52 protein-coding genes and 3 tRNA genes (2 of these 55 cut by a window edge) are annotated in these 57,671 nt (G+C 42.5%); 30 read left to right on the forward strand and 25 right to left on the reverse strand.

The genetic code is table 11. From position 1 onward, the window contains the following. The 17 genes from glyA to pyk form a co-directional block, all read left to right on the forward strand. Nucleotides 1–515, forward strand: partial view of a serine hydroxymethyltransferase gene (glyA, locus tag KKZ03_RS00285; protein WP_243219108.1) — the final stretch only. 739 nt of this gene lie to the left of the window's left edge; only the last 515 of its 1,254 coding nucleotides appear in the window; the start codon falls outside the window, past its left edge; the stop codon is at nucleotides 513–515. A 68-nt stretch (nucleotides 516–583) separates the two neighbouring features. Beyond that, nucleotides 584–1,000, forward strand: a complete 417-nt coding sequence (locus KKZ03_RS00290; RefSeq protein WP_243219109.1) for a HEPN domain-containing protein — start codon at nucleotides 584–586, stop codon at nucleotides 998–1,000. Next, nucleotides 979–1,386, forward strand: coding sequence for a hypothetical protein (locus KKZ03_RS00295; RefSeq protein WP_243219110.1), 408 nt, complete (start codon nucleotides 979–981; stop codon nucleotides 1,384–1,386). The genes KKZ03_RS00290 and KKZ03_RS00295 overlap by 22 nt, the downstream gene beginning before the upstream one ends. Before the next feature lie 606 nt (nucleotides 1,387–1,992). Then, nucleotides 1,993–3,666: a formate--tetrahydrofolate ligase gene (locus KKZ03_RS00300; protein WP_243219112.1), complete on the forward strand. Its 1,674-nt coding sequence runs from the start codon at nucleotides 1,993–1,995 to the stop codon at nucleotides 3,664–3,666. 114 nt (nucleotides 3,667–3,780) lie between these two features. Then, the gene (locus KKZ03_RS00305; RefSeq protein ID WP_243221712.1) at nucleotides 3,781–5,385 is read left to right on the forward strand and encodes an ABC transporter ATP-binding protein; all 1,605 of its coding nucleotides are present in this window, start codon (nucleotides 3,781–3,783) and stop codon (nucleotides 5,383–5,385) included. Between the two features lie 174 nt (nucleotides 5,386–5,559). Further along, nucleotides 5,560–6,192 (forward strand): phosphoribosylanthranilate isomerase, encoded by a 633-nt coding sequence (locus KKZ03_RS00310; protein WP_243219120.1) that lies wholly within the window; start codon nucleotides 5,560–5,562, stop codon nucleotides 6,190–6,192. Then, nucleotides 6,189–7,391 (forward strand): tryptophan synthase subunit beta, encoded by a 1,203-nt coding sequence (trpB, locus tag KKZ03_RS00315; protein ID WP_243219122.1) that lies wholly within the window; start codon nucleotides 6,189–6,191, stop codon nucleotides 7,389–7,391. The genes KKZ03_RS00310 and trpB overlap by 4 nt, the downstream gene beginning before the upstream one ends. Then, the gene (gene trpA, locus KKZ03_RS00320) at nucleotides 7,388–8,191 is read left to right on the forward strand and encodes a tryptophan synthase subunit alpha (RefSeq protein ID WP_243219126.1); all 804 of its coding nucleotides are present in this window, start codon (nucleotides 7,388–7,390) and stop codon (nucleotides 8,189–8,191) included. Before trpB ends, trpA begins: the two co-directional genes overlap by 4 nt. Before the next feature lie 45 nt (nucleotides 8,192–8,236). After that, nucleotides 8,237–9,166, forward strand: coding sequence for an acetyl-CoA carboxylase, carboxyltransferase subunit beta (accD, locus tag KKZ03_RS00325; protein WP_243219131.1), 930 nt, complete (start codon nucleotides 8,237–8,239; stop codon nucleotides 9,164–9,166). Nucleotides 9,167–9,189: 23 nt separating this feature from the next. Beyond that, a complete protein-coding gene (gene folC / locus KKZ03_RS00330; RefSeq protein ID WP_243219137.1) occupies nucleotides 9,190–10,461 on the forward strand; it encodes a bifunctional tetrahydrofolate synthase/dihydrofolate synthase in 1,272 nt (423 codons plus the stop codon). A gap of 9 nt (nucleotides 10,462–10,470) precedes the next feature. Then, complete coding sequence (locus tag KKZ03_RS00335) at nucleotides 10,471–11,238, forward strand: SPOR domain-containing protein (RefSeq protein ID WP_243219143.1); 768 nt, start codon at nucleotides 10,471–10,473, stop codon at nucleotides 11,236–11,238. A 32-nt stretch (nucleotides 11,239–11,270) separates the two neighbouring features. Then, nucleotides 11,271–11,762, forward strand: a complete 492-nt coding sequence (locus KKZ03_RS00340) for a CvpA family protein (protein ID WP_243219149.1) — start codon at nucleotides 11,271–11,273, stop codon at nucleotides 11,760–11,762. Between the two features lie 26 nt (nucleotides 11,763–11,788). Next, nucleotides 11,789–13,288 (forward strand): amidophosphoribosyltransferase, encoded by a 1,500-nt coding sequence (purF, locus tag KKZ03_RS00345; protein WP_243219150.1) that lies wholly within the window; start codon nucleotides 11,789–11,791, stop codon nucleotides 13,286–13,288. 104 nt (nucleotides 13,289–13,392) lie between these two features. Continuing rightward, nucleotides 13,393–14,577, forward strand: coding sequence for an O-succinylhomoserine sulfhydrylase (locus KKZ03_RS00350; RefSeq protein ID WP_243219155.1), 1,185 nt, complete (start codon nucleotides 13,393–13,395; stop codon nucleotides 14,575–14,577). Between the two features lie 33 nt (nucleotides 14,578–14,610). Next, a complete protein-coding gene (locus KKZ03_RS00355; protein ID WP_243219160.1) occupies nucleotides 14,611–15,489 on the forward strand; it encodes a carbohydrate kinase family protein in 879 nt (292 codons plus the stop codon). A 362-nt stretch (nucleotides 15,490–15,851) separates the two neighbouring features. Continuing rightward, entirely contained in the window at nucleotides 15,852–16,865 is a 1,014-nt protein-coding gene (gene gap, locus KKZ03_RS00360) for a type I glyceraldehyde-3-phosphate dehydrogenase (RefSeq protein WP_243219162.1), read from the forward strand. Nucleotides 16,866–16,877: 12 nt separating this feature from the next. Next, nucleotides 16,878–18,326, forward strand: a complete 1,449-nt coding sequence (pyk, locus tag KKZ03_RS00365) for a pyruvate kinase (RefSeq protein WP_243219163.1) — start codon at nucleotides 16,878–16,880, stop codon at nucleotides 18,324–18,326. Nucleotides 18,327–18,450: 124 nt separating this feature from the next. On the opposite strand, the gene uvrD is transcribed toward pyk, so the two are convergent. Beyond that, a complete protein-coding gene (gene uvrD, locus KKZ03_RS00370; protein WP_243219165.1) occupies nucleotides 18,451–20,616 on the reverse strand; it encodes a DNA helicase II in 2,166 nt (721 codons plus the stop codon). 104 nt (nucleotides 20,617–20,720) lie between these two features. Here uvrD and KKZ03_RS00375 point away from each other — a divergent pair, with 104 nt between their 5' ends. Continuing rightward, on the forward strand, nucleotides 20,721–20,957 hold the full coding sequence (locus tag KKZ03_RS00375; RefSeq protein ID WP_243219166.1) for a DUF2892 domain-containing protein: 237 nt from the start codon (nucleotides 20,721–20,723) through the stop codon (nucleotides 20,955–20,957). Between the two features lie 63 nt (nucleotides 20,958–21,020). On the opposite strand, the gene KKZ03_RS00380 is transcribed toward KKZ03_RS00375, so the two are convergent. After that, complete coding sequence (locus tag KKZ03_RS00380) at nucleotides 21,021–21,458, reverse strand: FxsA family protein (protein WP_243219167.1); 438 nt, start codon at nucleotides 21,456–21,458, stop codon at nucleotides 21,021–21,023. Nucleotides 21,459–21,612: 154 nt separating this feature from the next. Between KKZ03_RS00380 and cutA the strand changes: the two genes are divergently transcribed. From cutA to KKZ03_RS00395, 3 genes are read left to right on the forward strand one after another with little or no spacing between them, the layout of a single operon-like run. After that, nucleotides 21,613–21,933: a divalent-cation tolerance protein CutA gene (gene cutA / locus KKZ03_RS00385; RefSeq protein WP_243219169.1), complete on the forward strand. Its 321-nt coding sequence runs from the start codon at nucleotides 21,613–21,615 to the stop codon at nucleotides 21,931–21,933. Then, a complete protein-coding gene (locus KKZ03_RS00390) occupies nucleotides 21,921–24,146 on the forward strand; it encodes a protein-disulfide reductase DsbD (RefSeq protein WP_243219173.1) in 2,226 nt (741 codons plus the stop codon). Before cutA ends, KKZ03_RS00390 begins: the two co-directional genes overlap by 13 nt. After that, nucleotides 24,143–24,658: a TlpA disulfide reductase family protein gene (locus tag KKZ03_RS00395; protein ID WP_243219174.1), complete on the forward strand. Its 516-nt coding sequence runs from the start codon at nucleotides 24,143–24,145 to the stop codon at nucleotides 24,656–24,658. The genes KKZ03_RS00390 and KKZ03_RS00395 overlap by 4 nt, the downstream gene beginning before the upstream one ends. Before the next feature lie 138 nt (nucleotides 24,659–24,796). Here the strand turns inward: KKZ03_RS00395 and KKZ03_RS00400 are convergent, their stop codons facing one another. Beyond that, on the reverse strand, nucleotides 24,797–25,153 hold the full coding sequence (locus KKZ03_RS00400; protein WP_243219175.1) for an FUN14 domain-containing protein: 357 nt from the start codon (nucleotides 25,151–25,153) through the stop codon (nucleotides 24,797–24,799). A gap of 290 nt (nucleotides 25,154–25,443) precedes the next feature. Between KKZ03_RS00400 and KKZ03_RS00405 the strand changes: the two genes are divergently transcribed. Beyond that, nucleotides 25,444–25,662, forward strand: a complete 219-nt coding sequence (locus KKZ03_RS00405; RefSeq protein WP_243219176.1) for a PA3496 family putative envelope integrity protein — start codon at nucleotides 25,444–25,446, stop codon at nucleotides 25,660–25,662. Nucleotides 25,663–25,756: 94 nt separating this feature from the next. Here KKZ03_RS00405 and KKZ03_RS00410 read toward each other — a convergent pair whose 3' ends face one another. Further along, nucleotides 25,757–26,236, reverse strand: coding sequence for a CinA family protein (locus KKZ03_RS00410; protein WP_243219177.1), 480 nt, complete (start codon nucleotides 26,234–26,236; stop codon nucleotides 25,757–25,759). 446 nt (nucleotides 26,237–26,682) lie between these two features. On the opposite strand from KKZ03_RS00410, the gene KKZ03_RS00415 reads away from it, so the two are divergent. Together KKZ03_RS00415 and mutS are read left to right on the forward strand one after the other, a co-directional pair. Next, the gene (locus KKZ03_RS00415) at nucleotides 26,683–27,069 is read left to right on the forward strand and encodes a hypothetical protein (RefSeq protein WP_243219178.1); all 387 of its coding nucleotides are present in this window, start codon (nucleotides 26,683–26,685) and stop codon (nucleotides 27,067–27,069) included. A gap of 226 nt (nucleotides 27,070–27,295) precedes the next feature. Beyond that, nucleotides 27,296–29,881 (forward strand): DNA mismatch repair protein MutS, encoded by a 2,586-nt coding sequence (gene mutS / locus KKZ03_RS00420; RefSeq protein WP_243219183.1) that lies wholly within the window; start codon nucleotides 27,296–27,298, stop codon nucleotides 29,879–29,881. A gap of 187 nt (nucleotides 29,882–30,068) precedes the next feature. Here mutS and KKZ03_RS00425 read toward each other — a convergent pair whose 3' ends face one another. From KKZ03_RS00425 to rpsB, 11 genes are all read right to left on the reverse strand, one after another. Then, nucleotides 30,069–30,875 carry a hypothetical protein gene (locus KKZ03_RS00425; protein WP_243219187.1) on the reverse strand — a complete coding sequence of 269 codons (807 nt, stop codon included), beginning with the start codon at nucleotides 30,873–30,875 and terminating at the stop codon, nucleotides 30,069–30,071. A gap of 1,402 nt (nucleotides 30,876–32,277) precedes the next feature. Further along, entirely contained in the window at nucleotides 32,278–33,153 is an 876-nt protein-coding gene (locus KKZ03_RS00430; RefSeq protein ID WP_243219188.1) for a hypothetical protein, read from the reverse strand. 198 nt (nucleotides 33,154–33,351) lie between these two features. Then, nucleotides 33,352–34,074: a DsbC family protein gene (locus tag KKZ03_RS00435; protein WP_243219196.1), complete on the reverse strand. Its 723-nt coding sequence runs from the start codon at nucleotides 34,072–34,074 to the stop codon at nucleotides 33,352–33,354. 144 nt (nucleotides 34,075–34,218) lie between these two features. Then, nucleotides 34,219–35,580 (reverse strand): RIP metalloprotease RseP, encoded by a 1,362-nt coding sequence (rseP, locus tag KKZ03_RS00440; RefSeq protein ID WP_243219198.1) that lies wholly within the window; start codon nucleotides 35,578–35,580, stop codon nucleotides 34,219–34,221. Then, entirely contained in the window at nucleotides 35,580–36,764 is a 1,185-nt protein-coding gene (gene ispC / locus KKZ03_RS00445) for a 1-deoxy-D-xylulose-5-phosphate reductoisomerase (RefSeq protein ID WP_243219199.1), read from the reverse strand. The genes rseP and ispC overlap by 1 nt, the downstream gene beginning before the upstream one ends. Next, nucleotides 36,761–37,654 carry a phosphatidate cytidylyltransferase gene (locus KKZ03_RS00450; protein WP_243219200.1) on the reverse strand — a complete coding sequence of 298 codons (894 nt, stop codon included), beginning with the start codon at nucleotides 37,652–37,654 and terminating at the stop codon, nucleotides 36,761–36,763. Before KKZ03_RS00450 ends, ispC begins: the two co-directional genes overlap by 4 nt. Before the next feature lie 22 nt (nucleotides 37,655–37,676). Then, the gene (locus tag KKZ03_RS00455; protein ID WP_243219201.1) at nucleotides 37,677–38,450 is read right to left on the reverse strand and encodes an isoprenyl transferase; all 774 of its coding nucleotides are present in this window, start codon (nucleotides 38,448–38,450) and stop codon (nucleotides 37,677–37,679) included. 13 nt (nucleotides 38,451–38,463) lie between these two features. Beyond that, nucleotides 38,464–39,021, reverse strand: coding sequence for a ribosome recycling factor (gene frr, locus KKZ03_RS00460; protein ID WP_243219204.1), 558 nt, complete (start codon nucleotides 39,019–39,021; stop codon nucleotides 38,464–38,466). Continuing rightward, nucleotides 39,018–39,746 (reverse strand): UMP kinase, encoded by a 729-nt coding sequence (gene pyrH / locus KKZ03_RS00465; RefSeq protein ID WP_243219208.1) that lies wholly within the window; start codon nucleotides 39,744–39,746, stop codon nucleotides 39,018–39,020. The genes frr and pyrH overlap by 4 nt, the downstream gene beginning before the upstream one ends. A gap of 99 nt (nucleotides 39,747–39,845) precedes the next feature. Next, nucleotides 39,846–40,736 (reverse strand): translation elongation factor Ts, encoded by an 891-nt coding sequence (gene tsf, locus KKZ03_RS00470; RefSeq protein WP_243219212.1) that lies wholly within the window; start codon nucleotides 40,734–40,736, stop codon nucleotides 39,846–39,848. 113 nt (nucleotides 40,737–40,849) lie between these two features. Next, on the reverse strand, nucleotides 40,850–41,590 hold the full coding sequence (rpsB, locus tag KKZ03_RS00475; RefSeq protein ID WP_243219220.1) for a 30S ribosomal protein S2: 741 nt from the start codon (nucleotides 41,588–41,590) through the stop codon (nucleotides 40,850–40,852). Nucleotides 41,591–41,874: 284 nt separating this feature from the next. Here rpsB and map point away from each other — a divergent pair, with 284 nt between their 5' ends. Then, nucleotides 41,875–42,639: a type I methionyl aminopeptidase gene (gene map, locus KKZ03_RS00480; protein ID WP_243219223.1), complete on the forward strand. Its 765-nt coding sequence runs from the start codon at nucleotides 41,875–41,877 to the stop codon at nucleotides 42,637–42,639. A gap of 5 nt (nucleotides 42,640–42,644) precedes the next feature. After that, nucleotides 42,645–45,281 (forward strand): [protein-PII] uridylyltransferase, encoded by a 2,637-nt coding sequence (gene glnD, locus KKZ03_RS00485; RefSeq protein WP_371744915.1) that lies wholly within the window; start codon nucleotides 42,645–42,647, stop codon nucleotides 45,279–45,281. 133 nt (nucleotides 45,282–45,414) lie between these two features. Here glnD and KKZ03_RS00490 read toward each other — a convergent pair whose 3' ends face one another. The 3 genes from KKZ03_RS00490 to KKZ03_RS00500 all read right to left on the reverse strand — a co-directional run bounded on the left by KKZ03_RS00490 (nucleotide 45,415) and on the right by KKZ03_RS00500 (nucleotide 47,682). Beyond that, nucleotides 45,415–45,894: a peptidylprolyl isomerase gene (locus KKZ03_RS00490; RefSeq protein ID WP_305852361.1), complete on the reverse strand. Its 480-nt coding sequence runs from the start codon at nucleotides 45,892–45,894 to the stop codon at nucleotides 45,415–45,417. Nucleotides 45,895–45,991: 97 nt separating this feature from the next. Then, nucleotides 45,992–46,756, reverse strand: a complete 765-nt coding sequence (locus KKZ03_RS00495) for an ABC transporter permease (protein WP_243219227.1) — start codon at nucleotides 46,754–46,756, stop codon at nucleotides 45,992–45,994. After that, on the reverse strand, nucleotides 46,756–47,682 hold the full coding sequence (locus KKZ03_RS00500; protein WP_243219230.1) for an ABC transporter ATP-binding protein: 927 nt from the start codon (nucleotides 47,680–47,682) through the stop codon (nucleotides 46,756–46,758). Before KKZ03_RS00500 ends, KKZ03_RS00495 begins: the two co-directional genes overlap by 1 nt. A gap of 142 nt (nucleotides 47,683–47,824) precedes the next feature. On the opposite strand from KKZ03_RS00500, the gene ppx reads away from it, so the two are divergent. Together ppx and KKZ03_RS00510 are read left to right on the forward strand one after the other, a co-directional pair. Further along, a complete protein-coding gene (gene ppx, locus KKZ03_RS00505) occupies nucleotides 47,825–49,324 on the forward strand; it encodes an exopolyphosphatase (protein WP_243219234.1) in 1,500 nt (499 codons plus the stop codon). Nucleotides 49,325–49,334: 10 nt separating this feature from the next. Beyond that, entirely contained in the window at nucleotides 49,335–50,603 is a 1,269-nt protein-coding gene (locus KKZ03_RS00510) for a hypothetical protein (protein WP_243219236.1), read from the forward strand. Nucleotides 50,604–50,746: 143 nt separating this feature from the next. Here KKZ03_RS00510 and parC read toward each other — a convergent pair whose 3' ends face one another. From parC to cysS, 7 genes are all read right to left on the reverse strand, one after another. Further along, on the reverse strand, nucleotides 50,747–52,978 hold the full coding sequence (gene parC / locus KKZ03_RS00515; RefSeq protein ID WP_243219238.1) for a DNA topoisomerase IV subunit A: 2,232 nt from the start codon (nucleotides 52,976–52,978) through the stop codon (nucleotides 50,747–50,749). Further along, the gene (locus KKZ03_RS00520) at nucleotides 52,979–53,476 is read right to left on the reverse strand and encodes an acyl-CoA thioesterase (protein ID WP_243219239.1); all 498 of its coding nucleotides are present in this window, start codon (nucleotides 53,474–53,476) and stop codon (nucleotides 52,979–52,981) included. It abuts the gene before it with no gap. A 454-nt stretch (nucleotides 53,477–53,930) separates the two neighbouring features. Then, a tRNA-His gene (locus KKZ03_RS00525) sits at nucleotides 53,931–54,006 on the reverse strand. A 24-nt stretch (nucleotides 54,007–54,030) separates the two neighbouring features. Further along, nucleotides 54,031–54,107: transfer RNA gene (locus tag KKZ03_RS00530), tRNA-Arg, on the reverse strand. 5 nt (nucleotides 54,108–54,112) lie between these two features. Further along, a tRNA-Pro gene (locus tag KKZ03_RS00535) sits at nucleotides 54,113–54,189 on the reverse strand. A 113-nt stretch (nucleotides 54,190–54,302) separates the two neighbouring features. Then, entirely contained in the window at nucleotides 54,303–54,935 is a 633-nt protein-coding gene (fchA, locus tag KKZ03_RS00540) for a methenyltetrahydrofolate cyclohydrolase (RefSeq protein ID WP_243219241.1), read from the reverse strand. 107 nt (nucleotides 54,936–55,042) lie between these two features. Beyond that, nucleotides 55,043–56,428 carry a cysteine--tRNA ligase gene (gene cysS / locus KKZ03_RS00545; protein WP_243219243.1) on the reverse strand — a complete coding sequence of 462 codons (1,386 nt, stop codon included), beginning with the start codon at nucleotides 56,426–56,428 and terminating at the stop codon, nucleotides 55,043–55,045. Between the two features lie 247 nt (nucleotides 56,429–56,675). On the opposite strand from cysS, the gene KKZ03_RS00550 reads away from it, so the two are divergent. Then, nucleotides 56,676–57,188: a peptidylprolyl isomerase gene (locus KKZ03_RS00550; protein ID WP_371744785.1), complete on the forward strand. Its 513-nt coding sequence runs from the start codon at nucleotides 56,676–56,678 to the stop codon at nucleotides 57,186–57,188. Between the two features lie 68 nt (nucleotides 57,189–57,256). Then, on the forward strand, nucleotides 57,257–57,671 hold the 5' portion of the coding sequence (locus KKZ03_RS00555) for a UDP-2,3-diacylglucosamine diphosphatase (protein WP_243219246.1). The gene runs 311 nt beyond the window's last position; the window shows 415 of its 726 coding nt (coding positions 1–415); the start codon lies at nucleotides 57,257–57,259; its stop codon lies off the right edge, out of view.

Here is a 57,671-nt window from a genome sequence, read left to right on the forward strand (position 1 = left end):
AAATCGAGAAAAAAATCGATTCCAATATTTTCCCGGGCATACAAGGTGGACCGGCCATGCACATTATTGCTGCGAAAGCGGTTGCCTTTAAAGAAGCCATGCAACCCGAATTTCGCATTTATCAGCAACAAGTGATTAAAAACGCTCAGGCAATGGCCGGCGTTTTTATCAAGCGTGGGTTTGATGTCGTTTCAGGCGGCACCGATAATCATTTGATGCTGGTTTCTCTTATTCCCAAAGGCATCACCGGAAAAGCCGCAGATGCAGCACTCGGCAAAGCGCATATCACCGTCAATAAAAATGCCGTACCTAACGACCCACAATCGCCTTTTGTCACCAGTGGTATTCGTGTCGGTACACCAGCCCCAACCACACGCGGCTTTAAAGAATCCGAAATGATCGAAATTGCCAACATGATGTGTGACGTCATGGAAAACATCGATGACGAAAACGTCAGTGCCGCAGTACGGGAAAAAGTCAGTAATCTTTGCGCAAGGTTTCCGGTTTATAGTTGAGTGAGTTAGAAGGATGCTGGGAATCCTTTACGCGCTTTGAGTGTAATCAAAATTGAAAGTATAAAGAAATGAATAAATCGGATTTAGAAAAGCTAGTTGAGATCAGACTATTAGAGGCTGAAACTCTACTAAAGTCTGGAAACTTTCAGGGAGCATATTATTTGGTAGGCTATTCACTTGAATGCGCTCTGAAAGCTTGCATTGCAAAGCAGGTAAACCAATATGATTTCCCGAATAAACAATTAGCTAATCAAAGTCATACCCACAATTTAACAGAGCTGCTTGGAGTTGCAGGGCTTAAACAGAAATTATCTGAAAAGGAAAAAGAAGATACTGATTTTGGTATAAACTGGGCCGTAGCAAAAGACTGGTCGGAATCATCAAGATATGAATGCAATATCGAAGAAACAAGAGCACGTGATCTTATCAATGCAGTAACAGAAATAAATTCAGGAATATTGGCATGGCTAAAGACGTATTGGTAACAGAAACCCTTTCGGAGCAAATGATCAAAGCTGGCGCCAAATTGATAGAACGGCTCGATGCTGCTAATGCAGAAATAAAAAGCGCATTTTGGCTATTTTTATCTGAAGAAAAAACATGGAAGCTAGTTCTCGCATCACCGCTTGTTGGTTCTGAAGGCCCGAGAGATTTTTATAAAAAGGTAGTTTCGACTAATCAACTTTCGACAGACGAAGAAGAAACTATCTCTCTTAATGATGTAGGCGTTGCTAATACAGATAATCAAATAGTTGAATTAATGAAAATTGCTATTAGCACTGATGACGGGATATCTGGAATCAGATTTTCCAGAAATACGATAAACGGAATGTTCATTGAAGATTCATATATATATCGATCCCGATCTTAACAAATAAATTCAGCCGGTGCCGCTATTGCATAGGTTAATTTAAGCGTCAGTTCGGAGATACACTGCTCAAAGTTAATCCTATTTCGTTGATTTTTTTGATTATACGACAGATACCGGAATTACCTAAAAAACGGGTCTTATCTGAAGGCTTGTTATTTTTTAGTGCGGTTGGGTTAGCTAAACCATAACCCAACACATCGAAGAAATAAATTTAATGACAAAACTACCATGAAAGTTCAACGCACTATTCAAACCGTAGACACACATCACCTGGTCATCGAAGTACCTGCATGATTTGTTCATCAATAGTTAGAAATTCTGGTGATTACTCGGGATGAAATCGGGGAGAAACCCTCTCGAAAACGTCGCATACCGCCCCCCAATTTGCTAGAAGAATTAGGTAATGTCATGCCCTCTATTTCAGCAAACGATTGGGGGACAAAACAAATGATTATTCTAAATATACATAATGCCCATTGACCTAGATTTAATATCGAAACTCTTCTGCATACAGTAAATCACATGAACGATTGATTAGGCACCAATTGCTATAACGCAATAAATTTGCTTACTTAAATAATTACAATTTATTAACTCAGGATAATCATGTCCGATATAGAAATAGCGCAACAAGCCAAAATGCAACCCATCATCGGTTTGGCAAAAGAACAGTATGGCATAGAAGCCGAACACCTTGACCCCTTCGGTCATTACAAAGCTAAAATATCGCTGGAATATATCAATAGCCTGACCGACAAAAAAGACGGTAAACTGATTCTGGTGACAGCCATTAGTCCGACTCCTGCGGGAGAAGGCAAAACTACGACCACAGTTGGCTTGGGCGATGCCATGAACCGGCTGGATAAAAAAACCATCATCTGTCTGCGCGAACCTTCTTTAGGTCCCTGCTTTGGTGTAAAAGGCGGCGCTGCCGGCGGCGGTTACTCTCAAGTTGTACCCATGGAAGACATCAACCTGCATTTTACCGGAGACTTTCATGCCGTCGGCGTAGCACACAATCTGCTGTCTGCATTGATAGATAATCACATCAATCACGGTAACGTTCTGGATATAGACCCCCGACGCATCCAGTGGAAGCGGGTTGTTGACATGAATGACCGCGCCTTGCGTCACATCGTTGTTGGTATGGGTGGCCCTGCAAACGGTTACTTGCGTGAAGACGGTTACGATATCGTCGTCGCTTCTGAAGTTATGGCAATTCTTTGCCTGGCAACTGATCGTGCCGACCTTAAGGAACGCTTGGGTCGCATCGTCATCGGTTACAAATCAGACAGAGTAACACCCGTTTATGCACGCGATTTAAATGCCCAAGGTGCCATGGCCGCTTTATTAAAAGATGCTATCAAACCCAATCTGGTACAAACACTTGAAAACAATATCGCTATTATTCATGGCGGGCCGTTTGCCAATATTGCGCACGGTTGCAACACGGTAACAGCAACCAAAACCGCGTTAAAACTGGCGGATTATGTCGTCACTGAAGCCGGTTTTGGAGCTGATTTGGGCGCTGAAAAATTTATTGATATTAAATGTCGTATGTCAGGATTAAAGCCCTCGGCAGTGGTTTTGGTTGCGACTATCAGGGCACTTAAATTTCATGGCAACGTGGCTAAAGAAGACTTAAACACCGAAAATCTGGCGGCAATCGAACAAGGTTTTGTTAATCTTGAACGTCATTACCATAACATTACCCAACATTACGGCTTGCCTTGTGTGGTCTGCATTAACCACTTCACTTTTGATACCGATGCTGAAATTGCTTTACTGCAACAAAAATGTGCCGACTTGGGCGCTACCTGCATTGTTTCAAAACATTGGGCAACCGGTAGTGCAGGTGCAGAAACATTGGCACAAGCGGTTATTGATATTGTTGACAACCGAGAACCTGGATTTACTTACGTCTATGATGAAAATCTCGACTTATGGGAAAAAATTGAAACCATTGCTACCAAGCTATACGGTGCAACTGGCGTTACGGCCAATGCCAAAGTAAAAACCCAACTTGCCGAATGGAATAATGATTACGGAAAGTTTCCGATCTGCATGGCAAAAACGCAAATGTCATTTTCAACCAATCCCAATGCCAAAGGTGCTCCCACGGAACATACCCTAGAAATCAGGGAAGTTAAACTAGCTAACGGTGCCGGCTTTATTGTGGCCATTGCTGGCGACATAATGACCATGCCCGGCTTACCCAAAGTACCTGCCGCAGAAAGAATTGATATCGATGATGATGGCAGGATAACCGGCTTGTTTTAGGATTTAATTCCAACGTAGGGGCAATCCTATTATGTGGTTGGCCTTGCGCCAATTGGGTAATGACACAGGGATTACCCCTGCATTATGTCCATTTTCTTATGTCAAATTCAGGCTATGACTACTCCACTACTCTCTGTTGAAAACCTTAGTGTTACTTTCAATCATCATCAGACAGTTGTTGATGACATCAGCTTTGTTATCTACCCAGGCGAAACTTTTGCCTTGGTCGGCGAATCAGGCTCCGGCAAATCCATCACGGCCTTGTCCGTGCTGAGATTAATGCCCAACAATGCCAAGATCAAAGCCCATGCTATCAACTTGCAAGGCGATAACTTGATAAAACGGGCAGAATTTGAGCTCTGTAAAATTCGTGGCAGACGTATCGGTTTGATTTTTCAAGACCCCATGTCCTCACTAAATCCGGTGATGACTATTGGCAGTCAAATCGAAGAAGTGTTAAACATCCATTTCTCTTTGCCCAAAAAAGCCGTTAAACAACTGGTACTACAATTATTGCAGCAGGTTGAAATACCCGAACCCGAACAGCGACTTAAAGACTATCCGCATCAACTTTCGGGCGGCCAAAGACAACGGGTGATGATTGCCATCGCCTTGGCGGGGCAACCGGATTTATTAATTGCCGATGAACCCACGACCTCTCTGGATGTGACCATTCAGGCGCAAATATTGGCGTTGCTAAAAACCATACAGCAACAAACCGGCATGGCCTTGTGGTTAATTAGCCATGATTTGGCTTTGATATCAACCATGGCAGACCGCGTTGCCGTGATGCAGCAAGGTAAAATTGTCGAAACCGGATTAACCAAAATCCTTTTCAATCAACCCCAACATCCCTATACCCGCAAACTACTCAAAGCTTTGCCCTCCATGCAAAGCTGTTTAACTAATACACCTAAGGAAAAACCGCCCTTATTACAGGTTAACAACTTTTATTGTTACTACCCGATCAGGAAAGGTCTTTTTAAACGCATAGTTGATCATGTACGTGCAGTCGATGGCGTGAGCTTTAATATCCAGCAAGGTAAAACACTGGCTTTGGTCGGTGAATCAGGTTGCGGTAAAACCACGCTGGGCAAAAGCTTGTTAAATCTGATCCTTGACGGCAGTGGCGAGGTTATTCTCAATGGCATTAATCTTAATAAACTGACCGGCGAAACATTAAGACAGCAACGCGCCAATATCCAGATCGTTTTTCAGGATCCATTTTCTTCAATGAACCCGAGAATGCTGGTTGGCGATATTATCGCCGAAGGCCTCCGGGCATTACATCCTGAAATTAGCGCTGCCGAACGCAAAGCCAGCGTCGCACAATTATTGCAACAAGTTGATTTACCGACTGATTCCGCTTTACGTTATCCGCATGAATTTTCTGGTGGTCAGCGACAACGAATATGCATAGCCCGTGCTCTGGCAGTGAATCCCAAGCTGATCATCTGCGATGAACCGACCAGCGCACTGGATGTGTCCGTGCAAGCGCAAATCATTCAATTACTCAAGACCTTGCAAGAAGAAAAAGGCTTAAGTTATTTATTTATCACCCATGATCTTGCCGTGGTTGCAGAAATAGCCGATGAAATTGCCGTTATGTATCAAGGAAAAATTGTTGAATACGGCACTGTACAGCAAGTACTCACACAGCCTGAACATGCCTATACCAAAAAGCTGTTGGCCGCTGTGCCGATTTTGACTATCGAGTAACAATCTGACATTGCCAGCATAACAACGTGTTGTAAATACAGCCATGAACCAGAAAGACTAAAATAGCGTGAAGTGATAAATAATTATGGCCATAAATTTTTCTGGCAAATCCAATCAGTATTTTGTGTTATCCTAGGCGGCTAAATTTCACGTAAAAAATGCACTTATTCCTTTATGCGAACTCGCGTTAAAATTTGCGGCTTTACCCGTGTTGAAGATGCTGTTTATGCCGCTTACTTGGGTGTCGATGCGATTGGTTTGGTATTTTATCCTCCCAGTCCACGTCATGTTGAAATCGAACAGGCGATTAAAATTGTTAATGCCCTGCCCGCTTTTACCTCGGTGGTGGCTCTATTCGTCGACGAACAGGAAGCACGAATACGTGAAGTGTTGGCGCAAGTACCGATTGACTGCCTTCAATTTCATGGCGATGAGCCCGCCAAAGCTTGCAGAATTTATGGCAAGCGGTACATTAAGGCATTAAGAATGAAGGATGGCATCGATATTTCTGCTTTGGCAGAACACTACCATGATGCAGCAGGCTTGTTACTGGATGCTTTTCATGCCGATGCCAAAGGCGGAACCGGCAATCAATTTGATTGGGCCTTGATTCCAGCGCAATGTAGTTTGCCAATCATACTGGCTGGTGGTTTGAATGAAACCAATGCCAAACAGGCAGTGCAAACAGTAAAACCTTATGCGCTTGATATCAGTAGCGGCGTAGAAGTAAAAAAAGGTGTTAAAGACTCGCTTAAAATGGCGGCATTTATAAATCAAGCTAATGAAGGTAACCAAGTAACAGCATGACCCAAAAATATAATATGCCCGATGAGCGGGGACATTTTGGTCCTTACGGTGGAATTTTTGTTGCTGAAACATTAATTCCGCCCATTCAAGAATTGAATGCCGCCTACCAGCAGTATCTAAACGACCCCGAATTTATAGCGGAACTGGATGCTGATTTAAAATATTATGTTGGGCGACCTTCGCCTTTATATCATGCTGAGCGCTGGAGTCGTGAACTGGGCGGCGCACAAATCTATTTAAAACGTGAAGATCTTAATCATACCGGATCTCATAAAATCAACAATACGGTAGGCCAGGCTTTATTGGCGAAACGTATGGGTAAGACGCGTATTATCGCTGAAACCGGTGCCGGTCAACATGGCGTTGCAACCGCTACAGTTGCCGCAAGACTGGGTCTTGAATGCGTGGTTTATATGGGTGCCGTTGACGTAGCCCGGCAGTCTTTAAACGTCTATCGCATGAAGTTATTGGGTGCAACAGTGATCGCTGTTGAGTCGGGCTCTAAAACCCTGAAAGATGCTTTAAACGAAGCACTCAGGGATTGGGTAACCAATGTTGACAATACTTTTTATATTATTGGCACGGTTGCAGGACCCCATCCCTACCCTGCCATGGTACGAGATTTTCAGGCAATTATTGGCCGGGAAGCCAAGGATCAGTGCCTTGAGGCAACCGGACGTTTACCCGATGCGCTGGTCGCTTGCGTAGGCGGCGGCTCAAATGCCATTGGCTTGTTTCATCCCTTTATTGATGATGCTTCGGTAAAAATGTACGGTGTTGAAGCCGCCGGTGACGGCGTTGCTACAGGCAGACATTCAGCGCCTTTATGCGCAGGTCGCCCTGGTGTATTACATGGTAATCGCACCTATTTAATGGCTGATGATGACGGTGAAATTATCGAAACCCATTCCATCTCGGCAGGCTTGGATTATCCTGGCGTCGGCCCGGAACATGCGTGGTTAAAAGATACCGGACGGGTAACTTACGCCAACATAACCGACACCGAAGCTCTGGAAGGTTTTTATGCGTTAACACACATGGAAGGCATTATTCCAGCACTAGAGTCCAGCCATGCGATGGCTTACACGATGAAACTTGCACCTACCATGAATAAAGACGAAACCATTATTATTAATCTGTCCGGTCGTGGCGATAAAGATATGCAGACCATGGCTAAACGTGAGGGAATAGAATTGTGAGTCGATTAGCTGCCCGATTTGAAGAACTGGCCAAAACAGGTCGCAAGGCCTTAATTCCGTTTATTACCGCCGGCGATCCAAAACCTGAATTTACCGTACCAATGATGCACGCCATGGTAAAAGCCGGCGTTGATGTTATTGAGCTGGGCGTACCGTTTTCTGACCCGATGGCCGATGGCCCGGTTATTCAACGTGCCAGCGAACGCGCTTTAGCCCATAAAATGAGCTTAAGACGGACCTTGGAAATTGCGACTGAATTTAGAAAAACCGATCAAAAAACCCCTGTGGTATTAATGGGTTATTTAAACCCGATTGAAGCAATGGGTTATGAAAACTTTGCCAATGCCGCACAACTTGCTGATATTGATGGCGTTTTAACCGTTGATTTACCCCCGGAAGAAGGCGTTGAGTGCGGTGCATTGCTAAAGGCACGCGGAGTTGATCCTATTTTCTTGCTGGCACCCAACAGCACTGATGAACGCGTTAAAAAAATGGATGCCTCAGGCAGTGGTTATATTTATTATGTTTCGCTTAAAGGCGTGACCGGTGCCGGCCATTTGAATGTTGTTGATGTTGAAAACAAAGTAAAGCAAATTAAAGCCAATACACAATTGCCTATCGCTATTGGTTTTGGTGTAAAAGATGCCGATACGGCAAAAATTGTTGCCAATATAGGTGATGGTGTTGTTATCGGTAGCGCGCTGATCAATAAAATTGAAGCCAATCTGGATAATCCTGATCAGGCTAAAAATGAAATCATTGAATTATTAACATCGATACGTCACGCACTGGATAATTAAAAGCGTGTTCATAAGCCTATTGATGAAGCATTACGGAGCAATCGAATGAGTTGGTTTGAAAAATTACTGCCTACGACAATCAGAACAGAAAGATCCAGTAAAAGAGGTACTGTACCTGAAGGCTTGTGGACCAAGTGCCCTGGCTGCAATGCAATTCTTTACAACACAGAACTGGAACGAAACCTTAGCGTCTGTCCAAAATGCGAGCATCACATGCGCATTTCAGCGAGAGCGCGACTGGACATGTTTTTGGATGAAGAAGGCCGTGAGGAAATTGGCAAATACATTAAACCGGTTGACCCGTTAAAATTTAAAGATACCAAGAAGTATAAAGACCGCATTGTTCTGGCACAAAAACAAACCAAAGAAAATGATGCCCTGGTCGTCATGAAAGGACAGCTTAAAGGTAATGATATTGTTGTTGCAGCCTTTGATTTTAAATTTATGGGCGGCTCAATGGGCTCGGTAGTGGGTGAACGCTTTGTTCGTGGCGTCAACAAAAGTGTTGAGCTGGGCATACCTTTTATTGTTTTTACCTCAAGTGGTGGTGCCCGGATGCAGGAATCGCTATTTTCGTTGTTTCAAATGGCAAAGACCAGCGCCGCATTAACCAGACTGTCCGATTCAGGAATACCTTATATTTCTTTTATGACAGATCCAACAATGGGTGGCGTATCGGCCAGTCTGGCCATGTTGGGCGACATTAATATTGCCGAACCTAACGCCTTAATTGGTTTTGCAGGGCCTCGGGTGATAGAGCAAACTGTCCGTGAAAAATTGCCGGAAGGTTTTCAGCGTAGCGAGTTTTTACAAGAGCATGGCGCCATTGATATGATTGTCGACAGACGTGAAATGTGTAATAAAGTTTCCAGTATTTTGACGCTATTGATGGCCAACAGGGGAAAGACACCGGCCTCCGAGACCTCCCTATCAATGCCTATTGAAGCGGTAGAAAACGCTTCTGATCAGGAATAACTCACGCCTAAAGAATTCGGTTAATGATGCGTTTTGATTCGCTAAAAGGTTGGCTGGATTGGCAAGAAAGCTTGCATCCCTTGGCAATAGACTTGGGATTGGAGCGGGCAGCACAGGTTTTTCATGCATTGAATCCTGATTGCCTTAAGCCACCTACGATTACGGTTGCCGGGACCAACGGAAAAGGTTCATGTATAGCTTATCTTGAGGCTATTTACAGAGCCCAAGGTTACCGCGTAGGTGCTTATTCTTCTCCGCATATCCTGAAATATAATGAAAGAATAAAAATAGACGGTAAACCTGTATCTGATGAATTGATTTGTGCAGCCTTTGCAAGAATAGAGGCGGTTCGGGGTAATACCTCATTAAGCTATTTTGAATTTGGTACACTGGCCGCACTAGATATATTTTGGCGCTCAGGATTGGATGTTCAATTACTTGAAGTCGGTTTGGGTGGAAGGCTTGATGCCGTCAATATTGTTGATCCCGATGTCGCCTTAATATCCAGCATCGGTATTGATCATGTTGATTGGCTGGGCGCTACACGCGAAGCAATAGGACGAGAAAAAGCCGGTATATTCAGGGCAAAAACGCCCGCTATCGTAGGCGATTGCGACCCTCCTGCCTCATTACTGCAAAGTGCCATTGATAAAAATGCCCTACTCTATTGTATTGGCAAAGATTTCGGCTTTAAAAAGCAAATGACAACCTGGAATTGGTTTGCTGGTGATCGGCACATTCGCCAAATACCTGAACCGGGCTTAAAAGGCGAGCATCAATACCGCAACGCTTCTGCGGTTATTTTAGCCGTAGAAGTATTGTCAAAAATCTTGCCGGTAAGCGATAAATCCATTCGTACCGGACTGAAAAACAGCCATTTACTCGGTCGTTTTCAATTAATTAATGATAAAATCCCCATCCTGTTGGATGTCGGGCACAATCCGGAGGCAGTCAAAACATTAGTTGATTACCTCATCAGGAATTTCCCCGGCAAAAGGATACATGCAATTTTTTCAATGATGAAAGATAAAGACATAGCAAGTGTCATCAACATCATGAATCCAGTGGTTTACGACTGGTTTTTTGCACCGTTGTCCAACCCAAGGGCGGCGACAGAATCGATTATGCGGGAAATTTTTTCTCAAAGCTCAGCGACCAAAGTCTCCTTTGGCTTTAACGGCTTTGCGCAAGCTTACGAGGCAGCAAAAAGCCAGTCACTGGAAAACGATTTGCTGCTGGTTTTTGGTTCTTTCTTTTTAGTGTCTGATTGTTTAAATGAATTTGAGAAAAGGTGAGTTGACAAAATGAATCAAGAATTAAAACAACGGTTAATTGGCGCTATAGTTGTTACGGCTCTGGCTGCTATTTTCATTCCCATGCTGTTTGATGACCCTATTGATAATAGCGGCCAATCAATCAGTGAACTGATTATTCCTCCAACACCAGTTAAAACGGGAGAAGAGTCGGCAAACAAATTACCGACCAATGCCAACCAGATTTTGAATGCTCCTGATGCGGGCTCTGAAACTGTTGTGAATACAGAAGAAGAGTCTGAACTATCTTCAAGCAATCAACTTACTCCGGAAGCGCCTTTGGATGATGAACCTCAAGTCGATACCGAAGATCTGGGCGAACCAATGACTGATGAAGCGGGCAATGATGGCACATCGACGTCTTTGGATACCGGCATAATAGACGAACCCCCTAAACCGGTAACAACACTAAAAAAAACAGAGTCAAATACCACTAAAGCTGTTACAAAAGTAAAGCCGACAACACCCGCTACCGCTAATACCACAGAAAAATCAGCGGTTAAGGCAGTAAAACCAAAATCTGAATTCAGTCGTTGGACTATTCAAGCCGGTAGCTTTGGTAAAAAAGAAAATGCCATGTCGTTGATGGAAACTCTACGTAAACAAGGACTGCCAGTAACCCTTGATGTATCCAAAGGCGCAGGCAATACTCCCATATATCGACTTAAAGTAGGCCCGGTACTTGACAAGAAACGCGCTCTGGAAATGAAGGCAAAAATGGATAGCCAAAAAATTCAGTCCCTTTTGATTGCTGAGTAACACGCATTGAATTTGATAAATCCAAAAAAGCAATGATCTGGATAGATTATGTCATTTCCGGACTGGTTTTAATTACTGTTATAAGTGGATTCATGCGGGGTCTTGGCCCTGCATTTTTTTCGTTATTTCTCTGGTTACTGGCAATTGGAGTTGGTTTAAATTTTAGTCGTGAATTCTCTGTTTTCCTAAAACCACTTATCAATAATCCTTTACCTCAAATCACTGGTGCTTTTTTATTGTTGTTTTTGATAACCCTGATTGTTGGTAGTTTAATTCGGATACTTTTGGGTGACTCCATCAAAAAAACCACATTAACCTTTACCCATCGTTTGGGGGGAATGGTTTTTGGTGCCTTACATGGTATGGTCGTTGTTCTGGTATTGGTTATACTGGCCGGCCTAACCGCTTTACCGGATGATCTTTGGTGGCAAGAATCAACATTGCTGTCACCTTTTCAAACATCCGCCATTTGGTCACGCGACCATATTCCGTCAGGGCTGGCTGAATATATTCATTATCGTTAACAACTCTATAAATTCAAGTAAAAATTATGTGTGGTATTACTGCTATCGTTTCACATCAAGCTGTTAATCAAGAACTCTATGATGCACTGACAGTCTTGCAACATCGCGGCCAAGATGCAGCTGGCATAGTCACCTGTGAGAAGGGCCGTTTACATTTACGCAAAGATAATGGCTTGACCCGCGATGTGTTTACCAATTCCCAAATGCTGAAGTTAAAAGGCAACATGGGTATAGCCCACGTTCGCTATCCAACGGCGGGATGCACCAGTTCGCTGGAAGCGCAACCGTTCTATGTAAACTCTCCCTATGGACTAACACTTGCACATAACGGTAATTTAACCAATACCGAAGATTTAAAAAAAGCCCTGTTTGTAGAAGATCTTCGACATATTAATACCGACTCCGATTCTGAAGTCCTGTTAAATGTTTTTGCTCATGAACTACAAAGTCTGGGTAAACTGGAATTAAGTATCGATGATGTGTTTCAGGCGGTAGCGGGCGTTCATCGGCGCTGCCGAGGCGCTTACGCCGTGGTTATCATGATCGCAGGATTTGGGGTTGTGGGCTTTAGAGACCCTCACGGAATCAGACCGGTCGTATTTGGGGTAAGAGAAACCGAACAAGGTCCGGATTTCATGATTGCCTCCGAAAGTGTTGCACTTGATTTATTAGGTTTTGATCTTATTCGCGATATAGAGCCTGGTGAAGCCGTTTTCATTGAAGAATCAGGTGTATTGCATACCAAACAATGTGCTGAAAAAACAGACCATTGCCCTTGTATTTTTGAGTATGTCTATTTTGCCCGCCCGGATTCAATTATTGACGACATTTCAGTGTACAAGGCGCGCCTGCGTATGGGTGACAAACTGGCCGCAAAGATTATCAGAGAGTGGCCTGATTATGACATTGATGTGGTAATCCCGATACCCGATACCAGTAGAACCGCTGCCTTACAAATGGCTAACAAGCTAGGCGTCAAGTATCGTGAAGGCTTTATGAAGAACCGTTATATTGGTAGAACCTTCATTATGCCTGGACAAAAAATGCGTGAAAAATCGGTCAGACAAAAACTCAATGCCATTGATCTTGAATTTGACGGCAAAAATGTCTTACTGGTTGATGATTCTGTCGTAAGAGGCACAACCTCCGCACAAATTATCCAGATGGCACGCGATGCCGGTGCCAAAAAAGTCTACTTTGCATCTGCTGCGCCACCGGTTCGCTATCCCAATGTTTATGGTATTGATATGCCTGCAGCAAACGAATTGATTGCGCATAACCGTACCGAAGATGAAGTATGCGAAGCAATCGGTGCCGATCGTTTGATTTATCAGGATCTTGTTGATTTGATTGAGGCGGTTCGCAAGGGCAACCCCGACATTCAACATTTTGATACTTCATGCTTCAGCAAAGAATACATTACCGGCGATATTGATGATGCCTATCTGGAACGTACCGAGGCACTCCGCAACGACAATGCCCAAGCGAATCGCAATGCCGATAACTCGCTGATTGAAATGCTATAACAAGTACAAGGCTCAAGGTTAAAGAACCTGATATTTAACGTAATCGCTGCTTGCCTTTAGCCATTAACCTTTTACATTGAACCTTTTACCTAGAATCTCTATTTATGAAAGACATTAACTGGAACGACTATTCCTTAGAAACCCAAGCGATAAGAGCCGGACACAAACGTACTCATGAAGATGAGCACAGCATACCTATCTTTACCACCTCCAGTTATGTGTTTAAAAGTGCCGAAGAAGCTGCCTTGCGCTTTACCGGAAAAAAACCGGGTAATATCTATTCAAGGTTTACCAATCCAACAGTCGATGCCTTTCAGGAAAGATTGGCTCTAATGGAAAACGGTGAGCGTTGCCTGGCATTTGCATCCGGAATGGCGGCAATTATGGCAGTCGGTATGGGGCTTCTTAAAGCAGGGGACCATGTCGTGTGTTCTCGCGGTGTGTTTGGCAATACCGTCTTGGTATTCCAAAATTATTTCGCAAAATTTGGCGTTGAAACCGATTTTGTTGATTTAATAGATACGCCGGCCTGGGAATCTGCTATCAAGCCCAACACCCGATTTTTATTTCTGGAAACACCTTCCAATCCTTTAATTGAAATTGCTGATATTTCTGCCCTCGCCGATATCGCCCACGCGCACAATTGCTTGCTGATTGTTGATAATTGTTTTTGCACCCCTATTCTACAAAAGCCTTTTGATTTAGGGGCTGATATTGTTATTCATTCAGCAACCAAATATATAGACGGTCAGGGTCGCTGCGTAGGTGGTGCAGTTATAGCTAGTGATGAAATCATTGAAAAAGCCATTTATCCTTATCTACGTACCGGTGGCGCAACCATGAGTGCGTTTAATGCCTGGGTATTTTTATCAGGATTGGAAACCTTGGCCATCAGGATGAAAGCGCACTGCGATAATGCCTTTGAATTAGCCAAATTTCTGGAACAACAACCTGCCATAGCCAAAGTACACTATCCCGGCTTGCAATCTCACGCACAGCACGAACTGGCAAAACGTCAACAAAGTCAATTTGGCGGGATTGTCAGTTTTGAAGTACACGGTGGCAAGGAAGAAGCCTGGAAATTAATCGATGCCACAGAAATGATATCAATCACTGCAAATCTGGGCGATGTTAAAACGACTATAACGCATCCTGCGACAACCACACATGGCCGGTTAACACCTGAAGCGAGAGCTGCGGCAGGTATTAAAGATGGTTTGGTCAGAATTTCAGTCGGCCTGGAAGCGATAACTGATATAAAAAATGATCTTTTAAAAGGTCTGGTATAGAGACGTAAATTTTTCACGCCACTACTATCCATCATGAACATTGACGTACTTTGTGTGGGTCACGCCTCTTATGATTTGGTCTTTTCGGTCGCTCATCACCCTGCCGAAGATGAAAAAATTTTCGCAGAAAGCTTGGTCAGTTGCGGAGGCGGTCCTGCCGCCAACGCTGCCGTAACTGTTGCTAAACTTGGCTTCAAAGCGGCCTTTTCAGGCTACCTTGGACAAGATATTTATGGCGAAAAACATTACCAGGAACTGCGTCAATATGGTGTTAACACTGACCTTATTATTCGTGGTACCTCCCCTACCCCGCTATCTACCGTACTAGTCAAAGCGGACGGGAAACGGGCGTTAATTAATTACAAAGGTGAAACCAGGCCATTGCTTTCTGAAGCAATTGATTTCTATGGTATAACACCCAAAGTTATTTTGTTCGATGGCCACGAGCCACAGTTGTCCACATCCCTGCTGAAGCGCACACAAAGCGAAAAAATCCCCACTGTTCTGGATGCAGGCTCCGTTCATGAAGGCACGTTAGCTTTGATGGAACAGGTCGATTATCTGGTTTGCTCCGAAAAATTCGCCCGGCAATTTGCAGGTGATCAGGAGACAGCTTTAACTCGTTTAGCGGAAAACTCTCCAACAGTTGTCATTACTTTGGGCGAAAGAGGCCTGATTTGGCAGCGAGGTCAAGAGCGAGGGGTCTTACCGGCATTTTCTGTTAACGCCATTGACACGACTGGCGCAGGAGATGCTTTTCATGGCGCATTTGCAGCCGCTATTGTCTTAAAAATGAACTGGCTTGATGCGTTGCGCTACGCAAGTGCTGCGGGAGCACTTTGCTGCACAAAAATAGGTGCCCGATCAGGGCTACCTTCAAAAGAAGAGCATCGGGCACTGCTTGAGCGTTAAAAAAATAATTCCATTATAAACCTTAATTTTACAATGGTCTAACCAAGCCGGTATCATAAATTACTACCAAATTTTAGAGACTCATCTTTATTAACGAGTAGCCCATAAGATTTGTCGAGCGAAATATGGCTATCCGGAAAATAGTATTTTTCGTAACGACGACCTGTCATACCGTCACTATAAACCAGCACTGACAGCGCTAAAATGGCAACGCGAGCTAAACAAATTTTAGTTACCTGTAACAAACCTTGTCGTGATCATCAATAGACTAAACACCCTTTATTTTGGTATAGTTATACCGTTTAAAAGCTTAGATACACCTGTTTTAATAATTTTTCACATTATCACTCTGGAGATACTCAATGCCAATTAAAGTTGCAATCAATGGTTATGGTCGTATTGGACGCAATATCGTCCGCGCATTATACGAGTCAGGCCGTACCAATGAAATCCAAATAGTTGCGATCAATGACTTAGGTGACAGCAATACCAATGCTCACCTGACACAATACGATTCAGTACATGGAAAATTTCCCTTTGAAGTTACTGTTGATGGAGACTACATTGTTATTAATGGCGACAAAATTAGAGTTTTCTCGGAAAGAGATCCTTCAAAACTGCCTTGGGCCGAGCTGAATATTGATGTTGTTCATGAATGTACCGGTTTTTTCACCAGCAAAGCTAAAGCATCAGCACACATTACTGCCGGCGCAAAAAAAGTCATTATTTCAGCCCCAGGTGGCGATGATGTTGACGGAACGATCGTATTTGGCGTGAACCATAACACCCTGAAAGCATCTGACACCGTTATTTCCAACGCATCATGCACAACCAACTGTCTGGCACCAATTGTAAAACCGTTAAATGACGCTATTGGTATAGTCAGTGGTTTAATGACGACTATTCATTCATATACTAATGACCAAGTTCTGACTGACGTCTATCACAGTGATTTACGTCGTGCCCGTTCAGCCACACAATCAATGATTCCTGCCAAAACCGGTGCAGCTGCGGCCGTTGGTTTGGTATTGCCTGAACTGGCTGGAAAACTGGATGGTTTTGCCATGCGTGTACCCACTATCAATGTTTCTGTTGTTGATTTAACTTTCTATGCCGCCAGAGACACCAGCGTAGCAGAAGTTACCGAAATTTTAACAGCGGCCTCGAAAGGCGCTTTAAAAGGCATTCTGGATATCAATGACAGACCGCTGGTTTCTATTGATTTTAACCATAATCCTGCATCATCTATTTACGAAGCACCACTGACTAAAGTATCGGGTGGACGCTTGGTAAAAGTTTTATCTTGGTACGATAACGAATGGGGCTTCTCAAATCGCATGTTGGATACCACCATTGCTCTTGTAAATGCTAAATAACGGATTTAATTAATGTTAAGAAGAACCAAAATTTTAGCCACACTCGGCCCTGCAACTGATAAGCCAGGTGTACTTGAAGGCTTATTCAAAGCAGGTATTGACGTTGTCCGGATGAACTTTTCTCATGGTTCTGCTCAAGATCATCTCGACAGAGCTGATGCAGTTCGCGCACTCAGCAAAAAAACCGGCAGACGCGTAGGTATTCTGGCGGATTTACAAGGTCCTAAAATTCGTATTGCCCGATTTAAAGATACCAAGATATTTTTAAATGAAGGCCAGGAATTTGCCTTGGATATTAACTTTGATCCTACTGCTGGCGATCACACTCAGGTTGGTATTACCTACGAACCTTTGGCTTTGGAAGTTAAACCCGGCAGCCGACTGTTGCTGGATGATGGTCGTATTGTGCTGGATGTTGTTGATGTTGTTGATATGCGTGTTAACTGTACCGTTATTGTCGGTGGCGCGTTATCCAACAATAAAGGTATAAATCTGATGGGTGGCGGTCTTTCTGCAGCAGCATTAACTGAAAAAGATAAGGAAGACATCAAAACTATCGCTCTGATGAATTGCGATTACGTGGCTATCTCTTTTCCACGTTGCGCTGAAGATCTTAATGAAGCACGTCGTTTATTGGAAGCGGTAGGCTGTTATGCCGGTATTGTTTCTAAAGTTGAAAGGGCAGAAGCAATAGTTCCAGACGTTATGGATGAAATCATTCTGGCATCTGATGCCGTAATGGTAGCTCGTGGCGATCTGGGCGTTGAAATTGGCGATGCCAACTTACCTGCTGTACAGAAATTACTGATTAAACGTACACGGGAACTCAATCGTGTTGCTATTACCGCAACACAAATGATGGAGTCGATGATCGAAAATCCGATTCCTACACGGGCTGAAGTATTTGATGTTGCCAATGCCGTTTATGACGGTACTGATGCCATCATGTTGTCAGCAGAAACAGCTTCCGGAAACTACCCCATAAAAGCTGTTGAAGCCATGCATCGGATTTGCATAGAAGCAGAAAAGCAAAAAAGCGTCCGTGAATCGGATCACCGCATCAATATTCAATTTGAGCGCGATGATGAAGCTATCGCCATGTCAGCTATGTATATGGCTAACCATACCAAAATTAGAGGTATAGTAGCACTAACCGAGTCTGGTACAACACCGCTGTCGATGTCCAGAATCAGTTCTGGTATTCCAATTTTTGCGTTTAGTAGCCAGGAAAAAACCTTAGGTAAAGTCACCTTATTTCGCGGTGTTTTCCCTATGTACTTTAAAATTGAGGACACTCAGGATCATGCTGAAGTGAACCGTAGTATTGTTAAAGAACTTAGAAGATGGAACAAAGCAAAAGACGGCGACAAATTCATTATCACAAAAGGCGACTTGACGGGTATTGAAGGCGGCACTAATGCGTTAAAAGTTATTGTCCTTGGACAAGGTTTAACGCCTTAATACTGATCGATTCTGCACCTGGATTATTACCCGGGTGCAGAATTGCTTTTGGTTTTACTTTATGCAGCGAAAAGCCGATCTACCGCTATAAAAACCGGCTTAATGAAACTACAAAAACTCCCCCCTACAAAACATCCAACTTGGCATAAGCCAGCATTAGCCATTTAACGCCGACCTCTTTAAAGTTAATCTGTACCATTTCCTGCGCACCAGATCCTTCCAGTTGCAAGACTGTGCCTTCACCAAACTTTGCATGACCCACTCGCTGTCCAAGCTTATAACTTCCAGTTGCCTGTAAAGATAAAGCTTTCGGTTTTACTGCAGTAACCGGACGACTGATTGTCGCTCGCAGCCTCACTTCCTGCAAAAATTCAGAGGGAATTTCGCGTAAAAATCGTGACGGTCCGGGATAAGTTTCACGGCCATATAACCGCCTGGATTCTGCATAAGTTAAATACAATTGCTGCATGGCCCGGGTAATCCCGACATAACAAAGCCTGCGCTCCTCTTCCAAACGGACTACATCATCAACAGATTGTTGTGACGGAAACAAACCCTCTTCCATACCCACCAGAAAAACCAACTTAAACTCCAGGCCTTTCGCAGAATGAATGGTCATAAGTTGCACACAGTCATCAAAATCATCGCCCTGACTATCTCCAGACTCCAGGGCAGCATGGCTAAGGAACATATCCAGTTCGCCCATATTTTCTTGATTTTCCTGATCGAAATCAAAAAGACGCGCAGCGTTGACTAACTCTTCGAGGTTTTCTATTTTCTCCTCGCCCTTATCCATTTTTTCTTTATTATAAAGCTCAATCAACCCGCATTTTTCAACAACCAGCTTAACCTTTTCATAAAGCTCCAGACCATCTGTTTCTTTGGTTAATAACTTGATTAGCTCCAAAAAGCCAATTAAGGCATTGGTCGCGCGTGCCGTCATGGCACGCTCATTAATCAACACAATCGCTGCAGCCCATAATGACAAAGTCTGATCACGGGCTATGCTGCGTATATCATCGATAGCTTTAGCGCCTATACCCCTCGTTGGCGTGTTAATAACCCGCTCAAAGGAGGCATCATCATGACGGTTGGACATCAGCCGCAGGTAAGCCAGTGCATTTTTAATTTCTGCACGATCAAAAAAACGCAACCCGCCATAAACACGGTAAGGTGTACCGGTAGCCATCAATTTTTCTTCAAACTGACGGGACTGGGCATTGGATCGATATAAAATAGCGGCATCACTGCGAAGACCGCCCTCATTGATCCAGGCTCTGATACGCTCGACTACAAAATAAGCCTCATCCTGTTCATTAAAAGCCGTGTACAAAGAGATTAAATCGCCGTCACCGGCATTGGTCCACAACTCTTTACCCATGCGTCCGGCATTATTGGCAATTATCTGGTTAGCCGCCTTAAGAATGGTGCCAGTGGAGCGATAATTCTGTTCCAGCTTGATGACCTGATGATTGGGATAATGTTTTTGAAAGCTGTAAATATTTTCAATTTTTGCACCACGCCAGCCATAAATGGACTGATCGTCATCACCGACTACAAACAGGTTATCCATGCCATCTGTCAATAGCCGGAGCCAGGCATATTGAATGGTATTGGTATCCTGAAACTCATCAACATGAACATGCCGGAAACGCTGCTGATAAAAATCCAGCAAATGCTGATTATCGCGTAACAATTCATGCGCACGTAACAGTAACTCGGCAAAATCTACCAAACCGGATCGATCACAAAGCTCCTCGTAAGCTCGATAAACTCCCAGCATTTGCCGTTGCTGCATATCGCCTGTCTCGACCATATACCGCGCCCTGATACCTTCATCTTTCTGGGCATTGATAAACCATTGCACTTCCCGTGGCGGCCACTTGGAATCATCAAAGTTAAGCGTATTTAACAAACGCTTGATAACTCTTAACTGGTCTCCTGAATCCATGATCTGAAAGGTTTCCGGTAATTTCGCCTCTTTTGCATGCCGCCTTAACAAACGGTGCGCTATCCCGTGAAAAGTACCTATCCATAGGGTATTAGCAGATATTTTAAGCAGCTCCTCAATTCTTCCACGCATTTCCCTTGCGGCTTTATTGGTAAAAGTTACCGCTAAAATAGCTTGCGCTGATACGCCTTCTACCTGTATCTGCCAGGCGATACGATGCACTAATACCCGGGTTTTTCCACTACCGGCACCAGCCAATATCAGCATGGCTTGAGAGGGTGCAGTCACCGCCTGCCGCTGGGCGTCATTAAGAGGATCTATAATTTTTGTAATATCCATTTGTTATCGCTTGCACATTTTTTAGAGCTGTGTATATTGTTTGAAATTATAATGGCTAAAAAACCATTACTTTAATAATAACAATTAAACAGAAGGAGATTAAGATGAGTTTTGATTATAAGCGTATGATTAAATTTGAACACAATGTCGGCGAGAAAGAGAAAAAATACCGCATATACGGAGGCGCTGCATTAATTGCCGTTTCAATTTTTACCGCCTCAATTGCTTTTTTACTGATTGGCATGATTATTCTTGCAACCGGATTTACCGGCTGGTGCCCTGCATACTCAGGGTTTAATAAAAATACCTGTACCACTGACGATAGCTCTACAAACAGCTAACAAACACAAAGGCGCAAGCTGAATAAGACCCTTTTTCCTTGCGCCTGACAGCTTTTTACTGCTTTATTCATCCTTGTGAAATTCACCTTCCAAAATATTTTTTTCAGCAGTTTTTTCTTGCTGAAAAGGTCCGCCAGCCTGAATAAGACGATTTTCAATCACATACTGGGCAAGTTTTTTGCGTAAAGATGGAATTAAACAAATAAAGCCCAAGATATCTGTAATAAATCCGGGGGTTAACAATAATAAACCACCCAACAGAATAATGGGACCTTCAATCATTTCATAAGCAGGTATCACGCCTTGCGCAAGACTCTCCTGAAACCGCCGAAAAGTGGCAAAGCCTTGCAGCCTTAATAACCAAGCACCCAAAGCGGCAGTAAACACCACTAAAAAAATAGTCGGTAAAGCACCAATCATGCTGCCTACTTGCAGTAGCAAATAAATTTCCGCAAAGGGAATAATCAAAACCACCAGAAACAAAATTTGGAAAACTTTCATCTATATACTCTTACTCTTAAGTTATTTAATAACAGCTAAAAATCGGCTATTTACGTCTTACTACTTGCATCTTTAACCTTATACCTACAATATAAAGGCAATCCAGTATAATTTCTAGGATAATATCCATCTTTGCGTATTACTATCCCAAAAAATGCCGACTCATTATCAAATAACGCTTTGCACTTGCCCCGATAAAAAGACCGCAGAAAAAATTGCCCACTTACTTGTAAACGATAAACTGGCTGCTTGTGTCAACATTTTGCCGGGTATTACTTCTGTTTATCGCTGGCAAGAACAAACAGAATCTGCCCAAGAATATTTATTACTGATTAAAGCCAATAAAAGTAGTTATCAAACGATTGAAACCACTATAAAAAAGCACCATCCTTACGAGCTTCCTGAAATAATTGCCGTCCCTGTTGAAAACGGCTTACCTGAATATCTGCATTGGATTGATTCATGCCATTCTTAAAACTAATTTTTTTCTGTTTTATCTTATTGCTCACACATTCGGCTGTTGTCGTGGCCGAACAAGAACTACTGCCTCCCGATCAGGCATTTAAAATTTCTGTCAAAGCAATCACAACCGATCAGCTTGAAATTTCCTGGGATATTGCCGAAGGTTATTACCTTTATCGCGATAAAATTCAGTTTACCTCCAAAACTGAACAAATCCGGATAGTGCCCCCTATTTTTCCGGCCGGTAAAACCAAACACGATGAAAACTTTGGCGATGTTGTTATTTACCGTAACCATCTACAAATACCGGTCTCTTTAGTAGTGGCAAACCAAACGCCTTCCATAAAGCTGCTGGTACAATATCAAGGCTGTGCCGATAGAGGCATCTGTTATCCGCCGCAGAAGAAAATCATTGATATTATTTTACCCGTAGCGACACCAGTCACTAATGATAATCCACTTGAGCGCCTGCTAAAGAAACTTCCCGGATTAAAACTTGACCCCACTCAAGATGAATTATTGCCTGCTGAACAAGCGTTCCAGTTTTTTGCGACCATCAAAGATGCCAACACAATCCATGTTAACTGGGAAATTGCCAAAGGCTATTATCTTTATCGTGAGAAAATCCAACTTGAATTAACCAATGAAACCGGCAATCAATTGGGACCTTACGTAATACCTCAAGGCATACCTAAACACGATGAAGCCTTTGGCCAGGTTGAAACCTTCTATAACGAACTTGGCTTTGACCTGCCCATTATCCGCACAAACAGCTCAACAAACTCCATTACCCTACAAGCCGGCTTTCAGGGATGTGCTGATCGTGGCGTTTGTTATCCGCCGATGACTAAAAAAATTGACCTGGAACTCCCTGCTGTCCAGAACATTATGTCGGTAGCCGTTACCCAAGCACCGCCGGCTATTTCTGAACAAGATCAGATTGTACAATCGTTAAAAAATGATAGTCTGGCGATGACATTACTCAGCTTTTTTGGCTTTGGTTTATTATTGTCGATGACGCCCTGTATTTTTCCGATGATTCCCATTTTATCGGGCATTATAGTAGGTCATGGTAATCGCATTACCACCGCCAGAGCATTTTTACTGTCCCTTAGTTATGTCGTCGCCTCCGCTTTCACTTACACAGTGTTTGGCATACTCGCGGCATTATTCGGCAGCAATTTACAAACAACTTTTCAGCAACCCTGGATAGTTGTCCTGTTCAGTGCCATTTTTGTGTTGCTGTCCTTATCCATGTTTGGTTTTTATGAACTGGAACTACCCAACTCACTAAAAACCAAACTGCATAATTCCAGCGAAAGGCACCGTGATGGCTCGCTCTGGGGAGCTGCCATCATGGGTGCCTTATCCTCGTTGATTGTAGGTCCCTGTGTTGCTGCACCGCTGGCAGGCGCACTTATTTTTATCGGTCAAAGCGGGAGCGCCTTATTAGGCGGTAGCGCCTTGTTTGCCATGGGCTTAGGTATGGGGGTTCCATTATTATTATTGGGCGCATCTGCCGGTAAATTATTACCTAAAGCAGGAACCTGGCTTTATTCGACCAAAGCTGTTTTTGGCGTTATTATGCTGGCGGTCGCCGTCTGGATGCTTAGTCGTATTTTGCCGCCCTCAATCACTATTTTACTATGGGCGATGTTGCTAATCCTTCCGGCTATTTATCTCAGCGCCATTGATTCACTCCCGGAGAATAGTTCCGGTTGGCGCAAGTTATGGAAAGGCGTGGGATTAATCATGCTTGCTTACGGCCTGTTGTTATTAATAGGCTTTAGTATGGGTAACAGCAACCCTTTAAAACCACTGCAGGGATTTGGCATCAATAATGCCCAAGCTACTGAACAAGGACTTGTTTTTGAAAAAGTGGCGTCATTATCAGCCCTGGAAAGCAGAATTCAGCAAGCCAGTGCAAACCATCAACCGGTCATGCTGGATTTTTATGCCGACTGGTGTATATCGTGTAAAGAAATGGAAGCTTACACCTTTGCAGATCCTAAAGTTAAACAAGCACTTAACGGCTTTGTGCTATTGCAAGCAGATGTCACTAAAAACTCTGATGACGACAAAGCCTTACTGGCAAAATTTAACCTCATTGGACCGCCCGCCATTTTATTTTTTAGTACCAATAATCAAGAAAAAGCCGCTCACCGGGTAATCGGTTATCAAGATGCTGAAACCTTTATCAACACTTTACAACGAGTAAAATTATGAAACCAACAGGGCTGATTATCATTGCCGCATTGCTTGCTTTGGGTGGAGGCATTATGGTTAGAGGATTTTTATCACCCACCGAACAAACCAAGCCAAGCCCTTTACCGGATTTTAACTTACCCGATGTAACCGGTAATCAACATAATATTTCAGAGTGGCAAGGAAAAATTCGTATCATTAATTTCTGGGCAACCTGGTGTCCGCCCTGTATCAAAGAAATACCTGAATTTATAGCGCTACAGGAACAATACGCGGCTAAAGACGTGCAATTTATCGGCATCGCGATAGACGACCAGGAGTCGGTTGAAAAATACCTTGCTTCAACTAAAATCAATTACCCGGTATTAATCGGCGAGGTTAACGGCATCGCTCTCGCTCATCAACTAGGTAACGTTATTGATGCAGTCCCCTTTACCCTTATTGTTAACCAACAAGGGCAGATCATACACCGGCAACCGGGTGAGTTTTCGCGGGAAAAAATAATGGCGATTGTTAAGCCGCTACTTCAATAATATGGCCTTTTTACCGGCAAGCCGACTATTATCCAATCAACCAACAAAGTCTATGGGGCGTGGTGTGCACTTTAACTAAATACGGTATTATTTAACTTCTACGGCTCAACTTGCAAAGTTGATAACTCTGTTAAAAATCTAGCCCAGCTTAAATCCAACAAAGAAACCGCCGGCGGCACTGACACCTTTGCTGGTAATACTCGACAGACGTTTAACCAAAAAATCACCTGATTGTTTGACAGCATCGGTTGCTGAATCAGCGGCCTGTTGTAAATTAACATCACTTATTTTTGTAATACCAAAATGTTCACTAACAAACAGTAATACGATTGCCGCGCCACACAAAAACAAGGCTATCAATAGCATTTTTTTTGCAAAATAACCCACGGCCAAACCAATGGCGAATGGCGTGCCCACATTACCAATCATAAAATCTGAAGAAAAAATCTCGTTGGCAGAAGGTACGTCGACAGTATTATTTTTTATAAAAGTCATTTTCTTTTCGTTAAGTAGCCATTAATCCGACATCATCAATATCACCGAAATTATACCAAGTGCACTTACAGTCGCAATAATCTTTATCGGTATTCCATATATTAAAGCGATTATAAAAATATTTATAACTCGCATCATATAACGACATAATGATACTTGCCCTACAAAGATTACTTATGCTTAATATCTATATTATTTGTTTGATGCATAATTATAGGCATAGATATATTTTTACTTTACATTCTACTATTTTACGATTTTAATGTGGGTTTATTATCGGGAGTATAAAAATGACTAAAGCATCCTCTAAACCCAGCGCAAAAAACAAACCGGAAGTAGATACCGATGACGATGATATTTTTGAAGGTGGTGATTTTGTATCACTGACCGAAAGTATTGAAGAAGTCACCGTCAAAAGAGATTCACGCAGAAAAATAGAAATCTATTGGGAAAAAAAACGCTTAAAAGAACAGTTTGACGATTTCGATGAATCTGAATTTGGCTTCTGATCCTAACTAACCAAATAAATCTATTATCATCATGGCGAAATATACTATTTAACTAATACCGGGCATAGGCATTATGCTAGGTTTATGTTTTTTATTATCCTATCTCCACTCCCTCAAGTGCAATTTTAACAGTTTGTCTTCTAATATCATGCCTGTTGCCCGTTAATTTCTCTTGAATCACCTTAACATTCTTGTTTTTGTATGCCCAGGCAATAAATACAGTGCCTACCGGTTTTTCTGCTGTGCCGCCATCAGGCCCTGCTATGCCAGTCACCGCAATAGCACAATCCGCATTACTTTGTGCTAAGGCACCATTAACCATCTCGGTTGCCGTTTCAACACTCACCGCACCAAACTCATCCAGAGTCTCAGGCTTGACACCCAACATTTGCATTTTTGCCGCATTACTATAAGTCACAAACCCTCTGTCAAACCAGGCAGAGCTCCCCGAAACTTCTGTTATTACTTGAGCAATCCAGCCACCAGTACATGATTCGGCTGTGGCTATTTTTTTATCGTTTAACTTTAGTAACTGACCCAATTGCTGGGCAATTTCAAATAATTCATTATCCATGCTGTGACCTCATGCAATTTCAAATAAAATAGAGCCCTGATTATAAAGCAAAAACCACCGACTAGCAGATTCTGATGATTAGCTGTACTTTCATGTCGAACATTCTATGTTTTAGATTTTTGGATTATCCACCAATCCGACCACTCTCCTCTCTTACTTCGCGGACCAACATTGAGCATATTTCAGAATCTCGGACTATAGGGTGCGTTTAAATAAACGACTGCTTTTTTCATAGGATTTTTTCGATACTATGCCATCGTGACTTTGACTCAATTTTTTTATTTCCACATTCAGTGGATTAACGAATTTTTAAAGTACTTTCCCGCTGTGATTTTGAAAGATATTATCCACATTACTTACTCAATAAGGTAATAGTTCTTTAGTTCTCACCGGTCGATGGGTAAAATGATTAGGCTATTATTCGATTTTAATAAAGGAAAATGATAATGAAAAAAATAAAACTGGCAGCAGCGTTATTGGGATTGTCCGTGTTTGGAAGCGTTGCTTATGCGGATGTTGCTTTGAAATCTAAAGAAGAAGTTCAAGGTACCTGGAAATTGGAATCCACCAAAAATTCTTTAAACGATAAGCAATCTGTTACGCGCGAAGATACCTGGGTATTTAAAGATGGCAAAGTAACGATCTTACATATTCCTCGCGAAGGAATTTATTACGATCAACCACCGGTAATTTATGACATAGAGGACGGTAAATTAAACGTTGCTATTGTAGGTAGCAGCCGCTTTGACCAATATACAGTAGTAGATATAGACGATAAAAAAATGACCCTGAAAGGTAAGTTTGGCGGCTATTATTATTTTAATAAAAAGTAATAATTAGCGTTGTAGGTCAGGCGCATCTTTTCGTACTGAACATTTTAATGCTGTAATAAGCGCGAAAGATTTACCCCATACCAATTTTGACTACCGAAATGTCGGGCAACGATAAAGCGGTTGCCTGACCTGCAAAGCTATATACAGATTGCGAACAGATAAAAAAATATAAAAACATGGCGTTATCTATGATGCGACCTAATCCGACTTCGGATAAAATAGAGCCATGATTATAAAACAAAAAACTACCGACCAGCCGACTCCAATGATGCAGCAATATTTACGCATCAAATCAGACCACCCTGATACCTTGTTATTCTATCGAATGGGGGACTTTTACGAACTGTTTTTTGATGATGCCAAAAAAGCCTCACAATTACTGGATATTACCTTAACCAGTCGTGGCAGCTCATCCGGCTTGCCAATACCTATGGCAGGCATACCCTATCATGCCGCAGAAGGCTATCTTGCCCGATTGTTAAAAAATGGTGAATCAATCGCCATTTGCGAACAAATCGGCGATCCTGCAACTTCTAAAGGCCCCGTTGAACGTAAAGTCGTGCGAATTGTGACACCCGGAACCGTCACCGATGAAGCGTTATTGGAAGACCGGAAAGATAATTTACTGATCGCTGTCTGCGTATTGACAAGTTCAAGCCTGGGCACACAACACGGCATAGCCAGCCTGGACTTAACCAGTGGCCGCTTTGTCCTGCAACAAGTAGAATCTGAAGACCAATTACTCAGTGAACTGGGCCGCCTTAATCCGGCTGAACTGCTATTTAGTGAAGACTGGACACTGCCTTTAAACTTACAGCAACGCAGCGGTTTATGCAGAAGACCATCCTGGCATTTTGAGCAGGAAAGCGCCAGACAGCGCGTGTTAAAACAATTCAATACACTTGATTTAAAAGGCTTTGGCTGTAATAACTTACCGGCGGCCATTGCCGCTGCTGGTGCTTTACTACAGTATATTAAAGACACCCAACAAGCGGCATTGCCCCATATTCAGGGTATTCGTACAGAAAACAGTGCTGACAGCATTTTGCTGGACGCTTCCAGTCGTCGCAATCTTGAATTGGATTATCATCCTACAGGAAACCTGCACTACACCTTGTTGGGCGTGTTGGATAAAACCGCCACCGCCATGGGTAGTCGCTGTTTAAGACGCTGGATTAACAGACCTTTGCGTAACCAGCATATTCTTAAAAATCGTTACGCCTGTATTGCCAGCTTACTGAAGGGTAATTTGTATCAGGACGTACAATCCCACCTCAGGCACGTCGGTGATATTGAAAGGATTAGCTCACGCATCGCCTTAAAATCAGCGCGTCCCCGTGATTTATTGGTCTTGCGCAATACTCTGGCGGTGTTGCCTGCCTTACAGCAGACACTTGCGGCCAGCGCTAATGAACAAGTGATCTACACCGCCAAACAAATCGGTGAACAACCGCAAATATTAACGCTGCTTGAGCAAGCCATCATTGATAATCCACCGGTGCTTATTCGTGACGGCGGGGTGATAGCAATGGGCTACAATCAGGATCTGGATGATTTGCGGCACTTAAGCCAAAATGCCGATCAATTTCTGATTGATATGGAAAATCGCGAAAAGGCAGCAACAGGGATTTCCACGCTTAAGGTTAATTATAATCGCGTCCATGGCTATTATATTGAGATTTCCCACTTACATGCGTCAAAAGTCCCTCCACATTACACCCGCAAACAAACCTTAAAAGGCGCAGAACGCTATATTACCGAGGAATTAAAATCGTTTGAAGATAAGGTACTCAGTGCCAAAGAAAAATCCCTGTCTTTTGAAAAATCCTTATACGAAGAATTGCTCAATATTATTGCAACGGCTTTAATCCCCCTGCAACAATGCGCGGCGGCCCTGGCTGAACTGGATGTACTGGTCAACTTTGCCGAACGTGCCGAAACCTTAAATTTATCGCAACCGACACTGCTTGATAAATCCGGCATAAGCATTGAAGGCGGTAGGCATCTGGTCGTTGAACAGGTTTCCGATATACCTTTTGTACCTAACGATCTGATCTTTTCAAACCAGCGTCGTATGCTGGTCGTTACCGGTCCCAATATGGGCGGTAAATCGACCTATATGCGCCAAGCCGCGCTTATCGTATTAATCGCGCACATAGGCTGTTATGTACCGGCAAAAACCTTGATTTGCGGGCCTGTCGACAAAATTTTTACCCGCATTGGCGCTTCCGATGACTTGGCTAGCGGTCGCTCTACGTTTATGGTTGAAATGTCGGAAACGGCCAACATTCTGCACAACGCCACTTCAAAAAGCCTGATTTTAATGGATGAGATAGGTCGTGGCACCAGTACGTTCGACGGCTTATCATTAGCCTGGGCGTGCGCCGACCATTTGGCTAAAGAAACCAAGGCTTTTACGTTATTTGCAACCCATTATTTTGAATTAACGACTTTGGCCGATGAACAAAAAACCATCCATAACGTGCATTTGGATGCTGTTGAACACGGTGACAAAATTATCTTTTTACATACCGTTAAAGAAGGCCCTGCCAGTCAAAGTTACGGTCTGCAAGTCGCGGCTTTAGCGGGTGTGCCACGCTCAGTAATAGATAAAGCCAAAACCAAGTTACAGCATTTGGAAGATCATGCATACAACGAGCAACAAACAGCCATCGGCGTTAATCAATTGGATTTATTTTCAGCGAAAGAATATCATCCCGCAGTCACCTTGCTGGAAGATATCAAACCGGATGATTTAAGCCCCAAACAGGCATTGGAATTGCTTTATAAACTTAAGGGCTTGGTGGTATAACTGCCTTGTAAATTTGTTAGCTACCCAAGCCGAGTCAAAGTAGTTTTCTACTACTTTGACTCGGCATTAACAGCATTGCAATTTAACTTGCCTATCCCCCCCTAATTCAGCAGATTCAGCCCCCACTGAAATAAATTTACAGTGAAAGCAGCAAAAAATTGCCCGCAAGATATTCCCTCTGGCTACTTCAAGCAATCGATGCAACTTTACGCTGGGTTAACCCTAAAATCCCCATCAAAGCAGACAAAAAGAACCAAACAGCACTCGGGAGTGGAACTTGTGAAAGTGAGCTAACAGAAGATACATAAGTGACGGCACTAATAGATCCGGTGACATTATCAACCCCATTACTAAATGCCGCAAAGCTAAAGGTGCCATTTTCACTAAATGAGCCACTTACAGCACTGCTATTGCCTGAACTGCTTGAGCTTGCTGAACCAGAACCATAATTACCGTCGAATAAACTTCCGTTGATAAATGCCTGGGCATAACTATAATCTGACGAGTCATTGATGACTCCGGTTACTGATACGTTCCAATCAAGGGTAATTAGTGCAATACCATAACCGGTAAGCCCAAAATTACCGAAATTTTGAGCAGTAGCAGTTGCAGTGTTCTCATAATAATTAGCCAAAGTGCTTGGTTGACTGGCTGCATAGGCTTGCAACACATTGGTATTTCTTAGCGTGCTACTTTGCGCCTCTGCAGTTACCGTATTGGTCGACAACGTCGTGCTAAAGTCAGGCACAAAATTAGAATCACTTTGACTGTCATAAGGTGCACTGTTTTCGCTATTAGACCTAACATTGCCACTTTCAGACAACCAATTAAATACAGGTGTGTTAAGCCCACCTGACAAATCAATCAGTTGCACATTAAAACTGTCCCAATTGATAGTAGCTTGTGCAGAAGACGATGCAATAGCGGTCTGCGCACCTGCAGCTAAGATAATGCCGGCAACAGCTTTCAGGTTTTTTTTCTTTAGAAGATTCATCTTAAATAATTCCTATAAAATTAATTGGTATACATACTTAAAAAGAAGCACGCACAAGCAGAGATACCTAAATAAAAGCATCAATACTATGAGCGCAATATATATGCCATAAAAAATAGCCAATATATTTCAACTAGTTATGTTCTTTAATTTTTATAGTTTTAAGGAATATGTAAAAAAATCTGACATCTGTTTACAATTTTTAGGATTTTAAGCTGGCGTTTCTTTACATGGACTATTAACACTAACGCTTAAAAATAGCTTCTTTATCCGTTATTCCTGATAATAAGCTCTACAACCAAGGCGTTTCAGCCTAATGAAAAAATGATGTCCTAATTTAAGATATTGGCAAGTGTAAAGAATCCTGACACTCTATCGATTTTTTTAACATATCGGCCTTAATTTTCAGCGATCAGTTATGGGTAAAGTGTCGCCTGTAGGATTAACTATAGAATTTTCGACTAAAACCTCAGTTATCACCTGCACAATTTAGCCAAAGGCATTAATCGCAGGGAGGCGTAAAGTCATTTCCCGAGAACAATAAAAGCCAATGGGGTGAAATTATGGAAGTATTGGGAAAGTTTTATATCTGTTATAGACTTTCAGAAATGAAATTTCCAATTTACGTCTTACAAACTTGTTCGGATAAAATCGCTTAAAGAGATGCTATTCGTTAGCGTCGAAATTATTTATCTGAAAAGCTATAGTTTTATTCTTAGGGTTTTTTCCTGACGAGATTAGCTTCTTGGTTAAATTATTTTTTCTGCCAATCATCAAATTACGTCTTGCAAGATAATCCCGCTATCTTTCAGGAATATCCCTGTGTCTTGCAGGGCAGTCCCTCTGTCTTGCAGGACAGTCCCCGCGTCTTTCAGGGCAATTCCCACGTCTTATGGTGCTAACATTTATAGTGATTGGTAGCGGCTAATAACCTTAATGGATTGTCGGCACACTCTAATGGAATGACTAAAAATAGCAGGAAATCTCGAATTAACCATTGGGATTCTTGAATCACTCTGCCGACACTCCCAATAACTCTCAGAGATAGCCAATAAGTTTTAGGAAGTGCAGAATAACTCTAAAGGATCTCCCAATAACTGTCAGTAGACTCCCTGAAAGACGCAATAAATACAAATACAGTAGCTATTGCCAATGAATACTAAGGCAGTCAGCCGCATAAAGATTGATAGGTTGCTTTGTTGCCATTAACTTGCCATGCAAATTAATCAAATCTGACCTCAATACTACCCTATACGCTGGTATCAGTATCATAGGATGGGTAGAGGCGATAGCCGAAACCCATCATAACCGTTTACCCATGTGATGGGTTTCGCTTTCGCTCTACCCATCCTATATTTATCCATCTTACGAGTTATCGGCGACCCCCTACAGAGCTGTCTTGTTATATATTTTTTTCCATAATGATCTTGAGCCTTTTGTATAGGTCATTACTCAAATCTTTGTAGCCTTGTTCATTAGGTAGATATTTTAACGCACGATGATGACCAAGATCAGATGGAATATCGCTAATAGACTGTGTGATTGGAATAACGATTTTCCCCAGTGTATGAGCAATTCCGGTTTCATACATCACATTGGGATTCCTACCAGTAAAATCTACTACTACAACCTTAGCGCAGAATATCAAATCAAAAATATCTTGAATAAATATAGAATTATTCCAAATGTCATCTGCTCGCAAACATTCAAGCTCCATATAATCAGTTGTGCGTTTGACAGCATCGTAAGTTTCTCTGAATGATGCATTAAACGGCATCATAACCGAAACAAGTCTTGGATTTTGAGGTTTACTTGGAACTTGAAAAATACTTGGTTTAAATGTAATGAGTTTTTCCGCTGACACTTCTTTATAATCAGTTGATATAAATTCACCATGAAACGAACAGACCGCAACCAATCCATTCGGTAGCTCTGCAATTGTAAGCTCGTATCTTTTTAAACAAGCTTTTATGGCTTCTTTGGCTTTTTCTCTATCGACCTTATCGTTAGATAGAAAACTATCTGGATAAAGCAAACTCTCAATAACCTTGATTATTTCTTTTGATGGTAGACCAGTGGCTACCGACTGTTTGTTATTTAGTTCTTTGAGGACGTCATTTACCCAATGCCGCCGAGTAGTTCCATCATGAACATAATCCAGATCAATATCTATAAAAAATCTGGTCAGATTTGATGAGCTTCGATAAGGGAAGTAATCAAAAGGCTGATCGCCGCATATCATTTCTGACAGTGTTACGAGTCCTCCTGCACCAATCATGATAGCTCCTTTATGCATAAAAGAAAGCTCAGCTGTGTCGCATTAGGTGTCAGCGGGGGGGCAAACTAAATTGATTTATTGAGTCCATTGGTCAACTATAAATAGCTTTGATGCAGGGCAAAGATAAAGCTATTACCTATAAAACTACCAACAAAATAGCTACAAGGGCAACCAACCGGTCGCCCTTGCATCATCAATTTATTTCGGATCTTTTTCGTTTTCCAATGCTTCAACCAATTGTTTGGCTGGTAAATAACCCGGATAGATAGTGCCGCTTTCTGAGATTATCATCGGCGTACCTTTCACGTCAAAATCAGCGCCTAATTGCATGTGTTCATCAACAGGATTTTCACAGGTTTTAGCCGGTACTTTTTGATCTTTCTTCGCTGCAGTTAACGCGGCATTGCGATCATCGGCACACCAAACTGATACAGCTTTAGTGTACGACTCGGTATCTTTACCTGAGCGTGGGAAAAACAGGTATTGAATGGTAATGCCTTCAGCCAAATATTGATCCATCTCTGAATGAAGTTTACGACAGTAGCCACAATCTATATCGGTAAAAATCGTAACCGTATATTTGGAAATCTTGGGCTTAAATACGATCATATTAGCCACACCGATTTTTTCAATAGCCAGTTTTCGGGTGCCATTTAATTTTGCTTCTGTTAAATCTTTGCGGGCCGCCACATCAACCAAGCGACCTTGTAGCAAATATTTACCATCTTCAGACACATAAAAAATATTGGCGCCAACGACAACTTCATAAAGCCCTTTAACTTCAGAAGGCTTAACGGAATCAATTTTTACTGCAGGCATAGACTTCGTCATTGAAGCTCTGATGGCAGTTTCATCGGCATTAGCGCTAGATAATGTCAGACCCAATAATGCTAACGCGGCAATATTAATAACTTTTCTCATAGTTTTCTCGTATTTACAGGATTGGATTTTTTAAAGGCTAAAAAGCTTAAGCTAACTTGCAAAAACACTCTTGTCAAAGTTGCAACTGATGCAATGACAACTTGTTTTTGCACGTTGCCTTACTATTTTATGAACAGGAATTTATTAATTAAATAATCGTTGTACATCAAGAACCACCGCCAATGCCATTAACGACATGAGCAAAGCAATACCGACTTGTTGAAAGAAGAGTTGTATTTTTTCTGAAACAGGTTTGCCTTTAAGAGCTTCCAGGCCAAAAAACAATAAATGACCACCATCAAGCACGGGAACCGGCAACAAATTAAGGACGCCTAAACTGACGCTAACCAATGCCATAAACTTTAAGAAATGTACCAGCCCCATGTCGGCGGATTGTCCCGCATATTGGGCGATACTGATAGGGCCACTCAGGTTTTCTACCGAGGCTTTACCAATCAACATTCTGCCCATCATTTTTAACGTCGCAGAGGCATAATACCAGGTCGTTTCAAGTGCAACCGGCATGGCTTGAAATGGCGACAAGGCATATTCGACAGTCACTGACTTTATCAGATCTTCCGGAACAAAAACTGACGCACCAATCTTGCCTTCGGTTTTCTGTTCAACTTGCACACTTTTAGGAGTAATGATGAGAGGTAATTGAATGTCATCGCGCTCTATGAGCAGATTAATGGCAACACCGGGGCGATTTTTTACCGTATCTACCCATTGCATCCAATCTTTCATCACTTGGCCGTCAGCACTGATAATCAGATCACCTTGTCGCAAACCCGCTGCCAAGGCAGCACTATCAGGAAGCACCTTACCTATAACCGGTTTTAAGGTAGGTGACCACGGTTTAAAACCCAATTGTTTGTACAAAACTTCAGGATTTTGGGTATCGCCTTCAGCAATTTTTAATATTCTGACGCTTTGCTGATCATCAAAATTTTTTATGGTAACGTTAATATCCTGATCACCATCCAGTGCAGAGGCTATGATAACGCCCATCGCTTCAGTCCAGGTTGGTGTCAATTTATCATTGACTGAAAGAATCTGATCGCCCTCTACAAAACCTGCTGTAGCCGCTAATGTGCCCTGACTTACCGCTCCGAGTATCGGCTTTATACCGGTTTCACCAATAACCAGTACACTCCAAAACAAGACTACAGCCAGCATCAGATTAAAAACCGGCCCGGCGGCAACTATTGCCGTTCTGCCTGCTAAAGACTGGCGATTAAAAGCAAAAGACAGGTCTTCTTTTTTAACTTCGCCTTCACGCTCATCAACCATTTTGACATAGCCGCCAAGTGGAATGGCTGATAAAACATACTCTGTAGACTCAGGGTTTTTCTGATAAGACCACAAAACTTTCCCAAAACCAACAGAAAACCGCAGCACTTTTACGCCAACTTTACGTGCTACCCAAAAATGTCCAAATTCATGAAATGAAACCAGAATACCAATGGCAATGATGAAAAAAAACAGCGTATGCAGTAATTCCATTAATGGGTAAGCTCGGTAATAATTTGTTTGGATACCAATCTGGCCTGGTGATCTGCTTCCAGGATAATCTCAAGCGTGCTGGCAGGTTTAACTTCAAACTTTGCCATACAGCGCTCGATAATAACGGGGATATCGGTAAAACGCACCTGCTCATTCAAAAAGGCGTCAACCGCTATTTCATTGGCGGCATTTAAAACAGTTGGAATAATTCCGCCTTTGTTGATCGCTTCATAAGCCAGGCGTAAACAAGGGAATCGTTCGAGATTAGGCTCTTGAAAATCCATTCGCCGAACATCAAAAATATTTAGGGGTTCAACACCTGAATCAAAACGTTCCGGCCAGGCCATTGAATAAGCAATGGGCACTCGCATATCCGGATTACCCATTTGCGCCAATACAGTGCCATCAACATAATCGACCATCGAATGAATAATGCTTTGAGGATGAATCACAACTTGTATTTGATCTGGTGTCATGGCGAATAAAATACAGGCTTCAATCATTTCCAGGCCTTTATTCATCATGGTTGCAGAATCAACCGAAATTTTTCTGCCCATATCCCAATTAGGATGGGCAACGGCTTGATCAGGCGTTACATTGGCCATGTCAGCGATGGGCATTTCACGAAACGGCCCGCCTGAAGCGGTCAATAAAATACGTCTGGCCTGTTTTGCTTGCATGCCGGATTTATAACCTGCCGGCATACATTGAAAAATAGCATTATGCTCGCTATCGATTGGCAATAATTGTGCACCCGATTCGGCAACGGCTTGCATAAATATAGCCCCAGACATTACCAAGGCTTCTTTATTGGCTAATAAAATTATTTTACCGGCCTTGGCCGCTGCCAGACTGGGTAACAATCCCGCTGCACCAACAATTGCCGCCATCACTGAAGCAACGTTATCGAGTGTGGCAACAAACTCCAGTGACTTGGCACCTGACAACACGTTAATATCGGAGATCGGCGAGTTTTTTAGCTTTTCTGTAAATGCCAATGCCTTAGCTTCATCAACAACCACAACATATTCAGGATGATGCTCAACACATTGCTCATAAAGTAAGTCAATATTCTTGTTGGCTGTTAAAGCAACTACGCGATAAAGATCAGGGTGTCTGGCAACAACGTCCAGCGTACTAACACCAATGGAACCGGTCGCGCCAAGTATGCATATGCCTTTCATGAATCAAGCCCGATAAGCACTATGCCGGCATAAAAAAATGGTATAGCCGCAATCATACTGTCAATTCTGTCCAAAATACCACCGTGCCCCGGTAATAATGTTCCGCTATCTTTTGCACCACACTGACGTTTTACGACGCTAATAAAGAGGTCGCCATAAATCGAAACCAACACCGTCAATACCGACAGCAATACAAAATCAAATATCCTTGACCACATAAAACCATCGCGATAGCCATAATAGCCAATAAAAATTGCCGCGCAAACAGCACCGGCGATTAATGCGCCGTACATTCCCGCTACTGTTTTACCCGGACTAATTTCAGGAGCCAATTTGGTGGAACCCCATTTTTTTCCGACAAAATACGCTGAAATGTCTGCGGCCCAAATCAATATTAAAAAATACATAGTCATTTGCGGACCATAAAAAACTCTTAATCGGGATAAAAACATCCAGGCTGATAATAAAACAAACCAGCCAATCAAGACCTTATAACGGTCAGCCAATTTTAGATTTAACACCCCTGTTGGTGTGTTCCTGATTAATATCATCATCAATATCCAGAATAAAACCGGCGGTATTACCAGCCATTCCAGCGCACCTGAATAGTCCCTGATATCGGGCCAATCAACTGCTTGAGCAATCAATTCAAGAATTTGAGTCCAAAAATGCAGACCCAACATTGGCAAAATCAGCGCCAACAAAAACAAACTCCGCTTGACCGGCGAAGTAATGCCTGCCAAATGACTCCATTCCCATGCCCCTAAAAGGGTGATAAAACCTATTACCAATGAAAAATTGAATGACAGACTTTCCGTTGGCAAGGTGAACACGGCCAATGCAATCAAGAAGGCAAGGACTGATGCCGTTATAATTCGCTGTATTAACATTTTTGTAGGCTATTTGATGAAGTTATAAAGTGATTGATTTATTAAGAACTTGCTCACTGGTATGACCAAAGCGTCGTTGCCGACTTTTAAAGCTCTTGATAGCATCTTCAAGTGAATTCTGGTCAAAATCAGGCCAGAGAGTTGTTGTAAAGTATAATTCTGTATAGGCTAACTGCCACAACATAAAGTTGCTGACCCGTTGCTCTCCACCTGTTCTTATAAAAAGATCAGGATCAGGCAGATCAGCCGTTGATAAATACTGATTGATAAGTTGCTCACTAATTACCTGGTCTTCCAACTCTCCAATAGCCATTTTTTCTACCACTTTCTGGAATGCCTGACACATATCCCAATGGCCACCATAATTGGCTGCGACAACTACTGTTAAATCAGTATTCCCTTTAGTTTGCTCCTCTCCTTCGGCCATTTTTTGCTGCAACTTATCAGAAAATGCCGTTCTATCACCAATAAACCGCAAGCGAATATTATTACGATGTAACTTGTTAATTTCTCTTTGCAGGGTTGCTATAAAAAGTGTCATCAGGAGTGCAACCTCTGCTGCCGGCCTGCGCCAGTTTTCACTGCTAAAGGCAAACAAGGTTAAAACTTCAATCTTATGATTAGCGCAATATTCGACAATTTTCCTGACCGCTTTAACACCAGCCTGATGGCCAACAGCTCTGGGCATAAATCTGTTTTGTGCCCATCTGCCGTTACCATCCATAATAATGGCAATATGACGAGGATTATTGTTATTGTTGTCGGATTCTAAAATATTACGATTATCAGTAGGCATTATTGTGTCTCTATTAAATGGATAATAGATCAGCCTCTTTTGCTTCCAATAACTTTTCTACTTCCTTGACATACTGATCCGTTAACTTTTGAATTTTTTCTTCAGCTGCGCGCGCCTCATCTTCAGAAATCATTTTTTCCTTTAAGGCTTCTTTTATTTCTGAATTTGCATCACGACGAATATTTCTGATTGAAACACGACCATTTTCTGATTCATGCTTAACCACTTTAACCAAGCCACGACGACGTTCTTCAGTCAGTGGCGGTAATGGAATACGAATAGTCATACCATTGGTCGCTGGGTTCAAACCAAGATCTGACTTTAATATGGCTTTCTCAATCGCCTGTACCATGCCTTTTTCCCATGGCGTGATCGTTAGCGTTCGCGCGTCTTCAACGGCAATATTGGCAACTTGGGATAGCGCCGAATCTGTACCATAATAAGATACACTAATCTGTTCCAACAAACTGGGGTGAGCCCTGCCTGTCCTGATTTTTGAGAACTCATGCTTTAACGCTTCAATACTCTTACCCATACGGGTTGCAGCACCTTGTTGAATATCACTAATCATAACTCTGTTCCTCGTTCAATAAGAGAGCCAATCTCTTCGCCCATCATTAATCTCATGACTGCACCTTGCTCAAAAATATTCATTACTCGCATCGGTACATTATTATCACGGCATAATACCAATGCAGTAGTATCCATAACATTAAGACGCTGATCCAATGCTTCGTCATACGTTAAGCGCGAATAAAATACAGCATCCTTAACCTTCTCGGGATCTGCTGAATATACACCTTTAACTTTAGTGGCTTTAATCATTAACCCGGCATTGATTTCAATCGCTCGAAGACTTGCAGCCGAATCAGTCGTGAAAAAAGGATTACCGGTGCCGGCAGCAAATATAACCACGCGACCTTTTTCTAAATGCCTGACCGCACGACGGCGAATATAATCCTCGCAGACCTGGTTAATTTTAAGCGCCGACATGACTCTGACCTGCTGACCGTGAGCTTCCAGTGCATCCTGCATGGCCAAGGCATTAATGACCGTAGCCAACATACCCATTTGGTCACTGGTCACCCGATCCAATCCTTCGGCAGCTTTTTCTGCACCACGTAATATATTACCGCCACCGATAACCAGACCAACCTGAATACCCACTTCACATAGCTCTTTTATTTCAGTGGCTAATCGCTTAACTATATCGGCATCAATACTACCGCCTGTCGCACTCATTAAAGCCTCGCCACTTAACTTAAGCAAAATTCTCTGGCAAATCGGTTTAGTCATAGTAGTATCGGGGTCAGTTTTGTAGGTTGATTATCATGAGCCAACAGTCATGGTCGCTTGTGTTGAACTGCCAAAAAAGGCAATTCAACAAGATCATTCTTAATTGCCTCTAACTTGCGCCATTACTTCTTCGGCAAAGTTTTCTTCTTTTTTCTCAATGCCTTCGCCCACTTCAAAACGAATGAAACGAACAGCTTTGTTGCCTTTTAATGACACCAATTGAGCGATAGTCATTTTATCGTCTTTAATAAAAGGCTGGCCCAACAAGGTTACTTCTGCCAAAAACTTTCTGATCTGACCGGTAATCATTTTTTCAATGATGTCGGCAGGTTTGCCGCTTTCAGCCGATAAAGCACGGAAAATTTCTTTTTCTTTTTCGATGGTATCAACCGGCACTTGCTCCTCAGAAACGTAATGTGGCTTGCTGGCCGCAATATGCATGGCAATGTCTTTGCCTAATTCCTGGTCTGCTACGGCTAATTCAACAATCACACCAATTTTGCTGCCATGTAAATAACACGCAGTACCACCTTCAGTCGTTTCAAATTTTTCAAAACGTCTGATAGTAATGTTTTCGCCCAATGTTGAAATCAAGCCGCGACGCATTTCATCAACAGTAACGCCACCTTCCAACGGCATCGCCAACAATTGCTCTTCTGTCTCAATGTTTCCTGCATTCAACAAGGCAACAGTTACGCTGTTAACAAAACCAACAAAATCATCTGCTTTGGCAACGAAATCAGTTTCGCAGTTAATATCGACAATCGCTACCGATTTGCCGCTATCACTAACTTTAACGCCGATAATACCTTCAGCGGCAATACGGCCTGATTTTTTATCAGCCTTTGCCATACCGGATTTACGCATATTTTCAATAGCCAAGTCCATGTCACCATTGGCTTCAACTAATGCTCTTTTGCACTCCATCATACCGGAGCCTGTTCTTTCACGCAGTTCTTTAACCATTACTGCACTGATAGTAATACTCATGCTTGTGTTTCCTCAAAATATCGTCACTGTAAAAACGCCCCCGTAAGGAGGCGTTTTTTGGCCTAATCCAACTTTTTATTTACACAGAAAACCTGTATAAATATGAAGACTAGTTATTCTGCCGCTGCTTCTTCAATAAAATCATCAGCCTTGGCTGATAGGCCTAAACCGGCTGTTTTCGCATCCAACACTATTGCAGAAACGCTTTCACAATAGAGTTTAACAGCGCGAATTGAGTCGTCATTACCTGGAATAACATAATCAATTAGCTCAGGTGAATTATTGGAGTCAACAATACCAACAACTGGAATACCTAATTTTTTTGCTTCGCTGATAGCATTCTTTTCATAACCGACATCCAATACGAAAATAACGTCAGGAACGCCCTTCATATCCTTGATACCACCAAGACTACGCTCCAACTTTTCCAGCTCACGCTCCATACCTAACGCTTCTTTTTTACCGAAACGTTGATAAAGCGTACCGTCAGCTTTCATTGCTTCCAGTTCCTTAAGACGATTAATGGATTTCTTGATAGTTTTGAAGTTGGTCATCATGCCGCCTAACCAGCGATGATTAACGTAGGGCATGCCGCAACGCTTGGCTTCTTCGGCAACAACTTTACGCGCCGCTTTTTTAGTACCAACAAACAAAATAGTGCCTTTATTTGCTGTCATCTGACTCAGATAATTCATTGCGTCATTAAACATTGGAAGCGTTTTTTCCAAATCAATGATATGGATTTTGTTACGTGATCCAAACAAATATGTTGCCATTTTTGGATTCCAATAACGAGTTTGATGTCCAAAGTGAACACCCGCTTCTAACATTTGACGCATGGATACTGCTGCCATTTACTTCTCCTAAGATTTAAAGTCGGAATATTTTATTCCGAGTTGGGTTGTGCCTCCGCCTATCCCGTCCAGTAACCCACTTCAACAAATGAAGCCGGCACCCTACCAAACGTGACGATAAGCGTGAGTATTTTTTACAAAAATGAACTTCACTTTATACCATAATTTACTTTTTACAACAAGCAAACGTCTGTTAAAATTAACATTATTATCGGTAAAAAGTGCAAAATCAGAGTATGTTAACATTACGCCTTGAACCATAAACCCTAATTCCTGAACCGCCCATGAGCATAATCATTAAATCCCCCAGTGAAATCACCAAAATGCGTATCGCCGGAAGACTGGCAGCCGAAGTTTTGGAAATGATTGAACCCTACGTTGTTCCTGGTGTGACCACCGAACAACTCGATAAACTCTGCCATGATTATATAATTGATGTACAAAAAGCCATCCCGGCACCACTCAATTATCACGGCTTTCCAAAATCAATATGCACATCCATTAACCAGACAGTTTGTCATGGTATTCCCTGCGAAAAGAAACTAAAAGAGGGAGATATCGTTAATATTGACATCACGGTCATTAAAGATGATTACCATGGCGATACCAGTAAAATGTTCTGCGTCGGTGAAGTGAGTCAACATGCAAAACGTCTGATTAAAGTAACCCAGGAAGCCATGTTCCTCGGCATAGAACAAGTCAAAGCCGGCGCTACTTTAGGCGACATTGGCCACGCCATACAAAAACACGCCGAAAGTAATCGTTACTCAGTGGTTAGAGACTTTTGTGGACATGGTATCGGTAAAAAATTCCATGAAGAACCACAAGTTTTGCATTACGGTAAAGCAGGAACAGGAATCACGCTCGATGCTGGCATGATAATAACCATTGAGCCCATGATTAATCTGGGCAAGTATGACGTTAAAGTATTGGCTGATGGCTGGACAGCCGTCACCAAAGACCGGAGTCTGTCCGCACAATTTGAGCACACCCTTTTAGTCACCACTGAAGGCTATGAAATCTTGACATTGCGTAAAGAGGAAATGTGACAGCTATAGATCAATACATCAATCCTACACTTTTTTCACAACCTGACAGCCTGCTGCAGTTTAAACACCTGCTAAAACAAAAAAATATCGAATTAAAACTAAAATTCGACCCACACCAATCAGTTTCAGATCTACTTAAAGAAAAATCAGACTTCATTGACCTGATTTTAAACTGTTGCTGGCAGTATTTTCTTGGCCCACATGCCGCGCAATTAAGCTTATGCGCCGTCGGTGGTTTTGGCAGAAGAGAGTTGTTTCCTCATTCCGATATTGACATTATTGTTCTATTGGATTCTGACGACACCTCACCTTATCAGGAAGCACTGGCAAATCTGTTTACTTTTCTATGGGATATCGGCTTAAAACCGGGGCATAGCGTACGTACTATTGATGAATGCGTTACCGTAGCCCTTGACGATCAAACTATCATGACCAGTCTGATGGAAATCAGCCTGATTGCCGGCAACAATACGCTTTATGAAATGCTTAAATTGCGTATAACACCTGATAAAATCTGGCCATCCGATCAATTTTTTTCCGCCAAGATGGAGGAGCAACGACTCCGCTACACCAAATTCCACGATACCGCCTATAACCTTGAGCCCAATATCAAAGAAGGGCCCGGTGGATTAAGGGATATGCAGGTTATTGCTTGGGTATTTAAACGTCATTACAACTCATCAACACTCAAGGAGCTCATTAAATACGGCTTCTTACCTGAGTCCGAATATGCAGAACTCATTTCAGCCCGCGATGTATTGTGGCGAATTCGTTATGCGCTACATCTTTTAACCGACCGTGCAGAAGATAGACTCGTCTTTGATTATCAACGTGAACTTGCCAAGCAATTTGGCTTCAGTACCGAGGATCAACACTACAATCAAGATGTCGAACAGTTTATGCAGTTTTATTTTAAAACTGTACAAGGGCTTGAACGACTCAATGAAATGTTGCTGCAGTTATTTAACGAGCGCTTTGTAACCGGTGAGATGATTTGCAAAGAAACCCCTGTTAACGATAAATTTATTGCCATCAACGGTTATCTTGAGGCAATTAACGAGTCGTTATTCGAACAACAACCAATGGCTTTACTGGAAGTGTTTTTATTACTGCAATTAAACCCGTCACTATCAGGCATAAGAGCCACAACCATACGCCTGATTAGAAAGAACCTGCATTTGATTGATGATGAATTTCGTAAAAATAAAACCGCTAATCGCCTTTTTATAGAAATATTTCGCAGACCACGTGGCTTAACCCATGAATTAAGACGCATGAATCGATACGGTGTATTAGCTGCCTACTTACCCAGCTTTGCCAACATCGTTGCGCGTATGCAATATGACTTGTTCCACATTTATACGGTAGATGAACATACGCTTTTTGTGGTTAGAAACTTGCGGCGTTTTTCATTGGAAGAACACCGGGATGAATTCCCACTCTGCAATAGCGTTTTTCTGCTGGTTACAAAACCGGAAATCTTATATATTGCCGCGCTTTTTCATGATATTGCCAAAGGCCAAAATGGCGACCACTCAGCCATAGGTGAAAACATTGCCCAAGATTTTTGTATTCAACATGATCTTTCCGCTCACGATACCAAACTAATCACCTGGCTGGTTCGGAGCCATTTGGTTATGTCCATGACAGCCCAGCGAAAAGATATCGGCGACCCGGATGTCATTCATGAGTTTGCGCAAAAAGTCGGCAGTATCGAATACCTTAATCACTTGTATTTATTAACTGTCGCAGACATACGCGCCACTAACCCGGAACTATGGAATGGCTGGAAAGATGCCCTACTTAAAGAGCTTTATTCTGCCACTTACAACGCCCTGATCCAGGGACTCCAAAATCCTGCAACTCTTGCCGACCGATTGCGTGAAAATAAACAGGAAGCCAAAGACGAACTGATTAAACTTGGCATATCGGAAGCCATCATTTATAGCGCATGGCAACACACCAACGATGATTATTTTTTACGTTATTCTGCCGATGAAATCGTTTGGCATACAACGACCATAGTCTCGGCCAAAGAAGCCGACTTGCCTTTGGTTTTGTTGCGCCAGCAAACCCAACTGGGTAGTGCAGAAGTATTTGTTTACACTAAAGATGAAGGCCCTATTTTCTCAATTATCACCGCCACCCTTGATCAGCTAGGCCTAACTATTCTTGAAGCCAGAATAATGACTACCCAGGATAATTATGTGCTTAACAGCTTTCAGGTACTTGAGCAGTCAGGAGAGCCCATCAACGAGTCCTTTAGAGTGGCTCATATTTGTATGTCACTCCGCAACAATCTGCTAAACAAGGACGTAAAAGGCCATATCAACATCCATCGTCGATCAAAATCAAGACAAGCCTTGCATTTTCCTATTCCTACCAGCATCAAATTTTTATCAGATCCATTACATAGACATACGATAATGGAACTTATCACGACAGACCACGCGGGGCTTTTATCAAAAATAGGACGTGCCTTCATCGAACAGAAGGTTAATCTGCTCAGTGCAAAAATAACTACCATTGGTAGTAGAGCTGAAGATATGTTTTACATCACCGATCAGCAATTACAGCCTATAAACGATATAGATAAACAAAATCTGATTCGCCGTAAAATACATAAAATACTTGATACTTGATACTTGAGTAAAGACTTGTAAACTTTTGATACCGGTCGGGATTTGCAACCCGACCGGCATGCTTGAGCGATTACCTAGCGATAAAGTAATCAATCTTTTCGTCCTGTTCATGGACGAAATTTATTTTGCCATATTAATGATGGCAACCCTCGCCATGAATATGACCATGAGTCGCTTCCTCTTCAGTGGCAGGTCTTACATCAATCACTTCCACATCAAAGTTTAAGGCAACACCAGCTAACGGATGATTGCCGTCAATAGTAATCTCATCACCCTCAATATTAACCACGGTCACTACGCCGGGACCTTCACTGACATCGGCATGAAACTGCATACCGACTTCAACATTATCGATACCTTCAAACATGTCCCGTGAAAGCACCTGAATCATATCGTCCATCAGTTCGCCATAAGCCTCTTCAGGAGCGATACGCACAGTAAATTTGTCACCGATAACTTTGCCAACGAGAGCGTTTTCAAGGCCGGGAACAATATTTCCACTGCCTTGTAGATAAACCAATACCTCTTCACCTATCGAACTATCAAGTACTTCCCCTTCATCATTAGTCAGGGTGTAATGAATAGAAACCGCCATGTTGTCAGCTACTTGCATAATAAAACCTTATTGCTTGTTAAAAAACGAAATATGATAACGATTTGCCAGACGTTTGTCTGAAAAAATCATCATTATCTAAAAACCTGCCGGTCATTTAATTCTTGATACCAATGCCTTTATGCAATAAAAACAAGCTGAAAAACATCAATACCACAATAAATCCACCCGTAATCATATAAGCCAACTGGATACTAACATCCGTCACACCTATCAGCCCGTATCTAAAGGCATTAATCATATACAAAATGGGATTGCCTCTGGAAATAGTTTTCCAAACCCCTTGCAGCATCTCTACCGAATAAAAAACGCCACCAAGATAACTTAAGGGCGTTAATATAAAGTTGGGAATAATGGAAATATCGTCAAAACTTTCCGCAAGAACCGCATTAATAAAGCCGGCCAAAGAAAATAAAGTCGCCGTCAATAAAGCCATGGATAACGTAATCAAGACGTTATTGACAACAATATCGGCAAACAAAAGCGAGATTAATGCCACCACCAAACCGACCAACAAGCCACGAATAATACCTCCGCTGACATAGCCAGCAAGAATTACCCAGTTGGGCACGGGAGCTACCAACAACTCTTCAATATTACGCTGAAATTTGGTCGAATAAAAAGAGGAAACCACATTCGCATAAGAATGACTGATTACCGACATAAGAATAATGCCGGGGACAATATAATCCATATAACTTGCGCCATTAATGGTACCGATACGACCGCCAATCAATTTACCGAAAATTAAAAAATATAATGCCGTGGTAATCGCTGGTGGCAATAATGTTTGCGGCCAGATGCGCACAAATCTGGATATTTCTTTGATCACCAATGTTTTTAACGCAATGGAATAATTCATTACTCGGCACCTGTGGACTTTGATTCTACCAAATCCATAAATAATTGCTCCAAACGGTTACTCTTGTTTTTCAGACTAATCACCTTGATATTATGTGCGCTTAACTGACTGAATAATTGATTAATGCCTAATTTTTTTGGCACAGCAACACTAAGTATCTTTTCTGCTATAAGCTCAATCTGATAACCTGCAATGACGGGAACATTAACTAACGACCCTGCCAGATCGAGAATAAAGTGGTCAACATCCAATCTCGCCAGCAAACTGGCCATGTCAGTATTTTCGACAATGAGACCCTGATCAATAATCGCGATATTGCGGCACAGGCTTTCGGCTTCCTCCAGATAATGCGTCGTTAAAATAATCGTTGTACCTTGTTGATTAACAGCCTCCATCATTTTCCACATGGACCGACGAATTTCTATATCAACACCGGCAGTCGGCTCATCAAGAATCAACAACTTGGGCGCATGTACCATGGCACGAGCAATCATAACCCGGCGTTTCATGCCACCGGATAAACGCCGGGAAACCGTATCGCGCTTATCCCATAAATCCATCTGCTTAAGACAGTACTCAGTTCTTTGCAGCGCAAGCTTACGCGGAAGTCCGTAATAACCGGCCTGATTAATAACAATACTTTTGACCGTATCAAATTGATTAAAATTAACCTCTTGCGGAACCAACCCCAAGCAACTTTTGGCTCTTGATCGATCTGTTTTTAAATCATGACCAAAGATACTGACCGAGCCACTGGATTCATTAACCAACGAGCTTATAATGCCAATCGCTGTCGACTTCCCGGCACCATTAGGGCCGAGCAAGGCAAAAAAATCACCTTCCTCAACGTCAAGATTAATACCTTTTAATGCTTCAAAACCATTATTATAAGTTTTTCGAAGCTTACGAATAGATAAAGCATTCATATTGAAACTAACACTTAACGGGAGCCTTTAAATAAGTTAAATTAGACAAATGCAATCCATAATAAAAAGCTTAAATGGACCACAGAAAACTGTGTTATTTTATCAGACATTAACACGCCTCGTAGACAAAACTGGATAATACGTGCCTATCAAACCACCAGAAATTGTTGCTGCCGTAGACTTGGGCTCCAATAGTTTTCATATGATTGTATGCAATCTAAACAACGGTACACCACAAACAATTGACCGACTTAGGGAAATGGTCAGACTTGCATCCGGACTGGATACCAACAACATTCTCGATGAGAGCACTCAAAATAGGGCGCTGGCCTGCCTGGAACGGTTTGGTCAAAGAATCCGTCACTTCCCGCCGGGCAGTGTTCGCATTGTCGGTACCAACACCCTGCGTACCGCTAAAAATGCAGCACAGTTTCTTATCAAAGCTGAACAGGCCTTAAATCATCCCATCCATATCATTTCAGGGATAGAAGAAGCCCGCCTGATCTACTTGGGAGTCGCTTATAGCTTAAGCAGCAACGCCAAACTACGCCTGGTTATCGATATCGGCGGCGGTAGTACCGAATACATCATAGGTACCGGCGAAACGCCCAAAGAGAAAGAGAGCTTGCATATGGGCTGTGTTTCATTAAGCGATGCCTTTTTTAAAGAGGGCCGGTTATCAAAACAAGCCTTTAGCCAAGCAACCTTGTTCGCCGAACAAAAACTGGAGCCATTCAAGAAAAAATTTCATTATTCAAACTGGGATGAAGCCATTGGCGCATCCGGCAGCTTGCGTTCAATTGCAAAAGTTCTGCAAGCGGCTAACTGGAGCAATAACGGCATAACCTGGCAAGGCCTGGAGAAACTGGTTGCCCATATAAACCAGTGTGATCATATTAACAATCTTAATTTACCCGACCTTGATCCAGAACGCCTACCGGTTTTTCCGGGCGGTGTAGCTATTATCTATGCTACTTTTAAAAGCCTGGGGATAGAGCAAATGACAGTTTCTGATGGTGCCTTAAGGGAAGGTCTCATACAGGACTTGGTCGGCCGCATTTATAATGAAGACATGCGCTCGGTAACCGCTCAGTCTGTCGCCGATCGCTATCACACCGATAAAAAACATGCTGCGCAGATAAATAAAACCATTAATATCATCTTGAATCAGTTAAGCGACCATCACGACTGGGCTACTGATGAAGACTGTGTACAATTTTTGGATTGGGCCGCTGATTTACATGAAATTGGCATTGATATAGCGCATAGCCAATACCATAAACACAGCGCCTATATTATTGAAAATGGTGATTTAGCCGGTTTTTCCAACCAAGATCAACTATTGCTGGCATCGATTATCAGAGCACATCGACGCAAATTTTCGCAAGCTCTTTTCCAAGACTTACCACCACCCTGGAATAACTTCGCACCTTACCTGACGCTTGTTTTGCGACTGGCCGTATTGCTCCACCGCAATCGCCTGGAACAAGCATTACCTGACTTTAAGATCGCTATTATAAAAACCAAAATTTACTTAACATTCCCCGGTGAGTGGTTAACCTTATCTCCACTGACTTATGCTGATTTACTTCAGGAAGCAGATTATCTTAAAGCTGCCGGCTTCAAGCTGGAATTTACATGATCCCTGCCTTATGAAAGTTCTCTCGCGCATTTTTTTACTCTGTCTGGGTGCTTTACTGATTTTATGCACCCTGCTGATTTTTTTTGGCATTAGTGACAAGCCTGACCTTGCGGTAGCGTGGACGCTCACTCATGATGATATTACCAGAGCCAAAAAAATCCTTTATGAAGGCTCTAAAACCAAACCTGATGAAATCAACACTATCGAGCTAACGCAAGCCGACCTTAATCTTGCCGCCAATTATTTGTTAAATCGGTATAGAAAAAGTGCAGTACAAATAGAACTAAAACAGGACGTCTTAAGATTTAATGTCACCATGACACTGCCAAGTAACAGCTTGGGTCGATATTTGAATATCAGCTTTAGATTGGGTAACGAAAACCAGAGCGAAATACCCAGCCTTACCAAATTTAAAGCCGGTAAATTATTGCTACCAGCCAAATTTGCCGCTTTTGTTATCGACAACATTATCAGACACACCTCATTAAATGAGTATTTTATACTGGCAACCCGCCCCATTAGAAGCATTCAAATTGACCAAGAAAAAGCTACTATTAGCTATTACTCCAGCATGGGAACCCTGATTCAGGCACGAAATTTCCTGACTCAAGGAGGAGACAATGCCAATATTGATATTTACCAGCAAAAACTGGCCGAAATCATCGCCAAGCATGATCCTGCCTGGCGTTTATCGCTGGCCGATTTATTAAAACCCTTATTTGAATTGGCACTTCAGCGTTCTACAGTAGAAAATGCAATAGAAGAAAACAAGCTGGCAATTATGGCGGTAAATAATTATGTTAATCGAAAAGAAACCAAAAAACTCCTGTCTTTTCCTGCCTCCAAATTAACGGCAGAAAAACGCTATTCCACTTTTTTATACAAAAGAATAGATCTTGCCCAGCATTTCATAGGCTCTGCGGCTATTACTGCTTCTGTTAATGGTCAGGTGGCCAAAGTGGTCGGTGAAGAGAAAGAATTAAGCGATGCACAGGGCGGGAGTGGTTTCAGCTTTATTGACTTGGCGGCTGACAAAGCGGGCACACGCTTTGGTGAACTGGCAACATCATCACCAGAAAATGCACGCAAGATTCAAAAAGCCATGTCGGAAATAAAAAATTATAGCGACTTTATGCCTGATCCTACGGATCTTCCCGAGCACATGGACGAAGCTGAATTTAAACAGCGCTACCAGTCGGTTGATAGCCCCACTTATCAGGCACTATCAAAACAGATCGATGCCCGCATAGCCGCAACACCGATTTACAACAAAGACTGATATTATTACTAACTGAAGCAAACTATAATCGATAGGACGCCATAGCCCATTACTTTATTGCGTCGAATGCTGGATTATTCCGCTATGATGCAATACGCTGTCGCTATCAGACCCTACACAGCTTTAATTGTATCGATACAAGACTACTCACATTCCAAACCATCAACCCGCTGAAACCCGCGAGGTAAATGCAAACCTCTTTTGGCACGACTGCCGGTGTAATGTTCTATATCGGAGGCTTTCAACGTTAAAGTTCGTTTACCTGAAACCACTTTTAACGAGCTGTTTTCAGGTATTGATAACACTGAGACCACATTATCAATTCCCGCCGCAAGATCAGCAGGAGGAATCTGTATCAGCTTATTGCCTTTGCCTCGCGCAAGCGCCGGTAAATCAGCCACAGGAAAAACCAGCAAACGGCCTTGCAAGGTAACGACTGCCAACAAATCAGACTCATTACGGACAGACGCAGGCTTTAAAACTTTCGCACCATTAGACAAGGAAATAAGCGTTTTACCCGCCTTATTTTTACTGGATAGTTCTTTTAGCTGAACCCTGAAACCATAGCCAAAATGACTGGCCAAGACAATCCAATCATCCGGATTACCGGCAAGCAAATGCGTAAACATTGACCCAGCAGGTGGATTAAGCCGTCCGGTTAAGGGCTCTCCCTGCGTTCTTGCTGAAGGCAAATCGTGAGCAGAGGTACTATACGCCCGACCAGTCGAATCAAGGATATAGACGGGTTGTGTTGAGCGGCTTTTTACCGCATCCAGAAAGCTGTCACCCGAGCGGTAGCTTAAACTGTCCACCTCAATATCATGACCTTTTGCCGCTCTTATCCAGCCTTTTTCTGACAAAATAATAGTTAAAGGTTCGTTGCTGATTAACGCGGTAGTTTGCAGCGCAACGGCGGCTACTCTTGCAACAATTGGCGAACGACGATCATCGCCATATTGCTCGGCATCACGCTCAATTTCTTTTCTGATCAAACGGTTTAATAACAACCGCGAACCCAAGGTTTTTTCCAGTGCAGCGCGTTCTTTTTCCAGTACGTCCTGCTCACCCCGAATCTTCATTTCTTCAAGCTTGGCCAAATGTCTTAACTTTAATTCCAGTATGGCTTCGGCTTGAATATCACTAAGTCCAAACCGCGCCATCAACACCGGCTTGGGATGCTCTTCATTACGAATAATGGCAATCACTTCATCAATGTTTAGATAGGCAATTAATAAACCATCGAGTATATGCAATCGGGCCAGTACTTTATCCAATCGATACTGCAATCGTCGACGCACCGTTTCAGTACGAAAAGCCAGCCATTCAACGAGAATATCCCTGAGCCCTTTAACCTTTGGCTTGCCATCCATGCCTATCATGTTCATGTTAACACGATAGCTTTTTTCCAGATCAGTCGTGGTAAATAAATGCGACATAACCGCATCAACATCGATGCGCTTGGATTTTGGAATGATTAATAAACGGGTAGGATTTTCATGATCTGATTCATCTCTCAAATCTTCAATCATCGGCAGCTTTTTCGCCAACATTTGCGCGGCGATTTGCTCCATCAATTTAGATCCTGATACCTGATGCGGCAGAGCAGTAATAACAATAGTGCCTTCTTCCTGCTCGTAGATAGCCCGCATTTTTATCGAGCCACCACCACTAAAATACATTTTTTGTATATCCTCGGCTGACGTAATAATTTCTGCATCAGTCGGATAATCAGGGCCTTTGATATGCTCGAACAGATCCTCCAAAGTACTTTCCGGCTTATCCAATAATTGCAGGCAGGCAGCTGCCACCTCACGAAGATTATGCGGCGGAATATCCGTCGCCATACCCACAGCAATACCCATCGTGCCATTCAGCAAAATATTCGGTAATCTTGCCGGCAGTAACACCGGCTCTTTTAACGTCGCATCAAAATTATCCGACCACTCAACCGTACCCTGCCCTAATTCACTTAACAACGTATTGGCATAAGCAGTCAAACGTGATTCGGTATAACGCATGGCAGCAAATGATTTAGGATCATCCGGCGAACCCCAGTTACCCTGTCCATCAACCAATGGATAGCGGTAAGAAAAATTCTGGGCCATCAAGACCATGGCCTCATAACAGGCAGAGTCACCATGTGGATGATATTTACCCAACACATCACCGACCGTACGCGCAGATTTTTTATACTTGGCCAGGGCATTCAAGCCCAGCTCTGACATCGCAAAAACAATACGTCGCTGCACCGGCTTTAAGCCATCCGCGATATGCGGTAAAGCCCGGTCGAGAATGACGTACATGGAATAATCCAGATAGGCTTTCTCGGCAAAATCCTTTAAAGGCAGTCGTTCAAAATTCTCTTGTAGTCCCACTTAAAACGTTTCCTCTGATAATTCAACATGGAGAGCGCGATTTTTCTCCAAACTTTGCTGACGCATTTTTTTGCGCATTTCAGCCTCTGCATACAATTTTTTTTCTGCATCAGTTTCCAAAAGCAGGCGCGGCACCTCAAAAGACTTACCTTCTTCATCAATAGCCACCATAGTAAAATAGCAAGAAGTTGTATGCCTTTTTTCATTAGTCCTTAAATGCTCGGCAACCACTTTCACACCGATTTCCATTGATGAACGGCCGACATGATTAACATGGGCATAAAAAGTTACCAACTCACCGACATTTACCTGCTGTTTAAAGAAAACCTGATCCAATGCCGCTGTCACCACATAATTCTTACAATATTTTGCCGCGCAGGCATAAGCCACTTGATCCAGTAACTTTAATAAGGAGCCACCATGCACATTACCTGAAAAATTTGCCATATCGGGCGTCATCAGCACTGTCATTGTTAAGGTTTTTTCTTGTTTAGCCATTTTATTAATCCGGGGTAAAAACCAACTTATGGCCTATTGTACCTGTTACCCACTTAAGGCGAAGTGCAAAGATTGTCGCGGGGCTACTTTTTCACATCATTAGTATATATCAGGAATATCAAAAATCTTACTTATGGACTCCACAACCTACCGTTAAATAAAAAAATTTCTGATTAACAAGATGTTTCAGCTGACGATGTAAGAGTAACGACTTAAAAGCCATAGCAGATTTAATATCCACTAAAGTGACAAGATAATGAATTTATAATTTTACAATTGATGGTCGGGTAAAACCGGGGGGTACCTGTATTATTGGCAGCGATTGGGATGTTTTTTGAAAGTTAACTATTAGCGGCTTACAGTTGGCATTGAGGAAATGCGGCAACAGACTGATTACATTTAGGAATTAATGCAGGGGATGAAGTTATCAAGATTTGGTAATTGCTTGATTTATTGGGGTGGGCGACGGGGCTCGAACCCGCGACAACCGGAATCACAATCCGGGACTCTACCAACTGAGCTACGCTCACCATAATAATGGGTTATTCATGTAATGGTGCGCTTGGCAGGACTCGAACCTGCGACCCCCGGCTTAGAAGGCCGGTGCTCTATCCGGTTGAGCTACAAGCGCTAAACTGGTCGGGATGGAGGGATTCGAACCCCCGACATCCTGCTCCCAAAGCAGGCGCGCTACCAAGCTGCGCTACATCCCGAAATCTCTTTTAAGACTGACTGGCAAAATTTGCAAACCACCCTTGAAGAGCTTTCTATTATGCCGACACATCTATATTTCGTCAATTGTTTTTTTCGCTAAAAGCAAAATCAGTTACAGTTTGGTTTTAACCAATTGATAAATATCTTCTACAACCGTATCATCAAAATTTGTCAAAATTGTTTTTAATTCAGCGAGTTTAGCCTCTGCAAACGTCCTGTCTTTAAGGCTGCCAGTATTAATATAAACATTAAGCGCTGCACTTTTTAAGCCACTATAACCTGCCATTACCGCAGCACCGGCATCACTAATAACGCCAATATTGCCTATATTTGCGGCACAACGACTTAACTCAATAGCTTCTGCACACGCGCGTGCACATTCTAAAGGAACTTCAGTAGCTGCTTTTAATACCCACTGTATTGCCTCGGTACGCTCCAGTTTTTCTTCTTCAGTTTCTTTAGGTAAGCCGTAAGCCGTCATTAAACGGTTAAATACATCAATATCGGCTTTAATCAAGCCTGTCAATTTTTCGCGTAACGCTTCTGATTTTTGCAGTAAGGCTTGCATTTCGGCTTCGACTTCTGCGTACTTGGGCTTACCAATGGTTAAATTACAAACCATACTGGTTAATGCGGCAGACTGTGCGCCCATTAATGCGGAGACGCTGCCACCACCCGGCGTTGCCGATTTACTGGCTAATTCATCAAGAAATAGCTGGATTGATTTATCTTTAATTTCGCTCATTAGGTAATTTTTTGTTATTGATTGCAGGTCAGGTTAGCGTAGCTATGATTGTCGGGTTACGCTGCAGCAACCCGACCTCAATTTAATGTGCGATTGAATATAAATAACTATTCGCGCCGCCAACTGGTTGTGCCGTCAGGTGCATCTTCCAAAATAATGCCCTGCCCTTTTAAATCATCACGCAGTTTATCGGCCAACGCCCAATTTTTAGCTTTTTTTGCCTCCAGACGCGCCTGTATTTGTTGCTCAATAACGGTATCTTGGCCTTCGTCATTAATAACACCACTTTTTAAAAAACTTTCAGGATCATCCTGTAGCATCCCCAACAAGCCACCTAACTGTATTAAGGTACTCGCCAACAATCGCGTTTTTTCCTGATCAGTTTCTTTGGTTTTATTCAGTTCCCTGGCCAAATCAAACAATACCGACATGGCAACAGGCGTATTAAAATCATCATTCATCGCCTGTTCAAAGCGGGCTTTATAATCTGTATCAATATCAGTGTTTGCAACGTCACAGCAACGTAAAGCCGTATAAAGCCGCGTTAAAGCGGCATTGGCATCATTCAGCTGTTCATCTGAATAATTTAAAGGACTTCGGTAATGACTGGAGAGAATAAAAAAGCGGATTATTTCAGGCTTATATTGTTTCAACACTTCACGTACAGTGAAGAAATTACCCAACGATTTGGACATTTTTTCTTCATTAATCCTTACAAAACCATTATGCATCCACAAATTAACAAATTTCTCACCGGTCGCGCCTTCAGACTGGGCGATTTCATTTTCATGATGGGGAAACTGTAAATCCATACCGCCACCATGAATATCAAAATGATTGCCCAAGCAACAAGTCGACATTGCTGAACATTCAATATGCCAACCGGGACGACCCAAGCCCCATGGCGAGTACCAGGCAGGTTCGCCTGCTTTGGCCATTTTCCATAACACAAAATCCAGTGGATTACGCTTTGCCAAGTCAACATCAACCCGCTCCCCTGCCTGCAAGTCATTAATATTTTTGCCGGATAAGTGTCCGTAATTTTTAAATTGGGTGACGGCGTAAAACACATCACCATTACTGCCAACATAAGCCAGATCCTTAGCAATTAAGATCTCAATCATGGCAATAATATCAGGGATAGATTGTGTAGCTCTGGGCTCAATATCTACCGGCAAGACAAAAAGCGCACGTTCATCTTCGTGCATTGCATTAATAAAGCGCTCGGTCAATTCACCAAAAACTTCGCCATTGTCATTGGCACGCTGAATAATTTTGTCATCAATATCAGTAATATTTCGCACATAGGTCAAGTCATATCCCAAATAACGAAAATAACGCGCAACAGTATCAAATACTACCATCACGCGAGCATGACCAACATGACAATAATCATAAACCGTCATACCGCAAACATACATGCCGACTTTGCCCTCTACTCGCGGTTTAAACTGTTCTTTTTTTCGGGACAAGGTGTTATATATTTTCAACATATATTTAATAAAGTAAACAGTTAGGCAGGATCTGCACACAGCGTCCTTTTAACAAAAAAATTACCAATGCTAAGGGCCGCTTAAGCAATAAAGCGGTACAATTTACCAAGCGACTACTTCTCTTTCAAGATAAAAACACATAAAATCTATCATTTGCATCACTCGTAAGGAAAAACCAATGCGCAAAGTCATTCTTTTCATGATGCTTTTTTTAATCTCAACACTTTCTTTTGCAAAGGAAAATAATATGTCAGATACACAAACAAAAGTTAAATTAACCACTACACTCGGTGAAATTATTATTCAGTTAAATACTGAAAAAGCCCCCGTTTCGTCGGCAAATTTTTTAACTTATGTTAATGAAGGCTTTTACAATGGGACTATCTTTCACCGCATCATTCCGGATTTTATGGCGCAAGGTGGTGGCTTTGACGTCAAATTTGATCAAAAATCCGTTCACGGGGCGATCAAAAATGAAGCCAACAATGGCCTGAAAAATACCCGTGGTACCTTGGCAATGGCTCGTACCAATGATCCCCATTCCGCTACTGCCCAATTTTTCATCAATTACAAAGATAATTCATTTTTAAACCACACCAGCGAAACATCCAGTGGCTGGGGCTATGCCGTATTTGGTGAAGTGATTGAAGGCATGGATGTTGTCGATGCAATGGCTAAAGAAGCGACCAGTAATCGTGGTGGCCATGAAAACGTACCTAAGACAGACATCGTTATTGAAAAAGCTGAAGTTGTAAAATAAAGCCCAAGGTACAAGGCTAAAACATCTCACTTTCGCCTTGTACCTCCACCCCCTCTACGAGCACCCCATTGAACCAAGAAATCCTTTTTATTTCAGATTTACACCTTGCCTTGGAAAAACCTGAAATCACCCGTCGATTTCTTGATTTCCTGAAAAACAGGGCACCTAGAGCGGCGGCTGTTTACATATTAGGCGATCTTTTTGATACCTGGATAGGTGATGATGACCCTACGCCGCCAACCCATAAAATCCGCAAACAACTCAAACAATTAACCGCTTCCGGTATGCCGGTTTTTTTACAGCCAGGGAACAGGGACTTTCTGTTAGGCAAACAATTCTGCCTGGATACCGGTGTTACCCTGCTGGATGATTATGTGGTTATTGATTTACATGGCACACCAACACTGCTCACCCATGGTGACTTATTATGCAGCGACGACCTTCCTTATCAAGCCTTTCGCATTAAATCGCATACGCCCGAAT

Source organism: Methylobacter sp. S3L5C (assembly GCF_022788635.1).
Classification (GTDB): domain Bacteria; phylum Pseudomonadota; class Gammaproteobacteria; order Methylococcales; family Methylomonadaceae; genus Methylobacter_C.

What these genes read in the sequence shown, in the direction of transcription:
- KKZ03_RS00290 (WP_243219109.1), top strand. Translation starts at nt 584, where the DNA reads ATGAATAAATCGGATTTAGAAAAGCTAGTTGAGATCAGACTATTAGAG.
- KKZ03_RS00295 (WP_243219110.1), top strand. Translation starts at nt 979, where the DNA reads ATGGCTAAAGACGTATTGGTAACAGAAACCCTTTCGGAGCAAATGATC.
- KKZ03_RS00300 (WP_243219112.1), top strand. Translation starts at nt 1,993, where the DNA reads ATGTCCGATATAGAAATAGCGCAACAAGCCAAAATGCAACCCATCATC.
- KKZ03_RS00305 (WP_243221712.1), top strand. Translation starts at nt 3,781, where the DNA reads ATGACTACTCCACTACTCTCTGTTGAAAACCTTAGTGTTACTTTCAAT.
- KKZ03_RS00310 (WP_243219120.1), top strand. Translation starts at nt 5,560, where the DNA reads ATGCGAACTCGCGTTAAAATTTGCGGCTTTACCCGTGTTGAAGATGCT.
- trpB (WP_243219122.1), top strand. Translation starts at nt 6,189, where the DNA reads ATGACCCAAAAATATAATATGCCCGATGAGCGGGGACATTTTGGTCCT.
- accD (WP_243219131.1), top strand. Translation starts at nt 8,237, where the DNA reads ATGAGTTGGTTTGAAAAATTACTGCCTACGACAATCAGAACAGAAAGA.
- folC (WP_243219137.1), top strand. Translation starts at nt 9,190, where the DNA reads ATGATGCGTTTTGATTCGCTAAAAGGTTGGCTGGATTGGCAAGAAAGC.
- KKZ03_RS00335 (WP_243219143.1), top strand. Translation starts at nt 10,471, where the DNA reads ATGAATCAAGAATTAAAACAACGGTTAATTGGCGCTATAGTTGTTACG.
- KKZ03_RS00340 (WP_243219149.1), top strand. Translation starts at nt 11,271, where the DNA reads ATGATCTGGATAGATTATGTCATTTCCGGACTGGTTTTAATTACTGTT.
- purF (WP_243219150.1), top strand. Translation starts at nt 11,789, where the DNA reads ATGTGTGGTATTACTGCTATCGTTTCACATCAAGCTGTTAATCAAGAA.
- KKZ03_RS00350 (WP_243219155.1), top strand. Translation starts at nt 13,393, where the DNA reads ATGAAAGACATTAACTGGAACGACTATTCCTTAGAAACCCAAGCGATA.
- KKZ03_RS00355 (WP_243219160.1), top strand. Translation starts at nt 14,611, where the DNA reads ATGAACATTGACGTACTTTGTGTGGGTCACGCCTCTTATGATTTGGTC.
- gap (WP_243219162.1), top strand. Translation starts at nt 15,852, where the DNA reads ATGCCAATTAAAGTTGCAATCAATGGTTATGGTCGTATTGGACGCAAT.
- pyk (WP_243219163.1), top strand. Translation starts at nt 16,878, where the DNA reads ATGTTAAGAAGAACCAAAATTTTAGCCACACTCGGCCCTGCAACTGAT.
- uvrD (WP_243219165.1), bottom strand. Translation starts at nt 20,616, where the DNA reads ATGGATATTACAAAAATTATAGATCCTCTTAATGACGCCCAGCGGCAG.
- KKZ03_RS00375 (WP_243219166.1), top strand. Translation starts at nt 20,721, where the DNA reads ATGAGTTTTGATTATAAGCGTATGATTAAATTTGAACACAATGTCGGC.
- KKZ03_RS00380 (WP_243219167.1), bottom strand. Translation starts at nt 21,458, where the DNA reads ATGAAAGTTTTCCAAATTTTGTTTCTGGTGGTTTTGATTATTCCCTTT.
- cutA (WP_243219169.1), top strand. Translation starts at nt 21,613, where the DNA reads ATGCCGACTCATTATCAAATAACGCTTTGCACTTGCCCCGATAAAAAG.
- KKZ03_RS00390 (WP_243219173.1), top strand. Translation starts at nt 21,921, where the DNA reads ATGCCATTCTTAAAACTAATTTTTTTCTGTTTTATCTTATTGCTCACA.
- KKZ03_RS00395 (WP_243219174.1), top strand. Translation starts at nt 24,143, where the DNA reads ATGAAACCAACAGGGCTGATTATCATTGCCGCATTGCTTGCTTTGGGT.
- KKZ03_RS00400 (WP_243219175.1), bottom strand. Translation starts at nt 25,153, where the DNA reads ATGACTTTTATAAAAAATAATACTGTCGACGTACCTTCTGCCAACGAG.
- KKZ03_RS00405 (WP_243219176.1), top strand. Translation starts at nt 25,444, where the DNA reads ATGACTAAAGCATCCTCTAAACCCAGCGCAAAAAACAAACCGGAAGTA.
- KKZ03_RS00410 (WP_243219177.1), bottom strand. Translation starts at nt 26,236, where the DNA reads ATGGATAATGAATTATTTGAAATTGCCCAGCAATTGGGTCAGTTACTA.
- KKZ03_RS00415 (WP_243219178.1), top strand. Translation starts at nt 26,683, where the DNA reads ATGAAAAAAATAAAACTGGCAGCAGCGTTATTGGGATTGTCCGTGTTT.
- mutS (WP_243219183.1), top strand. Translation starts at nt 27,296, where the DNA reads ATGATTATAAAACAAAAAACTACCGACCAGCCGACTCCAATGATGCAG.
- KKZ03_RS00425 (WP_243219187.1), bottom strand. Translation starts at nt 30,875, where the DNA reads ATGAATCTTCTAAAGAAAAAAAACCTGAAAGCTGTTGCCGGCATTATC.
- KKZ03_RS00430 (WP_243219188.1), bottom strand. Translation starts at nt 33,153, where the DNA reads ATGATTGGTGCAGGAGGACTCGTAACACTGTCAGAAATGATATGCGGC.
- KKZ03_RS00435 (WP_243219196.1), bottom strand. Translation starts at nt 34,074, where the DNA reads ATGAGAAAAGTTATTAATATTGCCGCGTTAGCATTATTGGGTCTGACA.
- rseP (WP_243219198.1), bottom strand. Translation starts at nt 35,580, where the DNA reads ATGGAATTACTGCATACGCTGTTTTTTTTCATCATTGCCATTGGTATT.
- ispC (WP_243219199.1), bottom strand. Translation starts at nt 36,764, where the DNA reads ATGAAAGGCATATGCATACTTGGCGCGACCGGTTCCATTGGTGTTAGT.
- KKZ03_RS00450 (WP_243219200.1), bottom strand. Translation starts at nt 37,654, where the DNA reads ATGTTAATACAGCGAATTATAACGGCATCAGTCCTTGCCTTCTTGATT.
- KKZ03_RS00455 (WP_243219201.1), bottom strand. Translation starts at nt 38,450, where the DNA reads ATGCCTACTGATAATCGTAATATTTTAGAATCCGACAACAATAACAAT.
- frr (WP_243219204.1), bottom strand. Translation starts at nt 39,021, where the DNA reads ATGATTAGTGATATTCAACAAGGTGCTGCAACCCGTATGGGTAAGAGT.
- pyrH (WP_243219208.1), bottom strand. Translation starts at nt 39,746, where the DNA reads ATGACTAAACCGATTTGCCAGAGAATTTTGCTTAAGTTAAGTGGCGAG.
- tsf (WP_243219212.1), bottom strand. Translation starts at nt 40,736, where the DNA reads ATGAGTATTACTATCAGTGCAGTAATGGTTAAAGAACTGCGTGAAAGA.
- rpsB (WP_243219220.1), bottom strand. Translation starts at nt 41,590, where the DNA reads ATGGCAGCAGTATCCATGCGTCAAATGTTAGAAGCGGGTGTTCACTTT.
- map (WP_243219223.1), top strand. Translation starts at nt 41,875, where the DNA reads ATGAGCATAATCATTAAATCCCCCAGTGAAATCACCAAAATGCGTATC.
- KKZ03_RS00490 (WP_305852361.1), bottom strand. Translation starts at nt 45,894, where the DNA reads ATGCAAGTAGCTGACAACATGGCGGTTTCTATTCATTACACCCTGACT.
- KKZ03_RS00495 (WP_243219227.1), bottom strand. Translation starts at nt 46,756, where the DNA reads ATGAATTATTCCATTGCGTTAAAAACATTGGTGATCAAAGAAATATCC.
- KKZ03_RS00500 (WP_243219230.1), bottom strand. Translation starts at nt 47,682, where the DNA reads ATGAATGCTTTATCTATTCGTAAGCTTCGAAAAACTTATAATAATGGT.
- KKZ03_RS00510 (WP_243219236.1), top strand. Translation starts at nt 49,335, where the DNA reads ATGAAAGTTCTCTCGCGCATTTTTTTACTCTGTCTGGGTGCTTTACTG.
- KKZ03_RS00520 (WP_243219239.1), bottom strand. Translation starts at nt 53,476, where the DNA reads ATGGCTAAACAAGAAAAAACCTTAACAATGACAGTGCTGATGACGCCC.
- fchA (WP_243219241.1), bottom strand. Translation starts at nt 54,935, where the DNA reads ATGAGCGAAATTAAAGATAAATCAATCCAGCTATTTCTTGATGAATTA.
- cysS (WP_243219243.1), bottom strand. Translation starts at nt 56,428, where the DNA reads ATGTTGAAAATATATAACACCTTGTCCCGAAAAAAAGAACAGTTTAAA.
- KKZ03_RS00550 (WP_371744785.1), top strand. Translation starts at nt 56,676, where the DNA reads ATGTCAGATACACAAACAAAAGTTAAATTAACCACTACACTCGGTGAA.